The sequence below is a fragment of the Streptomyces sp. NPDC052236 genome (genome assembly GCF_044548015.1).
In the GTDB taxonomy this organism is placed as follows: domain Bacteria; phylum Actinomycetota; class Actinomycetes; order Streptomycetales; family Streptomycetaceae; genus Streptomyces.
In genome coordinates, this window is the sequence record NZ_JBIUBL010000001.1 from 228,319 (window position 1) to 283,378 (window position 55,060).

A 55,060-nucleotide genomic window follows, 5' to 3' on the forward strand; every position below is an offset into this window, starting at 1 on the left:
TGCCGACAACCCGCAACAGCGCACGATCACCCTGGCCAAGGAGTTCCTCGGCCACACCCGGATGAACCGGTGGGGCATCGTGGGCTTCGCCCACTGGTTCGTCGCGATCGGCTTCCTCACCCTCATCCCGATACTGGTGCAGGCGTACGGAATGCTCTTCGCGGCGGACTGGACGCTGCCGATCGTCGGCGGCTTCCTGCCGTTCGAGATGTACACCGAGTTCATCGGCCTGATGACGGTCGTCGGCATCCTCGTACTGATGGCGATCCGGCTGCTGAACCTGCCCTCCCGGGCCGGGCGCAAGTCGCGCTTCGCGGGCTCCATCGCCTGGCAGGCGTTCTTCGTCGAGTACATCATCCTCACCATCGGCCTCACGATCCTCGTCCTGCGCGGTCTTGAGGGCGCGATCCACCACGTCGACGGCTACGAGGGGGCGTACTTCGTCTCGTATCCGCTGGTCCTGGCCTTCGACGGGATCAGCCTCCCCACCCTCCAGACGCTGATCTACTTCACCGCGATGATCAAGGTCAGCATCTCGATGATCTGGATGATCATGGTCGGGATCAACACCGACATGGGTGTCGCCTGGCACCGCTTCCTCGCCTTCCCGAACATCTGGTTCAAGCGAAACGCAGATGGCTCGTCGGCGCTCGGTGCACTCCAGCCCATGACGTCCGGCGGCAAGGAGATCGACTTCGAGGACCCGGCCGACGACGACGTCTTCGGCGTCAGCCAGGTCGAGCAGTTCTCCTGGAAGGGCATCCTCGACTTCTCGACGTGTACGGAGTGCGGCCGCTGCCAGTCGCAGTGCCCCGCCTGGAACACCGGGAAGCCGCTGTCGCCGAAGCTCCTGATCATGTCGCTGCGCGACCACGCGCACGCCAAGGCCCCGTATCTGCTGGCGGGCGGCGGCAAGACCATGGAGGGCGAGGAGAAGGCCTCCGCGGAGCAGCTCAAGGACGTACCGGCGTCGGCGCTGGCGGAGGCCGAGCGCCCGCTGATCGGGACGCTCGAAGAGAACGGCGTCATCGACCCGGACGTGCTGTGGTCCTGCACCACCTGCGGTGCGTGCGTGGAGCAGTGCCCGGTCGACATCGAGCACATCGACCACATCCTCGACATGCGCCGCTACCAGGTGATGATCGAGTCCGCGTTCCCGTCCGAGGCGGGCACGATGCTCAAGAACCTGGAGAAGAAGGGCAACCCCTGGGGGCTCGCCAAGAAGCAGCGCGTGGCGTGGACCAAGGAGGTCGACTTCGAGGTCCCGATCGTCGGCCAGGACATCGAGGATCTGTCGGAGGTCGACTACCTGTACTGGGTCGGCTGCGCGGGCGCCCTTGAGGACCGGGCGAAGAAGACCACGAAGGCCTTCGCGGAGCTGCTGCACATCGCGGGCGTGAAGTTCGCGATCATGGGCGGCGACGAGAAGTGCACGGGCGACTCGGCCCGGCGCCTGGGCAATGAGCCGCTGTTCCAGCAGCTCGGCCAGGAGAACGTGGCGATGCTGAACATGGCGTACGGCGAGGATGACGACGATCCGGGGACCCGGAAGCCCAAGGCGTCGAAGAAGATCGTCGCGACCTGCCCGCACTGCTTCAACACGATCGCGAACGAGTACCCGCAGCTGGGCGGCGAGTTCGAGGTCATCCACCACACGCAGCTGCTCCAGCACCTCATCGACGAGGGCAAGCTGATCCCGGTGACGCCGGTCGAGGGTCTGATCACGTACCACGACCCCTGCTATCTGGGCCGTCACAACAAGATCTACACGCCGCCGCGCGAGATCATGGACAAGGTCCCGGGCCTGCGCCAGCAGGAGATGCACCGCCACAAGGAGCGGGGCTTCTGCTGCGGCGCGGGTGGCGCGCGTATGTGGATGGAAGAGCGGATCGGCAAGCGGGTCAACAACGAGCGGATGGACGAGGCTCTCTCGCTCAACCCGGACATCGTCTCCACGGCCTGCCCGTTCTGCCTGGTCATGCTCACGGACTCGCTGAACGGCAAGAAGAACGAGGGCAAGGCCAAGGAATCCCTCCAGGTCGTGGACGTGGCACAACTGCTGCTCGACTCGGTGCGGACGCCTCCGGCGGACCCGGAGCCCGCGGAGGAGCAGGAGGGCGCGCCGGAGCCCGAGCCGGTGAGGTAGCCCGACAACACGCGTACGTACGCGGGGGAAGCGGCCGGGCCTGAGCGCCACCGGCCGCTTCCTTGTTCCTGGTTGCTGGGTTACTGGGTTACTGGGGCAGACCCCCCAGGGTCCCCTTAGGGGATGTCACAGGTCGGCCGCAAAGGCCGGTGTGTTCCCACTCCGCTGACGCCCCGCCGGGCAGGACCGGGTACGTTCAAACGCGTGGCTGGATTCAGGATCGGACGCGGCCGGGACAACCGCACGCAGCAGCAACAACAACCGCGGCAGGCACCGCCGCCCTACCGGGGCGGAGGAGGTCAGGCGCCACCGCCGTATGCCCAGCAACAGCAACAGCGACCGCCGCAGTGGCCCCAGGCGCCCCAGGCAGGCGGCGGCCCCCAGCAGCCTCCGGGCCCGTACGGCGAGCCGGAGTACTTCGGCGACCCGTATCAGCAACCGCCGCCGGGTGACCCGTATGCCAACAGCCCTGGCCACACCCAGGCGTTCAGCATCAACGAGGACCCGTACAACGACGGCGCGACCTACCACGCGGGCGCGACCCCGGCGCCGCCGAGCGGCCCGCGCCTGCCGTGGAAGCAGCTGCTGAGCGGCATTGTGCTGCGCCCGAACGAGACGTTCTGGCAGATGCGCGACTACGCGGTGTGGATCCCGGCGCTGATCGTCACGTTCCTGTACGGCCTGCTCGCGCTCTTCGGCTTCGACAAGGCGCGCGAGGAGACGATCAACGCGACGATCTCCACGGCGATCCCGTACGTACTGACCACGGCGGTGGCGTTCGTCATCGGCGGCCTGATCCTGGGCGCGGTGACACACACGCTGGCCCGCCAGCTGGGCGGCGACGGCGCGTGGCAGCCGACGGTCGGCCTCTCAATGCTGATCATGTCGATCACGGACGCCCCGCGCCTGGTCTTCGCGCTGTTCCTGGGCGGGGAGAACTCGCTGGTGCAGGGTCTTGGGTGGGCGACGTGGCTGGCGGCGGGAGCGTTGTTCACGCTGATGGTGCGCAAGTCGCACGATCTGCCGTGGCCGAAGGCGCTGGGGGCGTCGGCGATTCAGCTGATCGCGCTGCTGTCGATCATCAAGCTGGGCACGATCTGACGTGCGTGAGCCCCACCGCTGCGGCGGTGGGGCTCAGCCGACCCGGCTTTTTCGTCGTACGACGGGCTGGTCGACGCTCCAGGGAAAGTCGATCCACTGGTCGGTGCGTTTCCAGACGTACTCGCAGGTGACCAGCGAGTGCGGCTTCTCGTAGATCACGGCACTGCGCACTTCGGCGACGTGGTCGACGCAGAAGTCGTGCACCAGCTTCAGCGTCTTGCCGGTGTCGGCGACGTCGTCGGCGATGAGGATCTTCTTGTCGGAGAAGTCGATGGCGTTGGGCACCGGCGCGAGCATGACGGGCATGTCGAGGGTGGTCCCGACGCCCGTATAGAACTCCACATTCACGAGGTGGATGTTCTTGCAGTCGAGCGCGTACGCGAGACCTCCGGCGACGAAGACCCCGCCCCGGGCGATGCTGAGGACGATGTCGGGCTCGTAGCCGTCGTCGGCGACGGCCTGCGCGAGCTCGCGGATGGCGACGCCGAACGTCTCGTAGGTGAGGTTCTCCCGCGGGCTCTCCGGCAGGCTCTCCCGCGCATCACTCATGCGGGCTCACACCTGCGTCCGGTGGAAGTTCATGTACGACCGCGATGCGGTGGGCCCGCGCTGCCCCTGGTAGCGGGAGCCGTACCGCTCACTCCCGTAGGGGAACTCGGCGGGCGAACTCAGCTGGAACAGGCACAGCTGGCCGATCTTCATCCCGGGCCAGAGCTTGATGGGCAGGGTCGCGAGATTCGACAGCTCAAGGGTGACGTGACCGGAGAACCCGGGGTCGATGAAGCCGGCGGTCGAGTGTGTGACGAGCCCGAGGCGCCCGAGGCTGGACTTGCCCTCCAGGCGGGAGGCGAGGTCGTCGGGCAGCGAGATGACTTCGTAGGTCGAGGCCAGGACGAACTCTCCGGGATGGAGGATGAAGGGCTCGTCGCCTTCGGGCTCGACCTGCCTGGTCAGATCGGACTGCTCGACGGCGGGGTCGATGTGCGGATAGCGGTGATTCTCGAACACCCGGAAGTAGCGGTCGAGCCGCACGTCAATGCTGGACGGCTGCACCATGGATTCGTCGTACGGGTCGATGCGGACGCGTCCGGCATCGATCTGGGCCCGGATGTCCTTGTCAGAGAGAAGCACGCCCCGAGGATACGCAGACGGCACGGGCCCACCCCAATCGGAGGACCCGTGCGCCCACCTCGGCACCGCTCGCCTACCGCCTGACGGGCTCCGACTCCGGCTCGGACCTGGAAGCCGACTCCACAGGCACGACATTGCGAAGCCGTACACAACCGGGACACCGAATGAGCCGCCCGGGCCCGATCCGATCGGGGCCGAGCTGCTGCAACGGGAACGAAGCGGTACTGAAGACGTGCCCCTCGGCACAGCGGACGACGGTGCGCTCCATCGGGTCCATCGGGCCCCTTCCCCAACACAATGCGGACGAACCACCACATTAGGGGATGCGCGGGATGCGCCTGCACGCGGCACTCCGAGCGCTTACGGTACGCCTCAACTCCCGGGCCCGGCACCACCGTCCGGGCCGCTCGGGCGGCGCGAGGAGGTGCGGCGAAATACGTCGGTGGCCAGGCGATGGGGTAGAGTGTGTGACGCTGCGGTAGCCGCTTGAGGGCCCGCTTCGCGGGTGTAGTTTAATGGTAGAACATGAGCTTCCCAAGCTCAGAGCGCGAGTTCGATTCTCGTCACCCGCTCCATACGAAAGCCCCAGGTCAGCGGCCTGGGGCTTCTTTGTTGTCTAGACCATTTTTAGGCCGCGTGCCATTCGCGTGCCATAAGGGACTCACTACCGCGCCGAATTCGGAGGCGCAACCCCCCGGGCGATGACTTGATGCCCCGTCGTCTCACATTGCGAGATCCATTTTGAGTGACCTGCGCCACACGGTGGTCGAGTGTGTGGATGTGTGCGGACGCAAAGCGCCGGACCGGCGGGGCTGCCGGTCCGGCGCGGGTCAAGGTGGTCACATCCTCCGCACGGCCGCTCCGTGGGCATCGGGTGGGCGTGGTACGAGAGCGTGGACGGTCGCGCCCTCAACGTCGCTCGTTGCCGCCTTCGCTTGCTGGCGGCGTACGTCGGTGTCGATGTCGGCGGCGAGCTTGCGCTGGTGCTCCTTGGTGGAGTGCTGATAGATCAGCTGCGCCTTCTCGGAGGACTGGCCGGCGCGGACCATGAGGTCCTTCAGCTTGGCGCCGGTGTCGGCGGCAAGGGTATTGCCGGTGTGCCGCAGGTCGTAGAAGCGGAAGTCCTCGGGCAGGCCGACCTTGTCACGGGCCTTGCGCCACTTGCGGCCGAAGGTTGTGCCGCGCAGGACCGCCCCCTTCTCGCCGACGAACACCAAGCCCTCGGCACCCGGCTGAGCGAACCATTCCAGGTGCCTGCGCACATCGACGTGCACGAAGGCCGGCAGCACGATCTCGCGCCTACCCGCGCGGGACTTGGGATCGCCGACCACTCGGCGGCCGGTGTTCAGCTCTGGCGCGGCACGGCGTACCCACACCGACCCGGCATCCAGGTCGACGTCACCCCGGCGCAGCTCCGCCAGTTCCTCCGGACGCATGGAGGCGAACGCACCGAGCAGGACCATCAGCCGCCAGCGCAGCCCGATCACGTCGGCCAGGGCGAAGACCTGGCCGACCGTGGCGACGGGACGCTCGTCCGCCTCCTCGCGGCCCGCGCCTCGGATGCGGCAGGGGTTCTTGCGGATCATGTCGTCCTCGACCGCAGTCTCCATGACCGCCTTCAGCAGCCGGTAGGACTTGGCGACCGTGGTAGCCCCGGTCTCCTTCAACCGCTCCGCGCGCCAAGCCCTGACCCGGGCGGGGCTGATCGCGTTCACGTAGAGCTGTCCGAACGTCGGCTCCAGGTGCAGCCGCAGCAGCCTGCGGTACAGCTCATCCGTGGTGGGCGCGACGCCCCGCTCGTCGATCCAGCGCGTGGCGTACTCGCCGAACAGCACCTCGCCGGCGGTCGGATCGATCCAGTCGCCGCGCGTCTGGTCGGCCTGCACCTGCGCGAGGAAGACCTCGGCGTCGCGCTTCGTCTCGTATACCTCGGGGGCCGAGCGCAGCACACCGTCCGACCCGGGATAGCGGGCCTGGTACCGCCCGGAAGGCAGCTTGCGGACCGCACCGAACCTGCGGCGCGGCGCCCTCTTCGGTGCGCGCGCCATCAGGCCGCCTTCCCGTACCGGGAGCGGCTGCTACGTACAGGTTCGACGGTGCGCTCCTCTACGTACGCGGTCAGCGCGCCGTCCGGGATGCGGACGTGCTTGCCGAGCTTGACGTAGCGGATGCGGCGTTCCTGGATGAGGCGCCGGATGAAGCGGACGCCGGTGCCGAGGTGTTCGGCGGCCTCCTCCACGGTGAGGAGGCGGTCAGCGGTGTGTGTCACCTCCCTCGCAGTGGACGGGGTCTGCGTGGAGGCGCGGGGTATCGCCGGTCGGCGCAAGGAGGTGGGTCCTTTCGCGGCAGGCGTATGGCACGGCAATGCCGGCCTGCCGGGTCGATCGTGTGGGATGGCGGTTGCTTGGGGAGCCGGGGGCTACGCCTCGGCGGAGCCGTGTCCGGCGTCATGTTCGCCTGGCGGTGGCCCGTAGGTCTGCATCAGGTGGCTGACGCTGGCCTCGGCGATGGCGTTGGAGACCATGACCTCGGCTTCCTCGCGGATGTCGGGGTGCTCGGCGAGGTAGGCGTCGAAGGCATCGCGCGCCTTGGTGTAGGCGGCGTTGGAGCGCTGGGTCTGGCGGAATGCGTCGACCACAGCGTCGATGAGTTCCATGGCGCGGGCCTTGGCGGCGAGCTGCGGTGGCCCGACAAGATTGCGCAGCTCGACGCCGAAGACCTCGGCGAAGCCGATGGCCTCGTCGAGGTTGATGCGGCGCTTGCGGTTTTCGATGCGCCAGACAGCGGACGGGTTCATCTCGAAGCCGGCCTCGTTGAGCCGGTCCGAGAGGTTGGTGGTGCTCCAGCCGCGCGCCTCGCGTTCCAGCTTGATCCGCACCGCGACGTTCTCCTCACCACTGAGCAGGATCCCCTGCGGGGAGTCGTCACCGACCATGACCACCTCCTTCCATTCGTAGCGAATCTCTGCGGATTGCAGCGACAGGTAAACAGTAACATGCGTTCTGCGAGATGCAAAACACTTCTGCAATCTGCAATTCATGTGGCATAGTGGTACTACCAACCGCAGCACACCGAAGGAGTCCGCACGACCTCACGCGCACAGGAAAAGCCCCCGGCACAGCCGGGGGCCCAAGCGCAAACCTCTCAACCGCCATCCCTAGCGATCAACCTGCGAGGCCGGGATTGCCGTCCCATATGGCCCGCAAGACGAGGAGCTCGATGCCCAGTATGGACGATGCCCGCCCCAACACGCCATCCCTCACCGAGACGAGCGGCGGCATACCTGCCGCCGACGCCTTCCCCCGCCCCGTGAACGAGCCGGTGCTGTGGCCGACGCCCGCCATTCCCGGCCAAGGAGCCCGCGTCCAAGATGAGGACGATGCGGCAAGCAGGGCCGGGGACCTGCCCACCGGAGGCGAAGCGCCCCCGCACCCGCAGGAGGCGGACGCTCGCCAGGCTGCGGCGGGTGCCTCAGCAGATGCCAGCGGTGCCCAGACAGACGTCGCACCGGCACCCGCGTCCGAAGGCGCGGAGGTGCTGGCGGACCTGCAGGTGCAGATCAAGCGGTACATCGTGCTTCCGAACGACGAGGCGCTCACGGCCATCACGCTGTGGATAGCCGCCACACATCTGCAGACCGCGTGGCAGCACGCGCCGCGCCTGGCCGTGGTCGCTCCGGCAAAGCGGTGCGGCAAGTCACGGCTTCTGGACGTGGTGACCGAGAGCGTCCACAAGCCGCTGATAACCGTCAACGCCAGCCCAGCGGCGATCTTCCGGTCCATCACCGACAACCCGCCGACCCTCCTGGTCGACGAGGCGGACACGCTGTTCGGCACCGCCAAGGCCGCCGAGCGCAACGAGGAGCTGCGCGGCCTGCTCAACGCCGGACATCAGCGCAACCGGCCCACGCTGCGCGTGACCGGACCCGAGCACGAGCCGATGGCGTTCCCCACCTTCGCCATGGCAGCCCTCGTCGGCATCGGCGACCTGCCCGACACGATCATGGACCGCTCGGTCGTCATCCGGATGCGCCGCCGAGCAGAGGGCGAGTGGGTCTCCAGCTTCCGCACCGGCCGCGACACCCCCGCCCTGCACGCCTTGCGCGACCGCCTCGCCGCATGGCTCGGCCCCCTGCACGCGCAGGCGATGGACATGGAACCGGCCATGCCGGTCGAGGACCGCGCAGCCGACACCTGGGAACCCCTGGTCGCCGTCGCCGACCTCGCGGGCGGTGAATGGCCGACCCTCGCCCGTATCGCCTGCCGGGCGATGACCGACTTCGAGGCGGGCCAGGACGAGGACGGCGGGCTGAAGGTCCGCATCCTCACGGACATCCGCCGGGCATTCTCCGGCGAAGGGGATCCCGCCGCCCTGCGCACGAGCCGCCTTCTTGAGCAGCTCAACGCCGACGCCGAAGCCCCCTGGGCCGAATACAGCCCGAACGGGCTGACCCCGCGCGGCCTGCAGCTGCTGCTGAAGGACTACGGCATCAGCTCAGCCAACCGCCGATTCCCGCAAGGTGCCCAGGCCAAGGGCTTCGCCCGCACCCAATTTCTCGACGCCTGGGCACGCTACTGCCCCACCCCCGGCCCCCAGCCGGAGCCCGAACAGCCGGGCACCGAGTCCGACGACGCCAGCGGAGCCTGACCCGCCTCCACTCGTCCCCTCCCGTCCCCGTGCAGGTCAGCACGGGGACGGGAGACAGAACCGCAACGAGTCGACTCGACATCACCACCCCACTTGTACCTGCTCTGACCAGCGATGCGACGAGTGGGGACGAGTGTCCGCACATCACAGCGGCCCGCCCCGCTCGCGCATCCGCGACCGCCGCCCTTCCCCCTGGAGTGCCTCCGCTTGCCTCACCCCACCGCTACCGCCCCGGCTGCCATAACGGGAACCGCCGCGATCCGCCTCGGCATCGCCCTGCTCGGGGCCATCGGTTTCGCCCTGTCCTACGACGCGCTGCGTCAGATGGCCGTCGCCATCCACATCCGCGGACTGCTCACCTACGCCTTCCCTCTCGTGATCGACGGGTTCATCGCCATCGGCGTCGGCGCCCTGCTCATCCTGCGCACCGCCCCGCTGCCTTCCCGCCTCTACGTGTGGGCGCTCGTCGGACTGGCCACCGCCACGAGTATCTGGGCCAACGCCCTGCACGCCATCCGCCTCAACCAGCAGACCCGCCACACCGGGCTGCACCTGGACGACCTCACCGTCGGCGCGCTCTCCGCCATCGCCCCCCTCGCCCTCGCCGGAGCCGTCCACCTCTACCTCGTCATCCGCCGCCACCCCACACCCCGCAATCTCCACCCCCCGGAGGACGCCACGGCACACCGCCACATCGATACCCCTCCTGGTGGCGATGACATGGTCCGCCGCCAGCGGCTCGCTCACCCAGCAGGCGAACCCAGCCGCCAGGAGAGCGCGCCCAAAAGCCCGGCCGCCGATGTGGCGGATAGCGCCGCTGATGTGGCGGAAGTCGCCCACGACGTGCCGGATGCCCCGGACACGTCCACCAAGGCCAAGGGGCGGCAGCCCAGCGCCACCATGGACCAGCTCCTGTCCATCGGCCGTACCGCAGCCCGAGGGCGCGACGGTCGCATCTCACGCCGCAACGTCGAAGCCGCAGTCCGGGCCCAGGGCTACTCCGTCGGCAGGAATCGCCTGGACGAGGCCAGGCTCGCCCTGCAGGCCGAACTCGACAAGGCCCCCGTCGGCGCGCGCTGAACTCCGCCGCCGCACCCATCCCACCTGCGGCTTGACCCGTCGCCACTCGTCCCCGCGCAGGTCAGCGCGGGGACGAGTGAAAGGCCCGCAACGAGTCAACCCGACATCACCACCCCACCCGCACCTGCCCTGACCAGGCATGCGACGAGTGGTACGAGACATCACCCAACACCCCACGGAGAATCACCTCATGCACGACCCGCACCACGAACCCCCCATCGACCAGCCAGAGATGAGCACCACCGCTACCAGCGCAGCAAGTTGGTGCGAGAGTAGTACTCCCGTTGGGAGTACTACTCTCGCGTCTCCCGCCCCGGGGGTGGCGGGAGCGGACCAGCGCCGGGGGGCACTGGACCGGCGGGATGCGACCGAGGGCGGCCCGCATCCCGAGGGGGAGACGACTCACCCGTGCCACAGCCCGCAGTGCGCGCACAGCACGCCGACGCAGCCGCCCGCGCGTAACCGCCTGCGCAAGACGAGCTCCAGCAAGCGCAAGTACCTGATCGCCAGCCGCTTCAACGACGCCGAGAAACAAGACCTGCTCGCTGCGGCTGCCGCGTGTTCCCTGACCCCGTCAGGCTTCCTCGCCCACGCCGCCCTCAGCGCTGCCCGCGATCTGACCCGCACCTCCGCCGAGGTCGCCGGCGAACGCGAAGTGATAGCCGAACTGTTCGCCCTGCGGCGCCGCCTCGGCCAGATCGGCAACAACCTCAACCAGGTGGCCAAGGCCACCAACTCCGGCGCGGATGTCCCCCACGCCGAGGCCGTGCTCGACGCCGTCCACCGTGCCGCACAGCGCGTGGACGCCTTCACCCAGCAACACCTCGAAACCCAGACCCGCCTCGGATGATCCCCCGAGTCCACAAGCGCGGTACGCGCACCATCGGCCTGATCAACTACCTGTACGGACCGGGCACACACGAGGAGCACATTGACCCCCACCTCGTCGCCGCGTGGGACAGCCTCGCACCGGACCCCGGCCGCGACCCCGATGTCACCTATAGGGATCTCCAGCGCCTGCTCGACCAGCCCGTCCAGGCGCTGCCCAAGAGCCGAAGGCCAGCCGAGCATGTGTGGCACCTGTCCGTACGCGCCGCCCCCGAAGATCCCGTCCTCACAGACGGACAGTGGGCGGACATCGCCCGGCGCATGGTCGCCGCCACCGGCATCGCCCCCGACGGCGACGACGCCACGTGCCGCTGGGCCGCCGTGCGGCACGCGGATGACCACATCCACATCATCGCCACCGTCGTACGGGAGGACGGCCGCCAGGCGCGTATCCGCCAGGACGGCAAGCGCTCCCAGGAAGAAGCACGGAAGATCGAGGTCGATTATGGGCTCAGGCGCCTCAACGCCGGCGACGGCACTGCCGCCCGGCGCCCAACCAGCGCGGAACGCCACAAGGCCGAACGCCAGGGCAAGGAACGCACCCCGCGCGAGGAGCTGCGCGAAGCCGTCCGCCGGGCGGTGGCCGGAGCCACCGGGCAGGAGGAGTTCTTCGACCGCCTGTCCGCGGCCGGTCTCCTGATCCGGCAGCGCATCGCGCCCTCCGGCGACCTGCTCGGCTACAAGGTCGCACTGCCCCAGGACCGCAACCAGGACCGCGAACCGATCTTCTATGCCGGCTCCACCCTGGCCCCCGACCTGTCGCTGCCGCGTATCCGCGAGCGCTGGGGCGGCAACGGCGCCGAACCGGACCAGGGCATCGACACCCCCACGAGCCAGGTCCCCCAGCCAACAGGGCCGGCTGCGGCACGCCGACGCGCAACCACAGCAGCGTGGCAGGCGGTGCTGGTCATCGACCACGGCGACGACGCCCAGGCCGCAGCGCACATCGCCGCGGCCGGCGAGGTCCTCGACGCACTCGCCAAAACCTCCGCCGCCCACACCCGGCGTGAACTGCGCGAAGCCGCCTCCGCGTTCGAGCGGGCCTCCCGCTCCCACATCCGGGCCGAGCGCGGACACGACCGCGCCCTGCGCCAGGCCGCCCGCGAACTCGTCTACAGTGGCCCCGCCCTGGGCCGCGGGGAAGACGGGGCGACCACCGCGATGCTGATCGACATGGCGTTCTTCCTCGTCACCGCTACCGCGCACTGGCACGGCAAGAAGCAGCACGCCCAGCAGGCCGCCGCCGCCCACCAGGCCGCCGAACACCTGCGCACCGCCTACCAGTCAGCCGCCGCCCAGCCCATGGCCGCGCTGCACCAGCGGGGCCGCCACCTGTCCCAGCCACTCCAGCGCAAGCAGGTGGCCCATCTGCGCCAGGCGGTGCCGGAGCTGGCCGAGCAGATCCTGGCCGAGCCCGGCTGGTACGCATTGGCGGCGACCCTCGCCGACGTCGAGAGCGCCGGCCACGAACCCACCACTCTGCTCGCCGAGGCAGCGGAGGGGCGGGAGCTGGATACGGCAGAGTCGGTCAGCGACGTACTGGTGTGGCAGCTGCGGCGCATGGCCGATCTGCCCGCCGACGCCACGGCGATGCCCCAGCCCAACAGCAACCCCACGCCGCCGTCGGCCGGGCTCACCGCCGGACCCTCCACAAGCCGCACCGGCCAGCCCCGCAAGGCCAGATGATTTACGGAAGTCGAGGGCGTCCGGCCCGATAGTCCTTACCCGGCAGGACGATCCGCGCTTTCAACGCGCGGACCAGGCAGCAGCCAGCAGCCCGCGTACTAGCCGCAAAGAAGATGCCTCTGCCGCCGTCCCAAGGGACGGCGGCAGAGGCATCGTTGTACGGGATACGGGGCAGCCGGTCGCGAGGAGTCAGCCGCGGCGGATGACGGTGAGCCGACCCTCCGCGCTCCCAGGCAGCGTGTGCCGCGGCACCGGATACGGGGAGGCGAGCGAGTAGGCGAAGGCGGCGACCATGTCGTGCGGGACGCTCGCGCTGAAGCTGGCGCACCACAGATACGGGGCACCGAGGACCGGTTCCGCCCATGCTTGCCAGCCCATCAGGTCAGGGCGTGGGTCGGCGTCGTGGATGAGCGGTGGCAGCGTCTCCAGCGACACGCTGGAGGAGAAGCCGGGGTCTGTGGCGGTGGTGTGCGGGCGGTCCACGTCACGGATCCAGCCCTGGGCACTGAGCGCGGTAAGCACCGTCGCGGGGCCGCCAGAACCTGCGGCGGGCTCATCGCGGGCGTCCAGCGCGAGGAGGAAGTCCGCGAGCGCCTCGTGCGGTACGCCGGTGGTGAAGTACGCGTTCCACTCCGTCATGGCGCTGGAGGGGAGCGGGCGGGCGGAGATCTGCCAGGCCACGGGCAGGCCGCCGAGTTCGAACGGATAGGCCGCGAGGATCCACTCGGCGCCGCGCAGTTCGTCCGGGCTCACGTACAGCAGGGTGTTGCGGGCGGTTGGCCACATGCGCCTGGCCATGCCGGTGAGGGTGTCGCCGATCCGGTCGGCGAGAGCGCCGTCGTCGCCGGCCAGGTGACGCGGGGTGACCCAGTACACCGGGTCCAGAGAGGCGGGAGAGGAGGGGGCGTCGGGGTGGTGCGGGTGCAGGGATGCCTCCGTAGGCTCGGGGGTGGTTACTGGCCGCTGTTGCTCGCTCGGACCGTCGTGCGTCGGCGGCGCGGGGGCACCCACGGTCGGCTCCTGCCAGGTGAGCCGGACGGCAGCCCCAGGCTGAACTGGGGCTCTCCGGGCAGTCGTCTACGTTGACATGCCTCAGCAGGCGTACACCAGCCCTTCCGGGATCTTTCCCGTCTGCCCCCAGCGAATCTGTCCGTCGGGGCCGGCGCCTTGGCGCTACCGGGCGAGAAGGGCGCTTACGGTCTTGCCGCCGGGCATCCGGCGGGCCACCGCGGTGGCGCGGGCGAGGCGGTTGACCATGGGCCAGCCGAAGCCCCCGGTGCCACCGTTCAGGTCGGGGGTACGCATGCGCGGCGCCTGCGGGCTGCGGTCATGCACGGCCACCTCGATGCTGTCCGGGTGCGCGGTCAGGTCCAGGGTGCAGGTGCCGCCGCCGTGGCGCAGAGCGTTGGTGACGAGCTCCGAGACGACCAGGACCACGGTGTCGGCCTCCTCGGCTGCGATCGGATGGTCGAGACCTTCGATGAAATCCCGGGCGCTCTCGCGTGCGCCGGCGACGGACGTCGCGGAGCGGACGGTTGCGGCGTTGACACTCATCGTGTCCATCAGGTCACCCTGGTCTCTGGATCGTCCATTCCCGGTCCCGTCTGCGCGGTGCTTGTGCCCCGGCAGGAGCCCGTTAACCGGGCCGTGACGGCTTCGCACCTGCCCCCGTCGCTGTTTGAGGTCGATTACCTCACCGCCGAATGCGCGGAAATCTATGCTGGCCGGAGTAGACATCGGGTGGTGGCGTGGTTATGGTTTCTCTCGTCGCCAAGATCAACGGGGCCTGGCAGAGACGAACTGCCGGGCAGCAGTACACGCAGTTGCAGTGCGCAGGACGGTGCGGTGGTGGAGTTCCGAAGCCAGGGTGTTGCAGGACGGCGACGGGACTGACGACCGGACCGGGTGGCCCGCAGTGATCAGGGGCTGCCGTGAGCAGTACCGCAGTGGCAGTACCTGTAAGTGCAGTTCGCAGTACCCAGCAGTGAAGTCAGTGAGCAGCACCTCGGTGAAGGCGTCGGCTGCGGACGCGCGCACCGGGAAGTTCGGCAGTGGGGTTCTAAGCCAGGGCAGACGCAGGACGGGCGACGGGGCTGGCTGCCGAAGAGTGGCGCTGTCGCAGGCCACTGAGCAGTTCGCATCACCAGCAGTACGCAGTCCCCCGCTTGGTAAGCAGTTGATCACCGAGGGAAGAACGGAGGAGCCCCGCGCCATCAGGATCGCCCGGGCGGAAGTCTTGAGTCCGGGTACCGCAGGACATCGATAGTGAGGTGGTCTCCGGTCAAGCAACCGCGATCCCAGCACACCCGACAGCATCTTGGTCGGGTCTGCGGACACAGAAGGCCGGCGCAGTATCAGGGTCGGCAGATGGTGTAGCAGTTCCTTCGGGGCCCTGGCGCCAATGGCGCCAGGGCCCCTCCACGCGTTCCACAGAGAGGTGCAACAGCAGATGACTCGTTCGGCCGCCTCGATGACGACGACTACCCCGCCTACACGACGGGGTGGGCCACCCAACACCGCCTAACTTCGCGGCCTTGGTCGTTCCTCCAAGGAACAGACAGCGCGCTCCCTCGGGGAACAGACAGCCCGTTCCCTCGGGGAACGTCCCGTCTCACCGCATCGAGTCGACGCAGCGCTCACCGACGAGGAGAGGACCGGCAGCCGTGTCTTCGCGTGTCCTCTACGCGGCCTGAACGAGGGCGTGAGCCCGCTCGTTGAAGTCGGCGACGAGGCGGTTCTTACCGAAGGGCTGCATGCGCCGCCGCAGGTCTTGCACTGCCTCGATGGCCCGCGTGCTCTTGACCTGTCCCGCCAGGGTCAGCGTCCGCAGGCCAGCCGCGTGCGCCGAGTCGAGGTCATGGCGCTGAAGGTGGGTGACCGCGAGGGCGGCCTGAGACATCGCGCCTCGCCGGGCGCGCTTCTGCGCATGGGCGTGCTCGATCGACCTCACGGCATGAGTCTCGGCCGCGCTGGAGTCTTCGAGGTCCCGGAAGGTCATTGCATGCTCGCCATGCAGGTATGCGGGGTCGATGAACTCGGCCCATGCCTGTTCCTCCTCGGGCCGGACCCGCTCGTACGCCTTCTCCGATTGGGCGACGGCACGGCTTGCGGCGGTCGCGTCGCCGAGCTTCGCCAAGGCCCGCGCTTCGAGGCACCACAGGTCGGCGAGACACGCAGGCGAGGTGGCCTTCGACAGCCCGTGTCGACCGGCCTGAGCGAGACGCCGCCCCTCTTGGGGGTCACCGAGGAGCGTCGCTTGATCGGCCATACCGGCAAGGACGTGCGCCCCGAGCGCGGCATTCTTGGATTCCTCGGCCAAGCGCAGTGACTGAATGAGGTAGCGCTGTGCGATGCCATGCTGTCCGGAGTCGTAAGCCATCCAGCCGAGAAGGTAGGTCTGCTCGGCGGCGGCCTCGCACAGGGCGCGGCGGACCTCTTCGGTGTGCGTCCGGCGAAGGAGCGGATAGACGTGTTGGCTCATGTACTCGGCCAGCACCAGCCGCCCCGAGCCTCCGCCCTGGAAGATGTCCATCCTCTGGAACGTCTCGAACATCGACTTGACGGCCGTCACGTCTTCGAGGCGCACGCGAGGCCCGGTAGTCGGCTCCTGGTCGAGGGTGTTCATCAGCCAGTCGCGCGAGGGTCCAACCCCGGCGACCGCAGCAAAGGGCGCGGCAGCTAGCAGCTTGCGTCGGTCCACGTCAGCTCTCCCCAGTTCGGCAACTGCTCTCACGGTAGCCGTGTACGAGGTGTCGTAGACGAGTGCGGCGTCTGCCCTTGTTCCGTCGCCGAAGCCGAGGTCATATGTGGTGACGCGGTAGCCGAAGTGGTCCGAGAACACGTCGGCGATGATGTCCGGCAGAGGAGTCCTCGGCTTCTCGCCTTCCATCCAAAACCGAATCCGCGTTACGTTCGGTGAAACATTCGGCTCGTTCCACTCTCGTGCCTTGGATTTGATGCGACGCGCCAGCTCCCCCCGGCTCATGCCAGCACGGGTGAGATGGTTCGCGAGTTGCTCGTTAGGCCTCTTCATCTCAAGGCCCTCCGGTTAACGCGGGCCGAAAGCGACACCTTTCGACACCCCTCTACACGGTACCCAACTCCCCACGCCAGGTGTTGCCTTGTCGTACCAAGTCACCCGGCCGGGACTGCTCACCTGCTACTCGGCGGCCGTAAAGGGGACGTGTCGTGACCTTCGAAGTACTGGGGTGATCCCCGTGTGTACACCAACGTCCGAGCCCAATGCCACGAGTGCGGACACCGGAACCCGAGCCTCGCAGCGATACACACGCTGCCTGCGCGTGACGGAGCGAACCCCCTCCGAACTGCGTCGGCTACTGCGCTTACTGCTGGAGACCGCTGGTCTGGAGCCGATCACCGACGACGTGCTGTTCGTGGTGTCGGAGCTCGTGACGAACGTGTGGAAGCACACGGATGGCCATTGCCACTTTGCTGTCCACACGAGCCAGCTCGGCGTACACATCCTCATTCGGGACTACTCCAGAGACCTGCCCATGGGGGGCGCGGTAAACCAGGACAACGAAAGCGGTCGCGGCATCCTCGCGGTTGATCAATTCGCCACGACCTACGCCGTACAGGAGCTTCCGGACGGGAAGATCGTGGCGGCTTTCCTGGCCGCCCCGAAGCAGGTGGAAGCCGACGTAGTTGATCAGGACAAGGGGGGTGCCTAATGCCCCGCGCTGTCCACCGGTTCGAGGACCGGAAGCCTTTCGGTTACGCCGAGAGGAGCGGCTGATGGCCAGACACGCCAAGCGGCGGATGTCCTTCTCCATCGTTCCCCGCGGACTCGCGCTGCGCGAGTCCACTACCACCGGAAGCCTGGCTCCGCCTGGGAGTACAGCCTTCTCGAACGCGGCTTCGCCGTGTCGGAGGAGGTCCAGCCGGACACCGTGCTCCTTCGGCGGTTCCTTGACGCGATGCGGCGTCAGCAGGTCGAGGAGTGCCGCGAAGGGCCAATGCCCATCACGGCCGAGGCAATCCGGCAGACGGCGGACTACGTACTCAGCGGCCACTTGGACGCGGCGCAGGACAGCGACCTCGACGCCACAATCCTCACGCTTCAGGGGCACCTCTCAGCCCTCGCGCAGGAAGCTGAGGCGCAGTTGGACACGGGGCGCGTTGTGGTCCGCGAAATGGTCAGCCGAGCGCGAGCCGTAGCCAACGAGGAGTGCCAACCGTGCCTGAAGGACGCCAGGCACGCCGCTCTGACGGCACGTGACCTCCTGGCCCTGCTGACCCCCGAGGGCTGGAGTGCCGACCCCACAGAACCGAAGGAACCGGCCAGTGCCTAGGAAGATGATCTCCAGACCGACCGTGACACCCTTCGTCGTTGCCTTGGACGACGAGCGGGCCGGGCCCGAGGAGGACCTGACGATCCAGTTCACTCCGACGCCACGACTCGCGTACAGGGTGCCGCAGCCCGGCGACCGTGACCGAGGCGGAGTGCTCTGGGCGCGCGTCGAGCGCACTTCCCGCAGGGGAAAGCCGATCTACGACGCGATGAACTCCGAGCGCCAGCGCGAGTGCATGTACGACCTGCTGTGCCAGGTGTGTGGGGAGCCCGCGAGCCGAAACGCATACGGCTGGCTCTTCCTGGACTGGCTGATGCCGCTGGACCCGCCGACGTGGCCGGAGGGTTCGCTCACCAACATGCCTCCGCTGTGCGAGAAGGATGCGCGGGTGGCGGTGGAGCAGTGCCCGCACTCTGACCGCTTCGTCCCGCTCCGCGTCAAGCTGCCTCGCCTCTGGGGTGTGTCCGGAGTTCACTACCGGTTGACCAAGGACGGCTGGCAAGCCGATGCCTCGATTCCCTGGATCAAGTACGGAGACGAAAGTCTGGACGCCGTGCTGGCCTCCCAGCTCATCCGCGAGCTGTGCAAAGTCACGGTCGTCGACATGCCGTGAGCACCGGCGGCTGCATCACCCCTGAAGCTCCCGGCCCCTCTCTCGTAACGCTCTGGGGAGAGGGGGGCCGGGTCTCATCTCAAGCAAAGGACAGCTAGGCCGTGGACGCATTCTGGAATCTGAGGCGCATTCGCTCGTTCATCGCGCTTGATCGCCAGTTGGAGCGGTACGACGCGTTCGCCGAGCTGCACTGCGACACGGATCGCCCCGTGGACCGCGTTACCGTCCGCATCTCTCTGTTCGGGTTGCGAGCCGAGGCCGAAGGGAAGACGGGGCTGGCCGCGCTCAACGTCATCCGCCGGGAGCACCCCGCAGCGGCCCACGTCGTCTACACGTACTTCACAGCAATGGCGATGCTGCTCGCCTTGGCCCTCGCCATCCTGAGCCTGTGGGGCAGGTGAGCCGGGTGGTAGCGCTGATCAGAAGGCGCACACCGGCGCCCCCGCTGTCCAACCGCGAGCGCAACATACAGCGACTCCTCAACCCTCCGCGCCCAACGCTGCTCGATCGGCTGCGCTCGGCCTGCTACGACGCGGAGGAGTGGTGGTGTCGACACGTGACCCAGCGGGAGCTGCACCGGCAACTCGACACCATGAGCAGAGCCTTCCGCGCACAGCATCCTCCCGAGTGGGACACCCAGGAGTTCGCAGAGAGGCCGCGTCGCCGCATCGCCGAAAGCGTGGCCCAGGAACGTACCCGTCCGTGAGGCACGCACGCCCGCCGTCTCAACGGCGGGCCCCTCAAGCCCCCTGCCTGATCACCGGAGCCACAGGAAGCCCCGCCACCCGGCGGGGAGGGCTCTGAGGTGACCGTGGCGGGGTGTCAGAGCCCGCCCCTGCTGTTACTGGAGGTCCCCCCGGCCTCAAGGACAGGTCGCAGCAGGGGCGGGCGCTTCAAACAATCAAGAGAAGGGGCCGCATTGTCAGCCCAAGAAGATGACAACGAGCTGTTCGACCTGGTCAGCGGTGTGGGTTCCGCAATCAACGCCAGCAAAAGCGAAGCCCTCCCTGACGAAGTGCGCGAAGTCATGGGAGACGTCGCGGAAGGTCTTGCGAGCAGGCTGCCCCGCCCGAACGAGGGCACGTAGCTCCGAGCGTCACCACCGCTCACTGAGTCCCCCGTCCGGCTGGAGGGATGTCTCCCTGTCGGCCGGACGGGCCCCGCGACCGTAAGTGCACCTGTCCCGCCCGAAGTCGAGTCAGGAGATCTCTCTTGGACGTCGTAGCGCTGCTCGGGCCCCCTGGCTCCGGGAAGAGCACCATGACCGCGGCCCTCAATACCGCCCGTGGTGACGTGCGTGTGTTCCGACTGCGGGAGTTCGCGCACCAACAGGCCCGCACAGACCGCGCTGTGGCTATGGCGTTGGTCAATAGCTGGGACCCCTTGGGATGGCTCCCCGACGGCTTGGCTACCGGGCTCGCTCGGCGCGCCCTGGAGGGTCACGTGTGCCACGGTGGCGTGCTGCTGATGGAGAGCTACCCCGGAATCCCAATCCAAGCCCTGTCCCTGCTGGAGGATTTGAAGCGACTCGGATGTGGGGGCGGGGTTATCGAACTGACCGCTCCCGAGCCGGTCCTGCTGCAAAGGATCCAGCGTCGGCTCGTCTGCCCGGTCTGCGATTCGCAACGACGGCGCCCTGCCCAGCCCCACCCCGAGCAGCCAGGCAACTGCCTCTCGTGCGGCGCAGACCTGGAGCGGCGCCCAAATGACGCGCTCCATGTGGCTGCCCGGAGGATAGCCCGCTACCAGCATTACGCCTCCCAGACCCGTGCTTCATGGGAGAGCGGCGGGCTCGTCTGGCGCACTGTCGACGCCGACCAGGACGAGCTGCTCGTCATCGCCGCAGCGCTCTCCGCATTTCGCTCGCTCGTAGGAGTCCCCTCCACCCCACCTTCATGAAAGGACATGCCTGCCCATGGCTGTTTCCTTACCGATGCCCAGCGTCGGCCCTCCATCGGACACGTACGGACATGCCCGCATGCCGGCCCCTGGCTCCGCCCCTGCACCGGAGAAGATCGACCGCATCGAGTACGGCCGGTTCCGGAACGTGTACGTCTACATCACTGAAGCCTGCCAACTGCGCTGCTCCGGCTGCTACATGGGCGAACGCCTGGAGCGGGCGCTGAAGATGCCGTTCGAGCAGATCGAGGCGACGCTCACCCGGTGGCGGCAGTTGGGCGGCTCCAAGCTGACCATCCTTGGCGGCGAGCCGACCCTGCACCCCCGCTACGAAGACACCATCAAGCTCGCCGGCGCCCTGGGCTACGAGCACGTGATCACTACCAGCAACGGTCTCGCCTCCGCAAACCGCAAGTTCCGGCGCCTCCCGCCCGCCGACTTCGCGTATGTGCAGATCAGCGTGGACGGCGGCAGCGCCGAGACGCACGACGCGGTACGCGGCGAGGGCAAGTTCGACGAGACCCTCGTGACCGTGAAGGAGTTGTGCGAGCGGGGTTTCGATACCCGCATCATCTGCACGGTCAGCAAGCGCAACGAACGCGACTGTCTCCAGCTGCTCGACCTCGCTGACGAGATCGGTGTCAGCCTGGTGAAGTATCACGTGCTGTCGGTGATCGGACGCGGGCACGGCAGTCCGGAGGACGGCATGGAGCCTCCGGAGTGGCTGGAGTTCTGCGATCGCCTGCACGCGGCGGCCCAGGGCTACCAGACTCGGGTCTGGTATCAGCCGACCTTCGCCCGCCGCTCCGAGATGCCGCGGTTCGAGGCCGAGGGCTACCGGGGCTGCGTCGGCCGCACCCTGGACCGCATCTCGATCTTCCCGGACGGGCGGGCGTATGTGTGCTCGTTCCTGTTCGACACCGACCTGCACTTCGCCGAGATGCGCGACGGCCGGATCGAGCTGAACAAGGGCGACAACGAGTTCGACCTGTTCACCGGCGCCCTGACCGCGCCCGGCTGCGGAAGCTGCAAGGCGCCGCGCTCGTGCATGGGCGGCTGCCCCGCAGAGCAGATCGTCGACGGCCGTTCCTCCTGCGCCGCCTACGACGACATCGTCCCGGTGTGCCGACTGTGGAAGTCGGTCCCGGCCAACTAGCCCTCGCAACCTCTGCTTTCCCGGTTTCGTTGCACGAGCGACCCCAAACGAAGGAGAACCCACCGTGTCCACCACCGAGCGCTACATGTCCTGCGTCGACCTGCACCTCGTCCTGCGGGACGACCAGGGCCGCGTCCTGCTGGGTGAACGGAAGAACACCGGCTACATGGACGGCGCATTCCACTTCATCGCCGGCCACCTGGAGGAAGGCGAGCCGGCCAGCCGGGGCGTGATCCGCGAGGCATTGGAAGAGGCCGGCATCGTCCCCGAGGACCACAAGCTCGTCCACGTCATGCACCACTACACCAACAGCGGCCGCATGGCGCTCTTCTACCAGGCCACCCGCTGGAACGGCGAGATCACCAACCGCGAGAAGGACAAGTGCGCCGGATGGCAGTGGTTTGCCCCCGACGCCCTGCCCAAGATGATCCCGTACGCCGCCGAGGCGCTGGAGCACATCAGCAAGGGCGTCTTGGACTCCGAGCGGGGCTGGGAACGACGATGACCCCTCGTCAGCCGCAGTGGGACCTTGCGTGCTTCAGCTATCTGGCGCATGCCCAGGTCTCCCATGTCAGCCGCTACCCGGCTGCCAACCAGGGCGCCGAGGTGGTTTGGACGTTCTCCTCGCTGGCCGGGGACGGGCCGATCGTGGCTCAAGCCTGTGCGGCGCGCGGTTTACGCACGGCGCTGGTCGCCAACCAGGTCGGACACGAGCCCACCGGGCGGCACGCCCGGCAGAGCCTCGACGCCGCCGGGGTGCACCGTGCCGGTTCCGGCTCGGCACCACGGCACACGCCACATCTGACCGTGATCACCGACGATGCGGGCACGCGTACCTGGTTCGCTGACCTCACCGACGCTTACGCCAGTCTCCACCAGGCCGACACCAGTCCCCTCGGGCAGGCACGGCTGGCCTACATCGACGGTTACACGGTCATCGCCGACGCGGCGGCCGACGCACTGCAGGCCGCGGCGACCGCGGGTGTGCCGGTGCTGCTGAACCTCGGCAGTGACCGGATCCACCCCAAACTCCAGCAGGCCGCCCAACAAGCCCATCTGTTCGCGGTGCAGACCAGCATGCCCGAGGTCCAGGCACGGGACGCACAGCAGACCGCGCGCAGCCTTCTGACGGAACTGGGCGCACACGCGGCGGTGGTCACCGTGGGGGCGCTGGGCGCCGTTGCCGTCACCCACACCAGCACACACCGCATACCCGCTCAGAAGGTCGACGTCGTTCACACGCACGGCGCCGGGGCAGCGTTCTCCGCCGGACTCGCCGCCGCCCACCTCGAAGGCCACGACCTGCCCGCCGCCCTGCACTTCGCATGCAAGGCGGGCACGGCCCACTGCACCACCGTCCCCGGTACCGACACCATCATTCGGGAGAGGACCGCATCGTGATCGGTGAGCTCACCAAGCCCCTGCACAACCTCAACTGGGACGACACACCCGCAGTCGAGGCCGCGACCAGCAACGTCCTTGCCACCCTCGCGGACGACGGAGACCTCCTCCGGCGCCTGGCCCACCTGGTGCCCCAGGACGAGCACCTCAGCCGCCTGTCCGAGCACTACGACATCCTCGACAAGCTTGTCCTGCACGACGACCCGGCCGGATGGCGCCTCCGCCTGCACGTCTTCCTTCCCGGCCACTTCGACCGCCCCCACAACCACCGCTGGACATACTCCTCGCGAATCCTGCGCGGCAGCTACCAGCACACTCTCTACGGCCTGGACGACATCTTGGACGAAGGCATGGAGGTGGCCGCGCTCCAGCCGTACATGGTCCGCACCGAGACGGCCGGCGACTCCTACACGCTGCACCACCGGATGATCCATGCGGCCGTCGCCGAGCCCCACACCGTCACCCTCATCGTGCGCGGCCCTGCGCTCAAGGACGGATTCCTGGTCAGCGACCGGGACACAGGCAAGGCATGGTGGCAGTACGGCGCCGCAAAGGAGTCGCGGAACGAGGCCGAGAAGAAGCGGATGAGTCAGGCACGGGTCAACCAAGTGCTCAGCGACCTCGCCGAGCAAGGCATCATCTGACCCTGCCGCCTCGCGTGTGCCCCCGGGACTGCCCTCCCCTCCCCGGGGGCACACCTATCACCTACTACGCCGATCCCATCACCGCAGTCACAGCCGCAGCCGCGATAAGATAAAGGGACTGTCCCCTTCGCAGCCTGGTCGACACCCAGCCCCCGGTCCGCGCCGACGTCAAAGCCTGCGCCGCGGCTACCCCCAACCCGGCAATGCGCTGATCGCTCCCGCGAACTACACCCAAGGACCGCACCGGCCTCCCCCCGGCCCTTCCCGCAATTGTGGGTAGCTCACCGCCCGTCGGTAAGGGCGCGCTTTGGCCACGGTTTGCCGAGATGCAGCAACTCCGAAGAGTGATAGGGGCTTTCGGCCCTGGTCGCGCAGGGCGGTCGCCATGACACTGTGTTCATGACCTCATGGGTGGCAATTGACTTCGAGACGGCGAACGAGCACCGCGGCAGCCCGTGCTCCGTCGGTATGGCAGTGGTCGAACAGGGTCGCGTCGTGCGCTCGTGGAGCACGCTCATCCAGCCGCCGACAGTGCTCGGCCATTTCAACCCGTACAACGTGCGGGTCCACGGCATCACGGCGGACGATGTCGCCACCGCGCCAAGGTGGAAGGCGGCATTGGCCGACATCCTCTCGTTCGCGGACGGGCGTCCACTGGTTGCCCACAACGCAGGCTTCGATCTGAGCGTCATCCGGGCCGCCTGCGACGCCGAGGGAATCACCTGGCCGGAGCTTCGGTACTCCTGCTCTCAGGTCGTCGCTCGACGCACCTGGAAGCTACTTTCCTACGGCCTTCCGCACTGTATGGACGCCGCCGGGCTCGATTTCACCGACCACCACAACGCCGAAGCCGATTCCCGCGCAGCAGCCCAGGTCATGCAGGCGGCGATGCAGGAGGCGGGTGTGTCCTCCCTCGACGACCTGCTCACCAAGCACCGGATCCGATGGGGCTCCATGACTCCCGACGGACAGTGGCAGGGCAGCCAGTACCTGGGGGCAGACGGACGAGAACGCAAGCCGGTCCCCGGGGCCAACCCCGATGCCGACCCCGAAGGCGCGCTGTACGGATTGACGGTCTGCCTCACCGGCACACTCGCGTCGATGAAGCGGGAGGAGGCATTCGCCCGCCTCGCCGACGCCGGCGCCCAGCCGACGAAGAGCATGACCAAGAAGACCGACGTCCTAGTACGGCAGCCGTACTTCGTGATCATGGCCGAGGCGGCCGGGAACAGGGCGGCCACCGCGTGATCTTGAGTCTGTTGTGGACAAAACTTCAGATCTTGCGGTGGCCGCAGGCCACAGCGTAGACCCGGCGCGGTGGCAGCAGGTCAGTGACCAGGTGATCGCAGCGTTCGCGGGCCGGTTCGCCCGGGTGGAACCGCGGCGGGCTGCGGCCGTGTTCGTCACCGGGCTGCTCGCGGGCCTGGAGATCAAGACGAGCTGGCAGTTGGCCGAGCAGGCCGGGCATTCACGGCCGGACAAGATGCAACGGCTGCTCTATCGGGCGAAATGGGACGCCGACGCCGTACGGGACGACGTGCGGCAGGTCGTCGTGGACTCACTCGGTGACCCCGACGGGGTCCTCGTGGTCGACGAGACCGGTGACCTGAAGAAGGGAAAGCACACCGTCGGGGTCCAGCGCCAGTACACCGGGACCGCGGGCCGGATCGAGAACGCCCAGGTCGGGGTGTTCCTGACCTACGCGAGCCGGCGGGGGCACACCCTGATCGACCGTCGGGTGTACCTGCCCGAGTCCTGGACGAGCGACCGCGAGCGGTGCGAGCAGGCCGGCGTCCCGGACGACATCGCGTTCGCCACCCGTTCGCAGCTGGCCGAGGACATGATCACCGCAGCGGTCGCCGCGCACATCCCGGCCCGGTGGGCGGCTGCGGACGAGGCCTACGGCAACAACACCCGGCTACGCGGCGAGCTGCGCAAACTACGTCTGGGCTACGTGCTGGCCGTCTCCCGCGACCACCTGCTGCCACTGGACGGCGGTAAGACCCGCCGCCGCGCCGACCTGATCACCGTCGACCTGCCCGCCTGGGCGTGGACCCGGCGCAGCGCCGGGCCCGGGTCGAAAGGGCCCCGCTACTACGACTGGGCCTGGCTCGCCGACGTCGGCGCTGACGGTGACCCGGACGACGACGGTCGGCACAGCGTGCTGATCCGCCGCAACAACACGACCGGTGAGCTGGCGTTCTACCGGTGCTGGGCACCCGGCCCGGTCACCCTGGCCCAACTCGTGCGCATCGCTGGTATTCGATGGACGGTGGAGGAGAGCTTCCAAGCCGGCAAGGGGCAGGTCGGTCTCGACCAGCACCAGGTCCGCCGCTGGAACTCCTGGCACCGGTTCACCACCCTCGCTCTGGCCGCCCTGGCCATCCTCGCGATCTGCGCCGCCGAAACCACCAGCACCGAGCAGACCGAAGACCAGGACATGATCCGGCTGACCGTCAACGAGATCCGCCGCCTGATCAACGTCTTCCGCGACCAGCCCGCACGCAGCACCAGCTACCGTTTGCACTGGTCAGGATGGCGCCGGCAACACCAAGCCCGAGCCAAACGAGCCCATTACGCCCGCCGCCTCACCCTCGAACTTCAACCATGATCACGAATGGCGGCTGCCGTACAACCACTCTGACGGCCCCACGCGCGCTCATGGTCACTCAGCCGGGTGGCAGCTTGGCGCGCCGGGCCAGCGGCAGTCCCGTCGCGGACGGCTGAAGCGCGTACTGAGCCGCGTCCAGCGACACGATGGCGAGGCCAGCTCCCAAGATCTGAATCTGCGAGGCAGGCGCGGCGTAGCCGGGCGACAAGGATACCCGGATAAGGGCACCTGGTGGGGCGGGGGGACGTACCGAGGACAGTCAACGGTGCCCACGTTTACCCCCCGAAAACCTCTGCCAAGGGTCGACTTTCAGTGACAAGAGATGATCAGTCGAAGGTCATGTCTGTGCAGGTCAACGACCGACTGCAACAAGTGATGACAGGCCAAGATTCGTCACGTTCGGTAACAGGATGTCGTCGGTTCGATTCCGACCGAGGGCTCCACCAAAAGGCCCTGTCCCAGCCTCGCCGGCGCAGTCGTGCCGCCGGCGAGGCTGGGCTCACACTGACTAGCGAGGCAGCTGGCCGACCTTGTCCACGACGCCGCGCTTCAGCACGGCCGTCGTGCCGGTCAACATGCCGGCCTTGCCCCACTCCATGTCCTTCACCAGGTAGGACCGCTCGCCGAGGAAGGCGAACGTGCGGGCATCGAAGATCCACACATGCCGCTCGCCCTTCTGGTCGGTGCGGCCGACCGCCACCCCGTGCCGGCCGGCCGCGTCGACCGAATCCTTCACCCGCTGCACGCCGGGAATCTTGGCGGCCACGCGGTACAGCGCCGCGGTCACCTCGGGCGACAGGAGGCTTTCGCTCACCGCGCCGCCGATGTACTGGAACGCGTTGGCGTCCTGGCCCGCGCCGTTCTTGCTGAAGACCTTCCCCTCCTTGTAGACCCGCTTCAGCAGCGCGTCCGGATCCGTCGGCAGGTTCGCGTATGCGCTGTTGGGCGTCACGTCGGGGATGCGGACCATCTTGCCGTTTTCGCGGAACTGGGCGGTGACGCCTTTCGACTGCGGCAGCCAGATCTCCCGATCGTGCACCGCATCGAGCCTCGCGGAGCCCCGCCCCTTCGGCTGGCCCGCGAAAGCCACCTTGCTGTGTACGTAGACGAACTTGTCGGCGCCGACCGTGGTGCCCGGCTGGGCGGCCGCGGTGAACGCGATCCGTTCGAGCAGCGGGCCGGCGTCGTCACCGGAATCGCTGGCCACCGTGGGCGCGGTGGCATTCGAAGCATCGTTTGCCTTCGGCCCGGTCAGGGTCACGGCGCCGATCGCGACCGCGGCGACGGCGACGGCGGTGGCCGGCGCGATGATCAGCGCCCACCGGCGGCGGGCGGCGGTGCGCTGCGGTGCCTCAGTGATCGTCTGCATGAAAACGTCCTTCAACTCGCGGTGGCGGTCGGCGGACAGGTCGGAAACCGTTGGCGCCGGCAATGGCTCTCGTCCGGGCATCTCGTTCATCGGGTCTCCTCCTGATGCGACCGGGCCGCTTTGATGCGGCCACCCTGTACCTGTCCGCGCCGCGGCGCGAGTTCCATCTCGGTCAGATCGCGCAACCGTGCCCGGGCCCGGCTGAGCCGGGACCGGATCGTGCCGATCGGCACGCCGAGCGCCTCCGCGGCCTGGGCGTATTCCAATCCGGACCACACGCAGAGCATGAACACCTCCCGGTCGGCCGGACGCAGCCGCTTCAGCGCCGCGACCGCCGCGGTCAGCCTGTCGGCGTCGCGCATCCGGTCGGTCACCTCGTCGGCGAGGTCCGGCACCGTCTCGATCCGCAGGCGGCTCAGCGCGGCACTGTGCCGCCGGGCGGCGCGGCGCGTGTTGCGCAGCACGTTGGTGGCGATGCCGAGGAGCCACGGCAGGACGCTGTCGCCGTCCGGACGGACGCTCTCCCGCAGCCGCCACGCCTCGAAGAACGTCAGCGACACCACGTCCTCGGCCGTAGCCCAAGATCCGGTTGCACGGACGACATGCCGATGGACCTGGCCGGCGTGCTCGTCGAAGACCTGCCCGAACGCCGCGGGATCGCCGGCTCGGAGGCGGGCGCGAAGGGTGTGTGTCATGCCTCTTCCTGTCCGCTCGGGCGAACAAGTTCCCAGCTATTGAATCTTTCCCGACCCGATCTTGCCGGTGGCGATCACCTCACCCCGGCCCAGCGACCGACCGGCTGAGCGCCTCCACCGGCATCGAGGAGGACAAGGCCGCCTCCACCGTTCTGCCGGGGCCGCACCAGCCTAGGGTGGCGCCATGCGCATCGAGCGAGTCGTGGACGCCGCAGCCGTACACCTCGCGGCCGATCTGTTCGACGGGCCGCCGCTGGCGGTCCCGACCGCGCAGTTCCTCGCGCAGCCCGGCCACCATCTGCTCTTCACCTATCACGGCGAGCGGGCGGTAGGCATGATCTCCGGGGTGGAGACCACCCATCCAGACAAGCACCAGGTCCGCCGCTGGAACTCCTGGCACCGGTTCACCACCCTCGCTCTGGCCGCCCTGGCCATCCTCGCGATCTGCGCCGCCGAAGCCACCAGCACCGAGCAGACCGAAGACCAGGACATGATCCGGCTGACCGTCAACGAGATCCGCCGCCTGATCAACGTCTTCCGCGACCAGCCCGCACGCAGCACCAGCTACCGTTTGCACTGGTCAGGATGGCGCCGGCAACACCAAGCCCGAGCCAAACGAGCCCATTACGCCCGCCGCCTCACCCTCGAACTTCAACCATGATCACGAATGGCGGCTGCCGTACTAGTCTCGGCGGAACAGACGCAGCTCAAGCCCGGCGACGTCCTGAGCGGCAAGAGCAAGCAGGCACAGGCCCTGCTCGCTGCCGGGAAGGACATCGAGATCATGGACGAGGACGAGTTCCTCCGCCGCCTCGGCCCGTGACCTCACGCATGGACCCAAGAAGGCCGGCCTGCAGTCCTACGCTCTGGCGCGAGCCGGTCAACGGGAGAATCTCCGGGCCCATTGCTCATACGGTGCGGTGCGGGCTCTGGCCTGCTGACGTGGCAGATCATGATCGAGGTGAGGCGCATGACCAGCCCAGCACGCACCAACAGATACGAGTGGTTCTGCGTCCAATGCGGCGAAACGGTGGCTGCTGAGGCCGACCGCCACCCACGCTGCCGATCGAGGTCCGAGTGCTGATAGATCAGCGCGCCCCGCTCGGTCGACTGCCCGGCCCGCACCATCGTGTCCTTCAGCGTGGCTCCGGGATGGGTCGTGAGGGTGTGTCCGTGGCCTGGTCGATCATGCGCGAGGGCGAACGGCTCTTAGCGATCCTCCGCGTGGACAAGGGGACACGGGAGATGCCCGGCGGAGTGCTGGAGTTGGAGGAGTCCCCAAGTAGGGAGTCAACCGCGAGGTCTGGGAAGAGACCGGCATCCACGTTGAGGTCGACCACCTCACGGGCGTCTACAAGAACACAGCCAGGGGCGTCGTCGCCAGCGTCTTCAGTGCAAGTCTTCCGGAGGCACCGAGCGCACGTCCGCAGAATCGACGGTAGTCGGCCCCGGAACTGATCACGAGCGTATGTCCGAGGTCTATCCAATCCGCCTGCTGGACGCCCTCGACGCGGTCGACCGTACGGAGCCACGACGGCAAGCACCTGTTTCCCACACGGTAGAACCTTCCCTACTTCGTCAAGGCACCCGGCTCTGGCTGCCCCCGCGCTCCTGCCTCCGGCCCGCTCGGCGCTGCCGCCGCCGACACGCGCCCGCAGTGGATAGGCCGAAGGGCATGAGTCGAGACCGATCCGCGGGCCCAAACGCATGCCTCCGGCGGGGGCACTCAGACTCCGGGATGGGAGGGCCGCCGTTCGCGTACAGTGGTGGGCTGAGAGGATGTATGCCTGCCCTAATTGAGCATGTCCCCGTGGGCCTCAAGGGTCTTAACGAGTTCATGAGTAATCTGACGCACTGAAATCGCCGCAACGTTCCCGTCGAGTGGAAGAAAATCTCCGGTGACGTTGGAGATGTACCCCAATCCGTTCTGCTTGGCTAGGTTTTCATAGGCCGAGTTCAAGTTCGGGTCGACATGTGCCCCACCTTCCTTATTAGCCATGACCAACACGAACTTCTTGCGCGACCAAAGTGCGCCGTCAGCGTCTCGGGTGTGCTCTTCCGTCCACCAGGAGGAGAAGGGCGCAGGCAGGTGGATGCGTGACGGTGACAGCGGAACGACGTCGAGTGGGGCGAAGTAATCAGCTCCGACACCTTGAGTCATCCTCATAAGAACCAGCCCCGGCCCAACTGGCAACAGGTTTAGGGGGTTAATTCGAAGTGCCGTATCCACGTATGCCATCTGCTCTTTCACACCAATCTGGTCAAGTAGTGAATGGCTGTTTGTGGTGTTGTGAAGGAGGACGCGAATTGTCACAGCAAGGCGCTTCGCTTCGGCTTCAAAGCCTGCATCGAACGAGGCCGCCGACGCCTTCAGAAATCCGATGGGAGGAAGTCCGCGAGCGCCTCGGGTGGTACGCCGGTGGTGAAGTACGCGTTCCACTCCGTCATGGCGCTGGAGGGGAGCGGGCGGGCGGAGATCTGCCAGGCCACGGGCAGTCCGCCGAGTTCGAACGGATAGGCCGCGAGTATCCACTCGGCGCCGCGCAGTTCGTCCGGGCTCACGTACAGCAGGGTGTTGCGGGCGGTTGGCCACATGCGCCAGGCCATGCCGGTGAGGGTGTCGCCGATCCGGTCGGCGAGAGCGCCGTCGTCACCGGCCAGGTGACGCGGGGTGACCCAGTACACCTGGTCCGGAGAGTCGGGAAGGGAGGGATCGACGGGGTGGTGCGGGTGCAGGGATGCCTCCGTAGGCTCGGGGTGGTTACTGGCCGCCGTTGCTCGCTCGGACCGTGCGGCTTCGGCGGCGCGGGGGCGCCACGGTCGGCTCCTGCCAGGCGAGCCGGACAGCAGCCCCAGGCTGAACTGGGGCTCTCCGGGCAGTCGTCTACGTTGACATGCCTCAGCAGGCGTACACCAGCCCTTCCGGGATCTTTCCCGTCTGCCCCCAGCGAATCTGTCCGTCGGGGCCGGCTGTGGGATCTCACGAACCGTGTCCTAATCTCACGGCCGATGTCATATCGGCGGCCAGTCCTGAGACTGCGCAGGTCAGCGCCGTTCACGCACTGTCCGTCTCCAAGGATTCGGACACGGCCGTGAGACTGAGCGGCCGGACACGGCGCGAGACACCGCGAGAAGCCCGAGGTCACAGCGCTGCCGTAGGACACGAGCGGCAAGACCCTACACCGGCTGTGGGATCTCAGATCGGCCGGCCGAATCTCACGGCCGGTGGCCATTGCGTGGCCGATCGGCCACGGAACTGAGACTGGCTGGGCAGCCTGTTCACTCGTTGGAGTGAGCCACACGTGGGACAGGTCCTCCATGGACAGTGTCTTGGTGGCGCGGCCTTTCTGCCACTGGTCCGTGCTGGGGGTACGCATGAACCTTTCTTGCTGTCACGGTCAGTGTTCGTCGTCGAGATGACGCAGCTGTTGAGGGCCTGGGGTGGTCAGCTGCTTCGCTTGACCTGTTGCGCTCGGCCGCTCCGTGGTGGACGCCCCGCCGGTTGCGAGCCGCTGTGTGATCCGGTCGAACAAGTCCGTCAGTGGCGCACCGACGTCCTGGCCGAACTCAGTCAGCCCGTAGGTGACTTGGGGTGGCGTCGTCGGCTCGACCTTCCGCCAGACCAGGTCGTCCTGGACCAGTGCGCGCAGTGTCTGAGCGAGCATCTTCTCGCTGATGCCCTGGATGCTGTCGCGCAGCTCGTAAAACCGAAGGTCGGTGCTCCGCAAGGAGATCAGCACCCAGATACCCCACCTGCTGGTCACGTGGTCGACCACGTCGCGCGCAGGGCAGTCGGTGTGAAACACCTCATACGGACTGCCCGCCTCGGCCTGCGTCACCTGCGCACCTTCCCTCATATCCGGAGCTTACCTCTGGGTATGTTCTTACGAAAAGTAAGCCTGCCTCCTAGCGTCAATTTCCGCAGTGCACAACGGACCAGGAGCTGAACATGATCGTGGTGACCGGAGCTACCGGGAATGTGGGCCGGCCTTTGACGCAGGCCCTGGCCAACGCGGGCGAGCAGGTGACGGCGGTGTCACGGCACGCGGCGGCAATGCCGGACGGGGTCCGGCACGTGCCGGCTGACTTGGCCGAGCCGCAGGGCCTCACCCCCGCTTTGGACGGGGCGAAGGCGCTGTTCCTCCTGCTGTCCGGCGACCTGCACGCCCCCGAAGCCAGGCCGACCGACATTATCGACCTGGCCGCTGCCAGCGGGGTCCGCCGAGTCGTCCTGCTGTCTTCACAGGGCGTGGCGACCAGGCCGCTCGGCTCGTCGCGGATCGCGATGCGCGCGGTGGAGGACGCGTTGAGAGAGTCCGGCCTGGACTGGGCCGTGCTACGACCGGGCGGCTTCGCCTCCAACGCCTTGGCGTGGGCGGAGTCCGTCCGCACGCAAGGGACGGTCGCCGCACCCTTCGGCGATGTCGGGGTTCCGATCGTCGACCCGGCGGACATCGCCGAGGTCGCGGCGGCCTGCCTGCTGGACGACCGGCACACCGGTGGAATCTTCGAGCTGACCGGGCCCGAGGTGATCACGCCCCGTCAGCAGGCGGAGGCCATCGCCGCCGCGCTCGGCTCGCCGGTGCGGTTCCACGAACTCACCCGTGAGGAGGCCAAGGCCGCGATGACCCGGTTCGTGCCGCCGGAGCTCGCCGACGACACCCTGGACATCATCTCCGCCCCGAGCCCCGCCGAACTGCGGATCAGCTCGGACGTGGAACGAGTCCTCGGTCGCGCTCCGCGCCGTTTCAACGACTGGGTCGCCCATAACATCGCCGCTTTTCGCTGAGGCACAACTCAGCTGAAGCGCCCGGGCAGCCCCGTGCGACTACGGCCGCACGGGGCTGCCCCATAGCGTCACCGCCCACCACCATCCAAAACTCAAGAGCCGGAGCGACCTGACAGGGTCCTACTGGTCTCCTGCGCCGGAGATCCGTTGGCAGGAGCGGGCGAGGGAGTCGAAGATCTCTTCGGCTGTTTCGGTCCAGGTGAACGGGGTCGCGTTCTCGTTCCACCGGCTTTGCCCAGGCGTGCGGACGTCAGATTCCAGGGAGAGGGGCGATGTCCTGTGGGTGGCCTCCTGCGGGCCAGCCGCCTGCTACTCGTGGCCGGTCCGGGGATTCGGACGCAACGGTGAGACTGGCCGGCTTGGACACGGCGTGGGACACCGGGGCCAGCCGCAGCTCACAGCCTCTGAACAGGACACGAACCGCGAGAACCTACACCGGCGCCTTGGCGCTACCGGGCGAGAAGGGCGCTTACGGTCTTGCCGCCGGGCATCCGGCGGGCCACCGCGGTGGCGCGGGCGAGGCGGATGACCATGGGCCAGCCGAAGCCTCCGGTGCCACCGTTCAGGTCGGGGGTACGCATGTGCGGCGCCTGCGGGCTGCGGTCATGCACGGCCACCTCGATGCTGTCCGGGTGCGCGGTCAGGGTCCAGGGTGCAGGTGCCGCCGCCGTGGCGTAGAGCGTTGGTGACGAGCTCCGAGACGACCAGGACCACGGTGTCCCTCGGGGAACAAACAGCGCGTTCCTTCGGGGAACAGACAGCGCGTTCCCTCGGGGAACGTCCCGTCTCACCGCATCGAGTCGACGCAGGCCAGCGGACGGGAGCGAGCGGACCGCTCAGTGAGCCGACCGTCTCAACGAATTTAGTCCTCCCTGGTCAGGGCCTCGCGGTCGACTGGCTTCGTGGTGAGGGGACAGAACCGGTGGAAAGGGCCACCACCTCACCCACCCACGTCGGCCGCCGCCCTACGGGCCTCCGCCACCGGCCAGGACGCCACCACAGGCGCCAGTGCCCTCGCCTTCTGGGCCAACCTGCGCTACAGCTCGGGCGACCCATACGGGGCCCTCGGCCTCATCGAACGGGCCCTGGACAACCGACACAAGATCACCTCCGGCCGGGTACTGGCGATGCTGCATGCCCGAGCGGCGCGCGCCCACTCCAAGGCCGGCGAGCTCACCCCCGCCTACCGCGCGATCGACGCGGCGTTCACCGCCTACGACCACGCCGGGCCCGCCGAGCACGACCTGCCCTCCATGTACTGGATGAGCCACGGCGAATGCCACGAAGTCGCCGCCAGCTGCGCGCTCTCCCTCAGCGAGCCACAGCGGGCCCTGGAACACTTCGACGCCGCCCCGCACCACGAGGACCCCTACGACACCACCACCGAGACGCGCGGCGCGGGGATCTACGCCGCCCGCCGGGCCGAAGCGCACCTCGCCCTCGGCGACCTCGACGCCGCCGTCCGAGCCGCCCATCAGGCCGTGGAGCACCTGGGCGGAGCCGACTCCGCCCGCGGCACCACCACCCTCACCGACCCGCGAGGACAGCTCGCTACCCACCGGCAGGCCCACGCCGTATCCGACTTCCTCGAACTCACCGCATAGACCCGGCCCGCCTCCCGTACGGCAACCTCCAGGCCACCGGAAGGGGCGGGCGACGACCGATGAGTTTCTCCGTGATCCGCAGTCAGAGATCATGGTTGGTGCGCCGCAGCCACAAGCGTGGTCCAATCGCGCACCGACCGAACCTGCTGAGAGCCAGACACGAGACACCGAGGAACCTTAGATGCGCACTCTGATCAGCACCGCCTTCATCTCCCTCGACGGCGTCGTGGACTCCCCGGGTGGCGAGCCCGGTTACCGGAACTCGGGCTGGACCTTCAAGGATGTCGAGTTCCTCCCCGAGGCATTCGACATCAAAGGCCGGGAGCAGGAGGAAGCCACCGCGATACTGATGGGCCGGACCAGCTACGAGGCGTTCAGCCTGGTGTGGCCCGACATGGAGGACTTCGCCGACTACAAGGTGATGCCGAAGTACGTCGTCTCCACCACCCTCACCGAGGACGACCTGGTGTCGAACTGGGGCGAGATGACCATCCTGCGCTCGCTCGACGAGGTCGCCGCGCTGAAGGAGACCGAGGGCGGCCCGATCATCATCCACGGCAGCGCCGCCCTGAACCAGGCCCTTTCGGATGCCGGCCTGATCGACCGTTACCACCTGCTCGTCTTCCCGCTCCTGCTGGGTGCGGGCAAGCGTCTGTTCAGCGAAACGGACAAGGACACCCAGAAGCTGAAGCTTGTCGAGCACGAGGTCTACGCCAACGGCCTGCAGAAGAACGTCTTCGACGTCGTCCGCTGACAGGGCTCCCGCACTCACTCTGCCTCGCGCCCACGGACGTGGCACTCGCCGGAAGGGCCTGCGGCGGGCATTGGATCAACGGGCGGACGAGGAGAAGATGCCCGCGATGTGGAGCCCGGCCCGGTAGATGGTCGCGGTCCACGGTCGAAGGTGGGCGGCCTGCCACCACGGCTGCCCAGCGCAGTCGGTGGCCCTGCTGATCTGCGGGAACAGGGATCACCGCGTAGATACCGCGCTTACGCAGGTGCTCCCAGAGGCACACGACGAGTACGCCTTGCGGGCCAAGACCATGTCTGGCCGGGTTCGGGGCCGTCCGCGTCGGCGCGGGAGACACGCCCAGCTGGTGCTCGGACCCTCATTGGTCGGCGGGAACGCCCACATCGACAAACTAACGATCTTGAACGCAACGAACAGCGATACGCCGCCTCCGGAGCGAATCCGGACCGGAACGGACAGCACGCGCAGTGCGCCGTGGTTGCAGTTCTGGTTGCATTCACCCCCGTCCAAGGACGTTCTCGGCCCCTCTCCTCTCGCGATACACCGCAGGTCAGGACGCTCCCGAACACGCCCGGACAGCCGGACAAAGATCCGGACAGCCGGACAAAGATGTGGAAAGCGTGTTGGGGGCAACCCTTCACGAGTTCGAATCCGGTCGATGCACTCAACGCACTCGGCAAGGGTCAGGCGCCCAAACGACCCGATGAACATCAGCAGGATGGGATTGGTGACCACCTCGGGGCCGATGGCTTCCAGGTACGCGTTGCGGAGGGCGAGATGAAAGCGCTCCCCCGTCCCCCGGTGCCTTCAACAGCGCGAAGAACAGAGGATTCGCCAGCTCGGCCGTGGCCGTGGCGGGTGCGGTAGTCCTCTACCCAGCGCGCCATGTCCGCCTGTCGGCCGTCGAACAAGGCGGCGCCGCGCTGATCCGCTGGGACCCCCAGAAGTACAAACGCGTTCACGCCGTCGGTTGCCCTCGCCGCGGCGGCGATACGGTCGAGCGTGGCGGACACGCTGTTGGCCCTGGCGACTCCGGACGCCGGGGCGGAGCTGTCCTCACCGCTGACCAACGTGACGACCAGCGCCCCGGCCAGTGCCGGCGAGGCGAGGGGCAACACCGCAGCCGAGCGCGGTTGCCGTCTCCCGAACGCGCAAGGGCAAGGGTCGGGCGTCTGATGAATGAGGTGCGGGGGACGCGCCGCGAGTTGGCAGCGGACGGGTGCAGCGGCAAGTCAGACTGAAGCAGTCGGTCAGGCAGGCCATCTGCATGGTGGTCGACTTACAACCTGTTGGCGGCAGGCTGGTCGTGATGCGGGTGATGGATTCGTTCGTAGAGGGTGATACTGCGGCCGCGTTGGATCGTGGTGGTGCGTTTGGCGAAGTGTTCGTGCAGGAGGCGTTGTTTGGCGCGGTCGCGGGCGTTGTGGGCGGGGCGGGTCTCCGCGTCGCTGATGAGGATGATGTGCCGTTCGCGCAGCATTGCGCGGGCTGTGGTTTCCGGGTTTGTTTCGATGCCGTGCAAGTGCCGGACTCAACGGGGCTCTGGGCGAGCGCGATGTCGCGCAGTCCATGGAACGCGCCTGGGTGACCGGGGCGGTGTCGCGTCGGGCTGAGGGAATGAAAACAACCGCGCCGCCCTGTCCACGCGCTGCGTCCACCAGGGTGGCCGCAGCCAGTACGTCGTCGACGCGACTGTGTGCGCTGCGTACGTGCTGTGCCACGGGGAGCAGAGCGAGGAACGCGAGTGCCGTGACGGCGGCGAGCAGAACTCTGGGGTGGGTGGGCAGGCTCGTGGCGCGTGTGGCGATCAATGCCCCGAGGAGGAGGGCAAGGCCGATGTGGGCGAACAGTACGTAGCGGTCGACGTAGAGGGGCTGCCAGGTGAGCGAGACGGCGAGGAGCATGAGCTGCGGGACGGCGCACAGCGGGACGGCCACAGCGGACAGGCTCAGTTTCCCCGCCGCAGCCGGAGTCGGACCGGCGGGTTTGCGTGCGCGGCGCAGGAGTGCGCAGCCGCCGGCTGCAAGGATGGTTGCTGCGACGGCGTACATCGTGCCGGGGGCGGTGGGCTGTATCCAGGAGACCTGCCCGGATTGGCCCTGGCTGGCCAGGACGAGGGGCAGGGCGCCGAGTACGGCGGTGCTTGCGGCGAGGAGCCAGCGCGCCCAGATGGCGCGGTGGGGCCGGGCGAGGGCGAGCGTGGCGGCGTGGGCGAGCAGCGCGAGCAGTGAAAACCAGTTGAGCAGCGCTCCGAGCAGGACGACGAGCGCGTATGCGCTCCAGGTGCGGGCGCACGGGCGGTGCATGGCGGCCACCAGCAGCCAGGAGGCGAGCGCGACAGTGGCGGTCACCATCGCGTACGGGCGGCCTTCTTGCGCGTACGTCTGGAGGGTGGGCAGCAGTGCGAAGGCGAGCCCCGCGCCGAGCCCGCTCCATCGGCCCGCGAGCCGGGCACCGAGGTCGGCGGCGAGTGAGGCCGCCGCGGCCATGGCGAGGACGGAGGGTATCCGCAGCGTCAGGAGGCTGTCGCCGAAGACCTCGAACACCATGTGCATGAGGGCGTAGTACAGGCCGTGGACGACGTCCGCGTGCCCGAGTAGATGCCAGATCTCGGGCAGGCTGCGGTGGGCGACCTGCCAGGTGGCGGCCTCGTCGCGCCACATACTGTCCTGGCGGGTGATCCCCCAGAGGCCCAGGGCGAGGACGAGGCCCGCCAGTCGCCGCGCAGCGGTCCGTGCTGCCGTACGAGGGCGGTCATCTGTCTGCCACTGGTCCGGCGGTGTACGACGGCGTGTCGTCCGGCCAGGGTGTCGGCCTGGTCGGTGTGGCCGGTCAGCACGGCATGGCTCTCGCGCAGCACCTCGGTGTCCTCGCTCAGCTCGATGCGGCCGTCCCGCAGGAGCAGTACCCAGTCGCAGGTCTGCTCCAGTTCGGGCAGGACGTGCGAGGACAGCACGATGCTCGTGCCGCGCTCGGCGGACTCGGCCATCAGCGCCGCCATGATCTCGCCTCGCGCCACGGGATCGAGGTCGGCCAACGGCTCGTCGAGCAGCAGCAGTTCGGGCCGCTTGCCGAGCGCCAGGGCGAGTGCGACGCGGGTGCGCTGCCCGGGGGACAGCTCGCCGACGCGGGCAGTGAGCGGGATGCCGCCCTCGCGGACGGTCCGCTCGGCGGCCGCCTGGTCCCACGAGGAGTTCAGCTTCTCGCCCATCCGCAGCGTGTCCGCCACGGTGAAGCGGAGGTAGAGCGGTTTGTCCTGGGTCAGCAGAGCGACACGGGCGCGGGCTTGGGGCGTGCCTGCGGCGTCCAGTACGCGTATCTCCCCGGAGTCGGCGCGCAGCAGGCCGCCGGCCAGGTGCAGCAGGGTGCTCTTGCCGGCGCCATTGCGTCCGGCGAGGGCGGTGATGCGACCGCTGGGCACGGTGAACTCGCAGTCCCGCAGGGTCCAGCCACCCCGCGCCCGGTACCGGAATCCGAGTCCCGTGGCGCGCAGCGCGGCCGGCGCGTCAGGCCCGGTCATGCGTCCTCCTCTTTCCGCTCCCGGTCGCCCGGGGTGTGCTCGTGGTGCTCGGGGTGTTCATGACACTCATGTCTGCTCGCTGTCGTAGGCGTCCAGGGTGGCGTTGACCAGGGCGAGGATGTCGGCCCGTTCCAATCCCGCCGCCCGCGCGCGTGCCGTCCAGTCGGTGAGGTCCGTACGCAGGGGCGAATCGTCCTCCGAGCCGGGCCGCGCGAGCGACCGCGTCACGAAGGTCCCCAGCCCACGGCGGAGTTCGACCAGGCCGGCCTGCTCCATATCGCGGTAGGCCCGCAGCACGGTGTTGGGGTTGATGGCGGTCGCCGCCACCACCTCCCTCGCCGTGGGCAACTTGTCCCCGACCTTCAACGTGCCCATCCGGAGCGCCCGTTCGGTCTGCTCGACGATCTGCACGTAGGCCGGTACGCCGCTGCCACGGTCGATCCGGTATTCGACCACGTCACCTTCCATAGTTCCAGCGTGCTTCCATTAATGAATTAATACAAGGATGGTGGAGGCGTCGCAGGGATGTCAAAACGGGAGCACTACCCGAGCGGCCCTCGCCGTCGCATTGCGCTGTCCCCCCGTGCCGACGTTGTGGTCCCGGAGGGCGACACCTTGGCTGACGGGACGACTGGGGGGCTGAAGGGGTGCCAGAAACAAAGCCTGCCGGAGTGGGTACAGCGGTGCCGGAAGCCACCACTCCCGCGGTGGGTACGACGCTGCCGCCGCGGAAGCCGGTCCGTTCGGCCGCCGTCGTGCGGACGCGCCCTCCGAGGCCGAGGAGTTGCGGGCGTGGATCCCAAAGGTGAGCGTGTTGGCGGCGGTGTCGATCGCCGTGGCGACGCCGGCCTGAACGTAGTCAGTGACGTAGGGGCGTTTCCGTCGAGGGTGACCGCCACTCCGAGCAGTCCCGAGCCGACGGGGATGGTGGGACCCCTGCCGTCGGGCCGGGGCTTCCGGGGCCCCAGCATGTGACAGGGATCACGCCGGGGCGAAAACCTGCTGACCAGGCCGGGCGTCTAACGGGTGTGAGATCAGTCAGGAAGGCACCGGCCGAGCTGGACGAGGAGCGTCTCGTCCAGCTGGTGGCCAGGGGCGACCGCGTGGCATTCGAGGAGCTGTACCGGCGTACGTCGCCGTGGATGGCGGTGCGGCTGCGCCGCCGCTGCGCGGACGAGCAAATCGTCGCCGAGGTCATGCAGGAGACGTATCTGGCGGTGTGGCGCGCGGCGGGTGCGTTCGCCGGGGCCGCGGCCGGAGGGACGGCCGTCGGCTGGCTGTGGACGATTGCGGCGCGCCGCCTGGTCGACGCGTTCCGGCGCAGGGCTCACCACGCCGAGCCGCCGCCCGCGGCCGCCTCGCGGCCCGTGGCGCCCGCCGCCGAGGAGGAGGCGCTCGCGGAGACCGTCGGCGGTGACGTCGGGGACGCGCTGCGGCGCCTCGCGCCGGAACTGAGACAGGTACTGCAGGCCATGGTGCTCGACGGGCTGTCCGTCCGGGAGACCGCGGTCCTGCTCAGACTGCCCGAGGGCACGGTCAAGACCCGTGCCCGCCGGGCCCGGATCGCCATGCGGGAGGCACTGGTATGAGTGTGGAACACGCGTCGATGCGGATCATCGACGGGTACGCGCGCGGCGACACGGACCTCGCCGCCGACGAGATGTGGGCCCTGGAGGCCCACCTGGAGGCGTGCGGACTGTGCCGCGACCGGCTGTCGGCCGCCGTCACGGCCGAAGCGCCCGCCGTCGCGTCGCTGGTCGACACCGTGTGGTCCGGCCTGGAACCCCAGCTGGCCACGGCCGTCCCAATGCCGCCACGGCGGCGCTGGTCGGCGCGGCTGTCGGCGTGGATGACGCCCACGATGGTGCCGTGGCTGGCCATGGCCGTGGGCGTGACGCTGATCGCGCTGCTGCTGGACGTGGTCGGCTCCGGCTCGGGCTCCGGTGACGTGTCGCTGGTACTGCTGCTCGCCCCGGTGCTGCCCGTGCTCGGCGTCGCGGCGTCCTGGTCGCGCGGCCTGGACCCGGCGTACGAACTGACGGCCTCGGTGCCCAGGGCCGGGCTCTATCTGGTGCTGCGGCGCACCGCGTCCGTGCTCGCCGTGGTCGTCCCCGCGCTGCTGGTGGGCGGATACGTGACAGGGGTGACGGCCGCGCAGTGGCTGCTGCCCTGTCTGGCCTTCACCTCCACGACCCTGGCGCTCGGCGGTGTCGTCGGCGTGACCCGTGCGGCCGTTGCGCTGGTGGCGGTGTGGGCCGCCGTAGTCGTGGCGCCGACCCTGGCCGCCAGCCGTACGACCTTCGCCCTGCAGACGGACGGTCTGCCTGTGTGGGAGCTGATCCTCGCGCTCGGCATCGGTGTCCTGATCGCCCGCAGGGGCGCGTACTCCGTGCTGGGAGCCCATCAATGACCATCGGAAAGGACCATCACATGACGTCCGCCTTGAGCGCGGCTGACATCGTGCCGACGGCCTACGCCTGGGAGATCCAGGCCACCGGGCTGAAGGTCAGGGTCGGCAGGAAACGGATGGCCGTCGACGGGCTCGACCTGTCGCTGGGCACCGGCGTACACGGACTCCTCGGCCCCAACGGGGCGGGCAAGACCACCTTCATCCGGGCGCTGGCCACCGTGCTGCGCCCCGCCGAGGGCAGCCTGGAGCTGCTCGGCGAGTCCGTGGGCGGCATGGGCGAGCACCGTGCGCTGCGCCGCCGGATCGGTTACCTGCCGCAGGAATTCGGCTACTACAAGCGCTTCACGGTGCGCGAGTTCGTCGAGTACATGGCGTGGCTGAAGGAGGTGCCCAAGGCGGACATCCCCGGGGCTGTCCAGCGCGCCGTGGAGCGGGTGGGTCTGGCTGACCGGGCCGACGAGCGGATGAAGGCCCTGTCGGGCGGCATGGTGCGGCGGGTCGGCATCGCCCAGGCCATCGTCAACGACCCGTCGATCCTGCTGCTGGACGAGCCGACGGTCGGCCTGGACCCCGCGCAGCGGCTGCGGTTCCGCGAGCTGCTGCAGGAGTTGGGTAAGGACACCTGCGTGCTCGTATCGACCCATCTGGTGGAGGACGTCGCCGCCGCCTGCACCGACGTGGTGCTCTTCGCCGAGGGGCGACTGGTCTTCCAGGGCACCCCGGACGACCTGGCAGCGGCGGGTAACCCCGAGCACGTGGGCGACAGCCCGCTGGAGCGCGGCTACTCCGCGCTGCTGCAGGGCCCCGAGCAAGAAAGGGGCACTTGGTGAACATCCGAGTCCTGCGCATCGAACTGAAGCGCTCCATCGCCCCGTGGGCCGGCGCCGTGGTCCTGACGACGGCGCTGGCGTTCCTGTACCTGGGGAACGCCGGGTGGTGGAGGGGCACCACGGCGTGGACGGCGCAGTGGACGTCCATGGCCCTGTGGACCCGCTCTCTGCTGTTCTACATGTGGCCGCTGGCCGTGGGGCTCGGGGCGCTGCAGGGCCTGCGCGACCACCGCTCGAAGATGTCCGAGCTGCTGACGAGCACACCGAGGCCCGCCTGGCACCGCGCGGCCACGGGGGCGGGCACGACGGCGATCACGCTGGCCTCGGCTTTTGCTCTCCTTGTCCTCGTGGGTGGGGTCCAGGTGCTCGCCAACACCGAGTACACGCACCTCGGGTGGCTGCCGATCTCACTGGTGGGGGCGCTCTTCCTCGTCGCGGGGGCCGTGCTGGGCATGGGGGCCGGGCGGGCCCTGCCGTCCGCGCTCACCCCGCCCGCGCTGGCCATGGGCGCCTTCGTGTTCACGGCCCTCATGCACATGTCGTTGGGCCGGACGGAGACGACCACGGCGACGGGGATCACGAGCACGGAGCCGAACCGGGTCTCCCTGCTGTCACCGGCGGTGCAGGAGGTGCGTGATGTGCTCGTCACGCTCTCCGCCTCCGTGCACGTCGGGCAGACGATCTGGCTGCTCGGTATGGCCGCGACCGGTTTCGCGCTGCTGGTCGCCGCGACCCCGCGCGCCCGGCTGATCGCCCTGACGCCCGTCCTGGCGGGCGCGGCGATCGCCCTGCTCGTCCTGCCCTCCGACCCGCACCGGATGTACGTCGTCGACGAGGCCGCCGCGGAACTGGCGTGCGACGGCCCGGTGTGCGTGACGAAGACGCACCAGGCACGACTCACCGACCTGGCTGGTCCCGGTAAGGAGGCGCTGCGCCTGCTGCACGGCGCCCTGGGCGGCCAAGCGCCGGTCTCGGTCCGGGAGAACACCGCCGTACTGCCGGAAGGCTCCACGCCGCGGTGGTCCCGCGAGACCGTGCTCTTCGACTTCGACGACGACATCATCGCCGCCGCGAAGGGCGAGGAGCTGGCCTGGGCCCTGATCGCCAAAGGCATGGTGCCGGGGTGCTCCCCCGTCGGCTGGCACGGCACGGGGGGAGATGTATGGGCGCAGACCGTCGCGGTGGGCTGGGTCCTCGGGGACCTCAGGTCGCTTCCCGGCACAGAGCCGGGAAGTGCGCGCGGCGATGCCGAGACCGGCCCGGTGTGGAAGGAACTCAAGGCGCTTCCGCGGGCCGAGCAGCTCTCGCGGATCAAGGCGATGCGCGCCGCCGCGTTCTCCTGCAAGGGTGACGCGTTCGACGCGCTGAAGGGCGGTGCGTCCCGGTGAGATGGCTGACGCTGTATGCGCGCTCGCGGCAGGTGCCCGCGTCGCTCGCCGCAGTGGTGATCAGCGCGGTGGCGTTGTGGGCACTCGCCCGGGACGGCAGCGGGGGGCCCGGTGATCCGCGGCCGGCCGTGCTCGTCCTCGCTACGGCGGCGATGGCGGTCTCGATCGGGCTCAGCGGGCAGGACCTCGCGCTGGACCGGACGGCCGCGATCCGCTGGGTGCCCCGCAGGGCAGCGCACGTGCTGCTCGGCGGCGCGGTCATCGGCGCCGTGCTGCTGACCGTGCAGGCGATGGGCGAGGACATGGCCACGACCGCGTTCGTCGTCCGGGACAGCGCGGGCCTGATGGGGCTGGTCGCCCTGGGCGCGGCGCTCTCGGGCGGGCAGTTCGGGTGGACACTGCCGTTTGCCTGGCTGTCGTTCTCGTTCTTCGCCCCGCCCGCCACGAGTGTGCCGATGCAGGTGGCGACCTGGATGCTGCTGCCACCCGGCACGGCGGCGGGCACCTGGACAGCCCTGGTCCTCACGGTCGCCGGCACCACGGCCTACGCCTTCGCGGGACCGAGACGGTAACCGGGCCGGGCCACCGGATCGGGGCACGGCCGTGATCGTGCGCGGCCCCGCCCTCCGGTGAGTGCCGCGGCGGGCCACCAGCCGGTAGGCGTTGGACAAGCCGAGCCAATAGGACAGCGGCGCCTGGCCGCCCTCCTCGCCGACCTCGACCGCATGGCGACGGCCCTCGGCGGATAACCCGCCGACCCGCCGCCAGGCCCAGCGCAACGAACCACCAAGCCAAAGGAAACGACTCCAGGTGGCGGGCGTGGGTGATGTGCTGTGGCGGTACTACGGGACTTCCACCGGTGGCGTGAGCACGCGGGCGCAGGTCGGCGGCGGGTGGGGCGTTTACTCCGCTCTCGTGGGGACCGGTGACCTGTCCGGTGACGGACGCGCCGATCTGCTGGCGCGGGACACCGCCGGGAAGCTGTGGCAGTACGCCTCCACGGGGGCCGGCACGTATGGCGGCCGGGTACTGATCGGCACCGGCGGCTGGAACGGGTTCAAGGGCCTGTTCTGACGCTGAAGTGAGGGGAGTTCGCCGTCGGCGCAGTCGCTGCGCCGACGGCGAACTTCTTTCGTGGAGGCCGGCTTGTGCGCCCCCTGACGAGTGGCGGGGGACGACGACAACCTCGGCCAGCGGGACAACTGTGCGGCCCCAACGCGCCGCACTCGCGTACGCCCACGAACACCTCGGACGCCTGATCACCACCTGACAGCGAAACGGCGATGGTCGATCATCCTGTGCGCCGACCATGGCGACGCGTTCGGCGACGACGGATTCCACGGCCGGGGTATCGCCCAACCCCGTTGTAATGAACGTGCCATTCGCGGCCATGGTGCGCTGATAGCCGCCACTAAGCTCGCCGGGCATGAGCGACGTTCGCAGCGGCCCGATCCATGATGCCTCCGTGGTGGTGGCCCGCGACAAAGATGGCCTGGTGGCCCTCCTGAGCGCCCGGTTCCCCCGGCACGGCGGCGAGTACCTGTTCCTGCCGGGCGGCCGGCGAGAGAAGGGCGAGACACCTGAAGAATGTGCACGGCGCGAACTCCAAGAAGAGGCAGGCATCACCGCCGAACAGTTGCGGCCCCTGGGTGCGTACGTGATGACACTGGACTCGACGGCGCGTGTTCACCTCTACGAGGCCCGCGGTCTGACCCTGGGGCCACAGCAGCTCACCCCGACCGAAGCGGACTTCAGGCTCACCTGGTTGCTCATGCGGGACGCCATCAACGCCGCCGCCGAGGGCCGCTTCCTCCTGCCGACCGGGCCCCTCGCCCTACTGCTGGCCGACCGGACCACGTAGCCACTCTTGCGGCTTTGCTCCGCTGCGCGCAGAAGCGCTAAGAAGCCGTTGCTTTTCCGGATCTGATGTGTGTGTTTCCGCAGGTCAGGTGTGATGTGCGCGTTGTCGAGGCAGGCTGGGGCCGTCTGATTCGTCGTGGATGACGTGAGGTGGCGGATGCCACCGGCATCGCGCCCGACGGCGACGACGCGAGGAGCTGCGCGAAGCCGTCCGCCGCGCGGTGGCCGGTGCCACCAGTGAGGCAGAGTTCTTCGACCGCCTGTCCGCGGCCGGTCTCCTGATCCGGCAGCGCGTCGCGCCCTCCGGCGACCTGCTCGGCCACAAGGTCGCACTGCCCCAGGACCGCGACAAGGACGGCGAACCGATCTTCTATGCGGGCTCCATTCTGGCCCCCGACCTGTCTCTGCCGCGTATCCGCGAGCGCTGGTCCGATGACCCCGACCACGCCAACCTGGGCCAGGGCAGCGACACCCCCACGAGCCAGGTTCCCCAGCCGACAGGGTCGGCGAGGAGGTCGCTCCGCGGCTGCGCGCCCTGGTAGACGCCGAACCGGTCTGACGGGTCACGCCTCTCGGAGCCGGACGAGGCGCTCCCGTACGGCGTCGGCCTCCGGGTCCTGCAACGCGTCGAAGATCGCGGCGGCACGGTGCCAGACGTCTTCGGCCCTCCCGGTGCCGCCCGTCGCCGCGAGCGTCTCACCGAGCCGGACCAGGGTCTCCGCCTCGTGATAGCGGTCGGCCGAGGCCCGGAACAGGGCGACGGCCTCGTCGTAGCTGGCGACGGCGCGGTCGTACCGGGCCAGATGGTGGTAGGCGAAGCCGAGGCTGTCCAGGGTGGCGGCCTGGCCGTTGCGGTCACCGGCGCGCCGCTGCCGGTCGAGGGCCTGGGTGCAGTTCTCGATGGCCTGTTCGTAGTCGCCCTCCGCGGCATGGAGCCATCCGATCGCGTTCAGGGTACGGGCCTCACCGTCCTGGTTGCCGGACAGCCGGTGCAGGCGCAGCGCCTCGTTGCCGTGGCGCAGCGCCTCCGCCAGTCGGCCGCCCATGTAACAGATCTCGATGTAGTTGTGCAGGGTCTGGGCCTGCCCGGTGGTGTCGCCCAGGCGGGCGTACAGCTCAAGGGCGCGGCGGAGCTGGTCCTCCGCGGCATCGAGGTTTCCGAGCCGGGAGTTGGCACGGGCAAGCAGGCGGCAGGCCATCGCCTGGCCTGCCGGATCGCCGGCCCTTCCGGCGGCGGCGAGCGCGGTCTCCTGGACCGTGAGCTGGTCCTGCCACAGGCCGTGGGGCGCCAGATAGGCGGTGAGTGCCCAGGCGAGCTGCCAGCTGTACGTCTCGAAGCCGTACTCCGCGGCCTGCGCCACCGTCCGCAGCAACACCCGGTGCTCTGCGGCGAACCAGGCGAGGCCCGCGTCGGCGTCCCGGGCGTGCCCGCCGCTGTTGGACGGCAACGGCGGCACGGGCGTGACGGCCAGCCACTGCGGTTGCACGAGCACGGCTGCGGCGTGAGCGCGGTGCAGGCAGTGGTCGTAGAGCCGTTCGCGGGCCGCCCTGCGTTCCGCGAACGGCTCTACGGTCCGGACGAGTTCGGCCGCGTACGTCCGCAGCAGATCGTGGAAGAGGTACCGCCCGGGGGAGTGCTCGGTCAGCAGGTGCAGCCGGGTCAGCTCCCGGAGCAGGGGCCGGACGGAGCGCTCCGGGGCCCCGGCCAGCGCCGCCGCCGCGTCAAGGGGCAGATCGGGGCCGGGATGCAGCGAGAGCAGCCGGAACAGGCGGGCCGCCCCCTCGGTGAGGGCGAGACAGGACCAGGACAGGACCCGCCGAGCGTCGCCGTCCTCCAGCGCGTCCAGCAGCGCCCCGGCGGGGCGGAGTTCGGCCGCGAAGGTGTGCAGGGGGAAGGACGGATGGTCCGCCACCCGTGCGGCGACGACGGCGAGGGCGAGGGGCAGCCGCCCGGTCATTGCCACGATCTCCGCTGCCGCCGCCGGTTCGGCCTCGACCCGCGCGCCCAGGCGGCGGACCAGCAGGCCGATCGACTCCTGCTCGGTCAGCACGTCGAGGGTGAGCGGCCGCGCCCCCTCGGTCGTCACCAGCCCGTGGAGCCGCTCCCGGCTGGTGACGACCACCACGCTGTCCCCGGTGCCGGGCAGCAGTGGCCGTACGTGTGCGGAGTCCCGTGCGTTGTCCAGGACGACGAGTACGCGGCGGGAGGCCAGCAGGCTGCGGAAGAGCCCCGTGCGGGCCTCTGCGCCGGGCGGTATCCGGGACTGCGGTACGCCCAGCGCCTCGATGAATCCCTGGAGGGCGTCGGCGGCGGGCAGTGCGCCGTCCTCGTCGTACCCCCGCAGGTTCACATGGAGCTGCCCGTCGGGGAAACGGGGGGCGACCCGATGGGACCAGTGCAGCACGAGAGCGGTCTTGCCGACGCCGGCCATTCCGGAGACCGCGGTGATCACGGCGGTCTCCGGATGGCCGGCCCGGCGGTCGAGACAGGAGTCGAGCACCGCGAGCGAGGCATCGCGTCCGACGAAGTCGGCAGTGACGAGGGGGAGTTGCCGAGGGCTGGCCGGGAGTGGAGCTGACGTGGCCTGCGTCGGCACCGGGCGCTGCCTGAGTATGTCCTCGTGCAGGCGGCTCAGTTCGGGTCCGGGATCGAGGCCGGTCTCCTGGACCAGCACCTCGCGCACCCGGGCGTACGCCTCCAGAGCGCCCGCCACGTCGCCGGCCCGGTACAGGCCCAGCATCAGATGGCCCCAGGCCCGCTGCCGCAGTGGATGGCGCTCGACCAGGCTCCGCATGCTGCGGACCGCCTCCGGGCAGCGGTCCTCCGCGAGCAGGGCCTCTCCGTAGTCCTCCTCAGCGTGGCACCGGCGCTCCTCCAGCCGACGCGCCCAGCGGGCCAGTGCGTCCGGCAGCGGCAGCCCTTCGAGGACGGTCCCACGCCACAGCCCCAGCGCCTCGGCCAGCTCCTCGCATGCCCGGGCGGGATCGCCGAGCGTCAGGGCCCGGCGGCCGCGGGCGGCCGCCTTGTCGAAGAGGTCGACGTCCCGCCGGCCCGGCTCGACCCGGAGCAGATAGCCGCCCGGGGTGCGCGGCATCCCGTCCCAGGGGCCGCCGCCGCCCAGAGCGCTCCGCAGGCCGCGCACATAGGTCCGGAGGTTCGCCGCGGCGGAGGCCGGGGGATCCTCGCCCCACAGTGCCGCCGCCAGGACGGCGGTCGGCACGGTCTCGGACGGGCGGCTGAGAAGGGCCGCCAGCAACAGGCGCTGTTTGGCCGAGCCCAGGTCGACATGGTCGCCGCCGCGGGAGACCTCCAGGGGACCGAGAAGAGCGAAACGCACTGATACCACCCATGTCGCAGGTGCGAGGCCCGCAACGCGAGCCGCCGAACGTCTGGTTGTGCGCGCACTGTGCGCGGATTGTGCGCTGGTCAGCCTAGTGTTCTGCCTCTCGCGAACAACCCTCTCTCTGCAAGGAGTCCTTGATGCGTATGTCCCGGAGGGCGGCACAGGCCGCGGTAACCGCGGCGGCTCTCGGCGGTTCCATGATCGTCTCGGCGACGCCGGCGGCCGCGGCGACGACCGCCCCGTCCTGCATCGGCCGCATGGTCACGGAGACGACCAACGGTTTCGATGTCCTTATCACCAACAGGTGCGGCTACACCCGTTCGGCGAAGGTCGAGGTCTCGCTCGCCCCGGACAGTTCGTGTTACGTGCTGTCGGCCGGCACCAACGCCCTGTACATATACAAGGGGATCTTCGGGAACTACAAGCGCACGGTCAACTGCTGACGGTCCGTCCGCAAGCCCGCCGCGTACGGGCCCGTCCGGATCCCCCGGGCGGGCCCGTACCGTGCCCCCGTCAGCCACCCAGCGCCCGTGTGGGCCCGACCACCGAGCGGGCCACCCCCAGGTCCACCGGATCCTGGGGTCGAAGCCGGAGCTGGTCGGGTCGGGTCGGGTCGATCGGGGCAAGCACAGGCAGGCCCAGCCGGATCACCCGCGCGGCGGTGCGGTAGCCCTTGGCGCGAGAGGACGGCAGCAGCCCCAGGCCGATGTGCGCGGACCGGTTGTGGTTGTCGATGCTCCACAGAGACGCGGTGCCGACCAGGGTGCCTCCCTCCAGCTCCACTACAGAGAACGGAACGTGCCCTGCTCCTTGTCGTCCGCCACGAGCCGCGAGTCCTTCGAGCCGGGCGTGATCGGCCGCCACGGCCCGCCTTCGGCCCGCGAGGAGTTGACCACGTCGTCGTAGAGCTCGGCCTGCAGGATCGGGATGTCGTCCTCGCGCCGGGCCCTGAGCCCGACCTTGCTGCCCTTTAGCATGCAAGCTCCCTATCCGACCGGGCTGACCGGCGACAAACCAATAAAAGATCACCTCAGTTGGTGTAGCGGCGGTAGCAGATGAGGGCGCCGGCGAGGTCGGGGCCGAAGCCCCGCCCGACAGCCGATCCTGACGCCGCGCCTCAGTGACTGCGATGGGCCCGGTGGACTCAGTGGAGGCAGAGGCAGAACGGATGGCCGGCCGGGTCCGCGTAAATCCGCCAGTTGGCCTCCGGGCGGAGCTGGTCCGTCCGCTCCAGCACGGTCGCGCCGAGGGCGAGCGCCCGCTTCTCCTCGCCGTCGAGGTCGTCCACGTCGAAGTCCAGGTGGAGCTGCTGCGGGCGCTCCTGTCCGGGCCATTCGGGCGCTCGATAGCCGTCCACCCGCTGACAGGCCAGCGGCGTCCCCTCGAACCCGTGCACCTCGACCCAGTCGGGATCCTCCTGATCCGCGACCACCCGCCCGCCGAGCAGATCCGCGTAGAACTCCGCGAGCCGTACCGGATCGGCGCAGTCCAGCGCGACCGCCTGCAGCTTTCGAATCACTTCCGACACCCCTCGCTCTTCAGCCGCTTCCGTGACGCCCCCGTACGAGAGGGGTCGTACCCGCCGCCGCGGCGGGCATGCGCGGCGGTACGCCGGACCGCCGCCGCGCTTCACCAAAAGGGGAGGCAGCGGCAGGATCCGCCATCCGCTGCGCGAACGCCGCCCGCTCAATCCTCGAACCGGACTCCGCACAACAACCGCCCTGACCACCCACGTCACGACGAATAAGGCACATTGCAAACTTGAAGGGAGCGGGCAGTGAGCCCATCCTGGCACCGGATGAAGGGCGGCACCGCGATGCTGGGTGCCCGCAGGTCGCGGCGCATGTTCCGCACGGCCTTGTGGGTGCGGGTGGAGGGGACACCTTCCATGTGGTCCATCGCCCGGCCGAAGGTCGCGCACGCCTCCGTCGACGCCTCGTAGGCGAGCCGCGTGCGCTTGCCTACGAGGCGGTCCCTCACCAGAGCGACGTGTTGCCCGGACCTTCGTGTCCGATGGCGCCCGTTCGCATTGCTACGCCACCGCGTTAGTGAACCGCCGCAAGAGCGACGCCGATGTCGCGGAACGTCTGCTTCACCTGCTCGGTGAAGTCGGTCGAGACAACCGCGCCGTCTGGGCCTGATCCGTACTGACCCGCGATAAGCACCAGTTCCGTACCTGCGGGGACGGTGGCGGTGTGGCTGTATTCGAGGCACACCGAATGGGCGCTGTGGCAGCTCGCCATGAGCGCGGAGGCCCTGGCCCCGCAGTGGTTGCGCAACTCCCTGCGCAACCGCGCCGCCGCGATCGTCACCTGCTACGGAGTGCCATCCTGAAAGTTGTCGCCTTCTGCGGGCCACCGCCGAATCCGACAAGCGCCGGCCGGGCTCGCCCCGGGGCGCATCCAGCGGTCCGAAGAGCAGTCCGTCGGCGCCGACTCCGCGGTGCCGGTCGCAGAGCAGCCGGACGGCCTCGGGGGCGGAATGCACATAGCGCCTCGTGGCGCACCACGGAATGTCGCACACCCGGCAAGCGCTGATCCCTCCCGGGAACCACAACCCAAGCACCGCTCCTGTGCATACGCCCACGACGTTGGACCGCGCTTCAAGGGCCTCATGAGCAGGCGCAGGAACCGCCCGTGCCACTACGTGCCAGTCACAGGGGTAACCAGCGGTCAACAGAGGAGTCACCAGACCATCGGCAAGCAGCGTACGTCAGCACCTTTTCGCTGGTCAGAGGCCACATCGCCCCTGACGTACTGGGTGCTTCCCAAGCTCAGAGCGCGAGTTCGATTCTCGTCACCCGCTCCATACGAAAGCCCCAGGTCAATGACCCGGGGCTTCCTTGTTGTCTAGACCATTTTTGGTTCACCCAGCCCTCCACCAGCCCTATCTGCTGGCGCGAGGCACGATTCAGCGAACTTCAGCGCCCAGCCCAAGGGGATTGCGACTGTAAAACGGACTCCGGTAAAGCACAGCGGGGCAGCTCCGACACGGTCGACCAGTCCTGCCCCCGTTGGCCTGGTGAGAGGCTGCTTCATGGCCCGCTGGACGGCCGCCGGAGTTGTCGGATAGATCCGCGACCATCTCGCCGACCGGATCCTCTGCGAGATGGGCAAGGTCCCAGGACGGTGGCCACCGTGCTGACCTCCCAGAGCGTGAAGGCCGCCGAAACCGTCGGCAAGGACTCCTGCGGTTACGACGTGGGCAAGAAGATCAACGGCCTCTGGCCGGGATGTGCTGATTCGGCCAGCTGCCCGCAGGCGATCCATCGCCCTGCCATCCGACGGTCCGACGGTCTGGCGGTCTGGCGGTCTGGCGGTCTGGCGGAGCAACATCGCAGGCACCGGACACGGGCAGGACTGACGATGGCCCGCATCAGCGAAGACACCAAGAGGCCCAACCAGACCACGTCGGGGCTGCGATGGACCGAATGCCGGCAGGCGTCCTCCCGCCGGGCGGCAAGTGTGAGGAGGCGTCGAGAGTGACGCCCGACCGACTCGCCGCTGAGAAGGCCCGCATCAGCGGCCGCTGACGCGGGCCCGACCTGGGCGTCATGGGCGCGGGTCTCACAGGTCTCGGCGGTGGACGACGATCGTTGCGATCGCGGCCGAGATGAGAGGCCAGGCTGCGAAGGTGAGCCAGGCTCCGGCGACCGTCGCTGGGTATGGCGAGACAAGGACGTCAGTCATGTCGACTTGGGCGAGGCGTCGCCAGGCGGTGAACGGCATGGCGTGCGAGACGGCGGCCGACCACCGGTAGGTGTCGTTGAAGGACGCGGGCAGGAGGAAGAGCACCAGCAGCGTGGCGACCACGGTGGCCGCGGTGTGCCGGATCAGGACGCCCAGGCCCATGCCGATGAGGGCGCAGACGGGGGCGAACAGTGCGGCGGCCGCGACGAACCGCAGGGCGCCGGGGTGGGTGATCGACAGGCCGATGTGCCGTCCGGACAGGATTGCCTGGGTCAGGCCGAACGACGTCCCGGCGACGAGGGTGCCGTAGCCGAGCATGACCGCTGTCAGCACGCACGCCTTGGCCAGCAGCGCCGCGCGGCGGTCGGGGACGGCCGCCAGGGTGGTGCGGATCATCCCGGTGGCGTACTCGCTGACGATCACGATGGCGCCGATACTGCCCGCGGCAATCATGAGGATGTCGGCGGCGATCATGTTGAACGAGTCGTTCAGCGCTGTCTGCACGTACATGGACGCGGTGTCGCCGACGGCGAAGTGGTCGTAGGTGTACGTCGCGGACTTGAGGTTGGCGCCGATGATGACCAGGGCGCTGAGGCCGAGCACCCAGGGCATCGAGCGCAGTGACCAGAGTTTGATCCACTCGGCGGCGAGCAGATCGCGGAACCGGCCCCGGGGTTCGGTGACGGTCCGGGGTGCGTCCGCGGCAGGAGTCAGGGTGGTCATCGGTGCTCTCCTGCGAGGTATTCGACGCTGTCTGCGGTGAGTTCCATGAACGCCTCCTCCAGGGAGGCGGTACGGGCGGTCAGCTCCTGCAGCAGGAGCCGGTGTTCGAGGGCGAGTTGACCGATCCGGGTCGCGTCGAGACCGGTCACGGTGAGCGTGCCATCGTCGCCGGCCTGTACCGCGGCGCCTGCGGCGGTCAACACGCCCGTCAGCGTGGTGGGTTCGGACGTACGGACGGTCACGGCCAGCCGGGTGGCGCGGGCGGCGAACTCCGCCACGCTCTTGGCGGCGATCAGTTCGCCGCGACCGATGACGATCAGCTGGTCCGCGGTGTTCTCCATCTCGCTCATCAGGTGACTGGAGAGGAACACCGTCCGCCCCTCGGCCGCGAGGCGGCGGAAAAGGCCGCGCACCCACAGCACACCCTCCGGGTCCAGCCCGTTGAGCGGCTCGTCGAACAGCAGCACCGGCGGATCACCGAGCAGCGCCGCCGCGATGCCGAGCCGCTGCTTCATACCGAGCGAGTATCCGGCGATCCGGCGGTTCGCCGCACCGGCCAGCCCGACCTCGCGCAGCACCTCCTCCACCCGGCTGCGCGGGATGGCGTTACTGCGGGCCAGAGCGCGTAGGTGGGCGCGGCCGCTGCGCCCGCCGTGGACGTCGCTCGCGTCGAGCAGCGCGCCGACATGGCGCAGGCCGCGCGGGCGGTCCCGGAACGGGCGGCCGTCGACGGTGGTGGTGCCGCTGGTGGGGTCGTTGAGGCCCAGGACCATGCGCAGGGTGGTGCTCTTACCGGCGCCGTTCGGGCCGAGGAACCCGGTGACGTGTCCGGGGCGCACGGTGAAGGTGAGGTGGTTGACGGCGGTGGTGCGGCCGTAGCGCTTCGTCAGTTCGTCGACTTCGATCACAAAGTCCACGGTGCCGCGGCGGGCCCGGCAGGGCATCGGACCAGCACTGACACTCGTTCGCCGCACCCGTCGACCCTGGTTGTACACCCGTGGTCCGATGCCCGCAGGAGTGCGCTTGGTTACGATCACGGCATGTCCATGACGCCAGCCCTGCCCCTGCTGAAGCGCGTGTCACCAGGTGCGTGGACGGCCCTGGCCTGGTGCGCTTCGGTGGCGTACCCCTCCGTCGTGCTCGGCGGGAGGACGGGCCAGCCCTCCTACATGAGTGGCGGAACGGGGCACCGGGACTGGGCGTTCATCTCCCTGGCCACCGTCATGGCCTTCGCCGCGAGCGCCCTGCTGCGCCGTCGACCGCTTGTGGCCCTCGTCCTGCTGATCACCGCCTCGATCGCCGTGTCGAACGCGTGGCGATCCGGAGTACAGCTCCCACCGGCCGCGCTCCTGGCGGTCGATGTCGCGCTCTGCCTGATCACGGCCACCTACCCGCGCCGGACATCGCGCGCCGCCGCGGCCATGGTGGTCGGCGTTCTGTTCGCCCATCTGGCCATGGCTCCCCAGATGGGCGGCGGCCTGTTTCACACGGGCACCACCATCGGCGTCTCGGACGGAAGCCTCCTGGTGGCCCTCATCGCCTGGCTGGCCGGTCGCTCGATGCGTCAGTCCCGGGAGCACGCCCAGACATTGGGTGCCCAGACAGCCGCGCAGGCGGTCACCGCCGAACGGCTGCGAATCGCGCGCGAGATGCACGACACGGTGGCACACAGCATCGGCATCGTCGCCCTGCAGGCCGGCGCGGCGCGGCGGGTCATCGACAGTCGGCCGGACCGGGCGCGCGACGCGTTGACCGAGATCGAGGCCGCCGGGC

54 protein-coding genes, 1 tRNA gene and 8 pseudogenes (2 of these 63 running past the window's edge) are annotated in these 55,060 nt (G+C 68.9%); 37 read left to right on the forward strand and 26 right to left on the reverse strand.

The features are described 5' to 3' along the window. Positions 1-2,146, forward strand: the 3' portion of a protein-coding gene (locus ACIHCQ_RS01040) for a (Fe-S)-binding protein (RefSeq protein ID WP_399656503.1). It extends 125 nt beyond the left edge of the window; 2,146 of the gene's 2,271 nt are visible here — the last part of the coding sequence; its start codon lies beyond the left edge, outside the window; it ends in the stop codon at positions 2,144-2,146. 204 nt (positions 2,147-2,350) lie between these two features. Further along, positions 2,351-3,247: a Yip1 family protein gene (locus ACIHCQ_RS01045; RefSeq protein WP_399656505.1), complete on the forward strand. Its 897-nt coding sequence runs from the start codon at positions 2,351-2,353 to the stop codon at positions 3,245-3,247. Between the two features lie 33 nt (positions 3,248-3,280). Here the strand turns inward: ACIHCQ_RS01045 and ACIHCQ_RS01050 are convergent, their stop codons facing one another. From ACIHCQ_RS01050 to ACIHCQ_RS01060, 3 genes are all read right to left on the reverse strand, one after another. Then, positions 3,281-3,796 carry a phosphoribosyltransferase gene (locus tag ACIHCQ_RS01050; RefSeq protein WP_399656507.1) on the reverse strand — a complete coding sequence of 172 codons (516 nt, stop codon included), beginning with the start codon at positions 3,794-3,796 and terminating at the stop codon, positions 3,281-3,283. A 6-nt stretch (positions 3,797-3,802) separates the two neighbouring features. Continuing rightward, positions 3,803-4,378, reverse strand: coding sequence for a dCTP deaminase (gene dcd / locus ACIHCQ_RS01055; protein ID WP_399656509.1), 576 nt, complete (start codon positions 4,376-4,378; stop codon positions 3,803-3,805). Positions 4,379-4,451: 73 nt separating this feature from the next. Continuing rightward, complete coding sequence (locus tag ACIHCQ_RS01060; RefSeq protein ID WP_399656511.1) at positions 4,452-4,655, reverse strand: hypothetical protein; 204 nt, start codon at positions 4,653-4,655, stop codon at positions 4,452-4,454. A 224-nt stretch (positions 4,656-4,879) separates the two neighbouring features. Here ACIHCQ_RS01060 and ACIHCQ_RS01065 point away from each other — a divergent pair. Beyond that, a tRNA-Gly gene (locus ACIHCQ_RS01065) sits at positions 4,880-4,953 on the forward strand. A gap of 264 nt (positions 4,954-5,217) precedes the next feature. Here the strand turns inward: ACIHCQ_RS01065 and ACIHCQ_RS01070 are convergent. The 3 genes from ACIHCQ_RS01070 to ACIHCQ_RS01080 all read right to left on the reverse strand — a co-directional run bounded on the left by ACIHCQ_RS01070 (position 5,218) and on the right by ACIHCQ_RS01080 (position 7,313). Next, a complete protein-coding gene (locus tag ACIHCQ_RS01070) occupies positions 5,218-6,426 on the reverse strand; it encodes a tyrosine-type recombinase/integrase (RefSeq protein ID WP_399656513.1) in 1,209 nt (402 codons plus the stop codon). Beyond that, on the reverse strand, positions 6,426-6,647 hold the full coding sequence (locus ACIHCQ_RS01075; RefSeq protein ID WP_399656515.1) for an excisionase family DNA-binding protein: 222 nt from the start codon (positions 6,645-6,647) through the stop codon (positions 6,426-6,428). The genes ACIHCQ_RS01070 and ACIHCQ_RS01075 overlap by 1 nt, the downstream gene beginning before the upstream one ends. A 150-nt stretch (positions 6,648-6,797) precedes the next feature. Then, on the reverse strand, positions 6,798-7,313 hold the full coding sequence (locus tag ACIHCQ_RS01080; protein WP_399656517.1) for a helix-turn-helix domain-containing protein: 516 nt from the start codon (positions 7,311-7,313) through the stop codon (positions 6,798-6,800). 284 nt (positions 7,314-7,597) lie between these two features. On the opposite strand from ACIHCQ_RS01080, the gene ACIHCQ_RS01085 reads away from it, so the two are divergent. The 4 genes from ACIHCQ_RS01085 (at position 7,598) to ACIHCQ_RS01100 (ending at position 12,679) form a co-directional block, all read left to right on the forward strand. Beyond that, positions 7,598-9,025, forward strand: coding sequence for a DUF3631 domain-containing protein (locus ACIHCQ_RS01085; protein WP_399656519.1), 1,428 nt, complete (start codon positions 7,598-7,600; stop codon positions 9,023-9,025). Positions 9,026-9,232: 207 nt separating this feature from the next. Beyond that, the gene (locus tag ACIHCQ_RS01090; RefSeq protein WP_399656521.1) at positions 9,233-10,105 is read left to right on the forward strand and encodes a DUF2637 domain-containing protein; all 873 of its coding nucleotides are present in this window, start codon (positions 9,233-9,235) and stop codon (positions 10,103-10,105) included. Between the two features lie 319 nt (positions 10,106-10,424). Beyond that, a complete protein-coding gene (locus ACIHCQ_RS01095) occupies positions 10,425-10,955 on the forward strand; it encodes a plasmid mobilization protein (RefSeq protein ID WP_399656523.1) in 531 nt (176 codons plus the stop codon). Further along, on the forward strand, positions 10,952-12,679 hold the full coding sequence (locus tag ACIHCQ_RS01100; RefSeq protein WP_399656525.1) for a relaxase/mobilization nuclease domain-containing protein: 1,728 nt from the start codon (positions 10,952-10,954) through the stop codon (positions 12,677-12,679). Before ACIHCQ_RS01095 ends, ACIHCQ_RS01100 begins: the two co-directional genes overlap by 4 nt. A gap of 189 nt (positions 12,680-12,868) precedes the next feature. Here the strand turns inward: ACIHCQ_RS01100 and ACIHCQ_RS01105 are convergent, their stop codons facing one another. After that, on the reverse strand, positions 12,869-13,555 hold the full coding sequence (locus tag ACIHCQ_RS01105) for a DUF317 domain-containing protein (RefSeq protein WP_399657538.1): 687 nt from the start codon (positions 13,553-13,555) through the stop codon (positions 12,869-12,871). A gap of 297 nt (positions 13,556-13,852) precedes the next feature. Then, positions 13,853-14,242, reverse strand: coding sequence for an ATP-binding protein (locus tag ACIHCQ_RS01110; RefSeq protein ID WP_399656527.1), 390 nt, complete (start codon positions 14,240-14,242; stop codon positions 13,853-13,855). Positions 14,243-15,121: 879 nt separating this feature from the next. Between ACIHCQ_RS01110 and ACIHCQ_RS01115 the strand changes: the two are divergent. After that, positions 15,122-15,193, forward strand: a pseudogene (locus ACIHCQ_RS01115) (MerR family transcriptional regulator); the annotation flags it as partial. 166 nt (positions 15,194-15,359) lie between these two features. Here the strand turns inward: ACIHCQ_RS01115 and ACIHCQ_RS01120 are convergent. Then, positions 15,360-16,712 carry a transcriptional regulator gene (locus ACIHCQ_RS01120; protein ID WP_399656529.1) on the reverse strand — a complete coding sequence of 451 codons (1,353 nt, stop codon included), beginning with the start codon at positions 16,710-16,712 and terminating at the stop codon, positions 15,360-15,362. Between the two features lie 268 nt (positions 16,713-16,980). On the opposite strand from ACIHCQ_RS01120, the gene ACIHCQ_RS01125 reads away from it, so the two are divergent. The 11 genes from ACIHCQ_RS01125 to ACIHCQ_RS01175 all read left to right on the forward strand — a co-directional run bounded on the left by ACIHCQ_RS01125 (position 16,981) and on the right by ACIHCQ_RS01175 (position 26,315). Continuing rightward, positions 16,981-17,370 (forward strand): ATP-binding protein, encoded by a 390-nt coding sequence (locus tag ACIHCQ_RS01125; RefSeq protein ID WP_399656531.1) that lies wholly within the window; start codon positions 16,981-16,983, stop codon positions 17,368-17,370. 192 nt (positions 17,371-17,562) lie between these two features. Further along, positions 17,563-17,991 (forward strand): DUF6415 family natural product biosynthesis protein, encoded by a 429-nt coding sequence (locus ACIHCQ_RS01130; RefSeq protein WP_399656533.1) that lies wholly within the window; start codon positions 17,563-17,565, stop codon positions 17,989-17,991. Between the two features lie 22 nt (positions 17,992-18,013). Then, positions 18,014-18,604, forward strand: a complete 591-nt coding sequence (locus ACIHCQ_RS01135; protein WP_399656535.1) for a hypothetical protein — start codon at positions 18,014-18,016, stop codon at positions 18,602-18,604. Positions 18,605-18,705: 101 nt separating this feature from the next. Continuing rightward, on the forward strand, positions 18,706-19,005 hold the full coding sequence (locus ACIHCQ_RS01140; protein WP_399656537.1) for a hypothetical protein: 300 nt from the start codon (positions 18,706-18,708) through the stop codon (positions 19,003-19,005). Between the two features lie 1,318 nt (positions 19,006-20,323). Then, positions 20,324-20,503: a hypothetical protein gene (locus ACIHCQ_RS01145; RefSeq protein WP_399656539.1), complete on the forward strand. Its 180-nt coding sequence runs from the start codon at positions 20,324-20,326 to the stop codon at positions 20,501-20,503. A gap of 79 nt (positions 20,504-20,582) precedes the next feature. Then, positions 20,583-21,659 carry a radical SAM protein gene (locus tag ACIHCQ_RS01150; RefSeq protein WP_399656541.1) on the forward strand — a complete coding sequence of 359 codons (1,077 nt, stop codon included), beginning with the start codon at positions 20,583-20,585 and terminating at the stop codon, positions 21,657-21,659. 64 nt (positions 21,660-21,723) lie between these two features. Further along, complete coding sequence (locus tag ACIHCQ_RS01155; RefSeq protein ID WP_399656543.1) at positions 21,724-22,164, forward strand: NUDIX domain-containing protein; 441 nt, start codon at positions 21,724-21,726, stop codon at positions 22,162-22,164. Next, positions 22,161-23,060 carry a carbohydrate kinase family protein gene (locus ACIHCQ_RS01160; protein WP_399656545.1) on the forward strand — a complete coding sequence of 300 codons (900 nt, stop codon included), beginning with the start codon at positions 22,161-22,163 and terminating at the stop codon, positions 23,058-23,060. The genes ACIHCQ_RS01155 and ACIHCQ_RS01160 overlap by 4 nt, the downstream gene beginning before the upstream one ends. Further along, a complete protein-coding gene (locus ACIHCQ_RS01165; RefSeq protein WP_399656547.1) occupies positions 23,057-23,704 on the forward strand; it encodes a hypothetical protein in 648 nt (215 codons plus the stop codon). Before ACIHCQ_RS01160 ends, ACIHCQ_RS01165 begins: the two co-directional genes overlap by 4 nt. Before the next feature lie 399 nt (positions 23,705-24,103). Continuing rightward, on the forward strand, positions 24,104-24,952 hold the full coding sequence (locus tag ACIHCQ_RS01170) for an exonuclease domain-containing protein (protein WP_399656549.1): 849 nt from the start codon (positions 24,104-24,106) through the stop codon (positions 24,950-24,952). A 94-nt stretch (positions 24,953-25,046) separates the two neighbouring features. Continuing rightward, positions 25,047-26,315 (forward strand): IS701 family transposase, encoded by a 1,269-nt coding sequence (locus ACIHCQ_RS01175; protein WP_399657541.1) that lies wholly within the window; start codon positions 25,047-25,049, stop codon positions 26,313-26,315. Positions 26,316-26,823: 508 nt separating this feature from the next. Here ACIHCQ_RS01175 and ACIHCQ_RS01180 read toward each other — a convergent pair. Together ACIHCQ_RS01180 and ACIHCQ_RS01185 are read right to left on the reverse strand one after the other, a co-directional pair. After that, complete coding sequence (locus tag ACIHCQ_RS01180; protein WP_399656551.1) at positions 26,824-27,774, reverse strand: CU044_5270 family protein; 951 nt, start codon at positions 27,772-27,774, stop codon at positions 26,824-26,826. Then, on the reverse strand, positions 27,771-28,379 hold the full coding sequence (locus ACIHCQ_RS01185) for an RNA polymerase sigma factor (RefSeq protein WP_399656553.1): 609 nt from the start codon (positions 28,377-28,379) through the stop codon (positions 27,771-27,773). Before ACIHCQ_RS01185 ends, ACIHCQ_RS01180 begins: the two co-directional genes overlap by 4 nt. 184 nt (positions 28,380-28,563) lie before the next feature. Between ACIHCQ_RS01185 and ACIHCQ_RS01190 the strand changes: the two genes are divergently transcribed. Next, positions 28,564-29,040: a hypothetical protein gene (locus ACIHCQ_RS01190; RefSeq protein WP_399656555.1), complete on the forward strand. Its 477-nt coding sequence runs from the start codon at positions 28,564-28,566 to the stop codon at positions 29,038-29,040. Positions 29,041-29,046: 6 nt separating this feature from the next. Then, entirely contained in the window at positions 29,047-29,202 is a 156-nt protein-coding gene (locus ACIHCQ_RS01195; RefSeq protein ID WP_399656557.1) for a hypothetical protein, read from the forward strand. Between the two features lie 233 nt (positions 29,203-29,435). On the opposite strand, the pseudogene ACIHCQ_RS01200 reads toward ACIHCQ_RS01195, so the two are convergent. Continuing rightward, positions 29,436-29,552, reverse strand: a pseudogene (locus ACIHCQ_RS01200) (site-specific integrase); the annotation flags it as partial. Between the two features lie 15 nt (positions 29,553-29,567). Here ACIHCQ_RS01200 and ACIHCQ_RS01205 point away from each other — a divergent pair. After that, positions 29,568-29,941: pseudogene (locus tag ACIHCQ_RS01205) on the forward strand (NUDIX hydrolase). Between the two features lie 230 nt (positions 29,942-30,171). Here ACIHCQ_RS01205 and ACIHCQ_RS01210 read toward each other — a convergent pair. The 3 genes from ACIHCQ_RS01210 to ACIHCQ_RS01220 form a co-directional block, all read right to left on the reverse strand. After that, positions 30,172-30,819, reverse strand: coding sequence for a hypothetical protein (locus ACIHCQ_RS01210; protein ID WP_399656559.1), 648 nt, complete (start codon positions 30,817-30,819; stop codon positions 30,172-30,174). Next, positions 30,750-31,064 carry a DUF317 domain-containing protein gene (locus tag ACIHCQ_RS01215; RefSeq protein WP_399656561.1) on the reverse strand — a complete coding sequence of 105 codons (315 nt, stop codon included), beginning with the start codon at positions 31,062-31,064 and terminating at the stop codon, positions 30,750-30,752. Before ACIHCQ_RS01215 ends, ACIHCQ_RS01210 begins: the two co-directional genes overlap by 70 nt. Before the next feature lie 713 nt (positions 31,065-31,777). After that, a complete protein-coding gene (locus tag ACIHCQ_RS01220) occupies positions 31,778-32,236 on the reverse strand; it encodes a winged helix-turn-helix transcriptional regulator (protein WP_399656563.1) in 459 nt (152 codons plus the stop codon). 92 nt (positions 32,237-32,328) lie between these two features. Between ACIHCQ_RS01220 and ACIHCQ_RS01225 the strand changes: the two genes are divergently transcribed. Further along, entirely contained in the window at positions 32,329-33,168 is an 840-nt protein-coding gene (locus ACIHCQ_RS01225; RefSeq protein WP_399656565.1) for an SDR family oxidoreductase, read from the forward strand. A 449-nt stretch (positions 33,169-33,617) separates the two neighbouring features. Here ACIHCQ_RS01225 and ACIHCQ_RS01230 read toward each other — a convergent pair. Continuing rightward, positions 33,618-34,008, reverse strand: a pseudogene (locus ACIHCQ_RS01230) (ATP-binding protein). Between the two features lie 62 nt (positions 34,009-34,070). Here ACIHCQ_RS01230 and ACIHCQ_RS01235 point away from each other — a divergent pair. Next, complete coding sequence (locus ACIHCQ_RS01235; protein WP_399656567.1) at positions 34,071-34,772, forward strand: hypothetical protein; 702 nt, start codon at positions 34,071-34,073, stop codon at positions 34,770-34,772. Between the two features lie 181 nt (positions 34,773-34,953). Further along, on the forward strand, positions 34,954-35,526 hold the full coding sequence (locus ACIHCQ_RS01240) for a dihydrofolate reductase family protein (protein WP_399656569.1): 573 nt from the start codon (positions 34,954-34,956) through the stop codon (positions 35,524-35,526). A gap of 143 nt (positions 35,527-35,669) precedes the next feature. Here the strand turns inward: ACIHCQ_RS01240 and ACIHCQ_RS01245 are convergent. From ACIHCQ_RS01245 to ACIHCQ_RS01260, 4 genes and pseudogenes are all read right to left on the reverse strand, one after another. Then, positions 35,670-35,841, reverse strand: a pseudogene (locus ACIHCQ_RS01245) (IS5/IS1182 family transposase); the annotation flags it as partial. Positions 35,842-36,773: 932 nt separating this feature from the next. Beyond that, positions 36,774-38,078 carry a glycosyltransferase family 39 protein gene (locus tag ACIHCQ_RS01250; RefSeq protein ID WP_399657544.1) on the reverse strand — a complete coding sequence of 435 codons (1,305 nt, stop codon included), beginning with the start codon at positions 38,076-38,078 and terminating at the stop codon, positions 36,774-36,776. Further along, entirely contained in the window at positions 38,039-39,043 is a 1,005-nt protein-coding gene (locus tag ACIHCQ_RS01255) for an ATP-binding cassette domain-containing protein (RefSeq protein WP_399656572.1), read from the reverse strand. Before ACIHCQ_RS01255 ends, ACIHCQ_RS01250 begins: the two co-directional genes overlap by 40 nt. A 66-nt stretch (positions 39,044-39,109) precedes the next feature. Beyond that, on the reverse strand, positions 39,110-39,511 hold the full coding sequence (locus ACIHCQ_RS01260) for a GntR family transcriptional regulator (protein WP_399656574.1): 402 nt from the start codon (positions 39,509-39,511) through the stop codon (positions 39,110-39,112). Between the two features lie 560 nt (positions 39,512-40,071). Between ACIHCQ_RS01260 and ACIHCQ_RS01265 the strand changes: the two genes are divergently transcribed. From ACIHCQ_RS01265 to ACIHCQ_RS01300, 8 genes and pseudogenes are all read left to right on the forward strand, one after another. Further along, a complete protein-coding gene (locus ACIHCQ_RS01265; RefSeq protein ID WP_399656576.1) occupies positions 40,072-40,632 on the forward strand; it encodes an RNA polymerase sigma factor in 561 nt (186 codons plus the stop codon). Further along, positions 40,629-41,453, forward strand: a complete 825-nt coding sequence (locus ACIHCQ_RS01270) for a zf-HC2 domain-containing protein (protein WP_399656578.1) — start codon at positions 40,629-40,631, stop codon at positions 41,451-41,453. The genes ACIHCQ_RS01265 and ACIHCQ_RS01270 overlap by 4 nt, the downstream gene beginning before the upstream one ends. Further along, positions 41,450-42,283, forward strand: a complete 834-nt coding sequence (locus ACIHCQ_RS01275; RefSeq protein ID WP_399656580.1) for an ABC transporter ATP-binding protein — start codon at positions 41,450-41,452, stop codon at positions 42,281-42,283. Before ACIHCQ_RS01270 ends, ACIHCQ_RS01275 begins: the two co-directional genes overlap by 4 nt. Beyond that, positions 42,280-43,671 (forward strand): hypothetical protein, encoded by a 1,392-nt coding sequence (locus ACIHCQ_RS01280; RefSeq protein WP_399656582.1) that lies wholly within the window; start codon positions 42,280-42,282, stop codon positions 43,669-43,671. Before ACIHCQ_RS01275 ends, ACIHCQ_RS01280 begins: the two co-directional genes overlap by 4 nt. Continuing rightward, positions 43,668-44,243: a hypothetical protein gene (locus tag ACIHCQ_RS01285; protein ID WP_399656584.1), complete on the forward strand. Its 576-nt coding sequence runs from the start codon at positions 43,668-43,670 to the stop codon at positions 44,241-44,243. The genes ACIHCQ_RS01280 and ACIHCQ_RS01285 overlap by 4 nt, the downstream gene beginning before the upstream one ends. 247 nt (positions 44,244-44,490) lie before the next feature. Beyond that, entirely contained in the window at positions 44,491-44,745 is a 255-nt protein-coding gene (locus tag ACIHCQ_RS01290) for a hypothetical protein (protein ID WP_399656586.1), read from the forward strand. A gap of 352 nt (positions 44,746-45,097) precedes the next feature. Then, on the forward strand, positions 45,098-45,532 hold the full coding sequence (locus ACIHCQ_RS01295) for an NUDIX domain-containing protein (protein ID WP_399656588.1): 435 nt from the start codon (positions 45,098-45,100) through the stop codon (positions 45,530-45,532). Between the two features lie 163 nt (positions 45,533-45,695). Further along, a pseudogene (locus ACIHCQ_RS01300) lies at positions 45,696-45,969 on the forward strand (mobilization protein); the annotation flags it as partial. Between the two features lie 125 nt (positions 45,970-46,094). Here the strand turns inward: ACIHCQ_RS01300 and ACIHCQ_RS01305 are convergent. Continuing rightward, complete coding sequence (locus ACIHCQ_RS01305) at positions 46,095-48,869, reverse strand: BTAD domain-containing putative transcriptional regulator (protein ID WP_399656590.1); 2,775 nt, start codon at positions 48,867-48,869, stop codon at positions 46,095-46,097. Between the two features lie 143 nt (positions 48,870-49,012). On the opposite strand from ACIHCQ_RS01305, the gene ACIHCQ_RS01310 reads away from it, so the two are divergent. After that, positions 49,013-49,318 (forward strand): beta-Ig-H3/fasciclin, encoded by a 306-nt coding sequence (locus tag ACIHCQ_RS01310; RefSeq protein ID WP_399656592.1) that lies wholly within the window; start codon positions 49,013-49,015, stop codon positions 49,316-49,318. Positions 49,319-49,535: 217 nt separating this feature from the next. Here the strand turns inward: ACIHCQ_RS01310 and ACIHCQ_RS01315 are convergent. Together ACIHCQ_RS01315 and ACIHCQ_RS01320 are read right to left on the reverse strand one after the other, a co-directional pair. Beyond that, positions 49,536-49,852 (reverse strand): annotated as a pseudogene (locus ACIHCQ_RS01315) (GNAT family N-acetyltransferase); the annotation flags it as partial. 167 nt (positions 49,853-50,019) lie between these two features. Then, the gene (locus tag ACIHCQ_RS01320; protein WP_399656594.1) at positions 50,020-50,394 is read right to left on the reverse strand and encodes a VOC family protein; all 375 of its coding nucleotides are present in this window, start codon (positions 50,392-50,394) and stop codon (positions 50,020-50,022) included. A 258-nt stretch (positions 50,395-50,652) separates the two neighbouring features. Between ACIHCQ_RS01320 and ACIHCQ_RS01325 the strand changes: the two genes are divergently transcribed. Continuing rightward, a complete protein-coding gene (locus tag ACIHCQ_RS01325; RefSeq protein ID WP_399656596.1) occupies positions 50,653-50,817 on the forward strand; it encodes a hypothetical protein in 165 nt (54 codons plus the stop codon). A gap of 103 nt (positions 50,818-50,920) precedes the next feature. Here the strand turns inward: ACIHCQ_RS01325 and ACIHCQ_RS01330 are convergent, their stop codons facing one another. Beyond that, positions 50,921-51,187, reverse strand: a complete 267-nt coding sequence (locus tag ACIHCQ_RS01330; RefSeq protein ID WP_399656598.1) for a hypothetical protein — start codon at positions 51,185-51,187, stop codon at positions 50,921-50,923. 721 nt (positions 51,188-51,908) lie between these two features. On the opposite strand from ACIHCQ_RS01330, the pseudogene ACIHCQ_RS01335 reads away from it, so the two are divergent. Beyond that, positions 51,909-52,096, forward strand: a pseudogene (locus ACIHCQ_RS01335) (IS5/IS1182 family transposase); the annotation flags it as partial. Between the two features lie 345 nt (positions 52,097-52,441). Here the strand turns inward: ACIHCQ_RS01335 and ACIHCQ_RS01340 are convergent. After that, positions 52,442-53,287, reverse strand: a complete 846-nt coding sequence (locus ACIHCQ_RS01340) for an ABC transporter permease (RefSeq protein WP_399656600.1) — start codon at positions 53,285-53,287, stop codon at positions 52,442-52,444. After that, positions 53,284-54,195 (reverse strand): ABC transporter ATP-binding protein, encoded by a 912-nt coding sequence (locus ACIHCQ_RS01345; RefSeq protein ID WP_399656602.1) that lies wholly within the window; start codon positions 54,193-54,195, stop codon positions 53,284-53,286. The genes ACIHCQ_RS01340 and ACIHCQ_RS01345 overlap by 4 nt, the downstream gene beginning before the upstream one ends. Positions 54,196-54,327: 132 nt before the next feature. Here ACIHCQ_RS01345 and ACIHCQ_RS01350 point away from each other — a divergent pair, with 132 nt between their 5' ends. After that, a protein-coding gene (locus ACIHCQ_RS01350; protein ID WP_399656604.1) for a sensor histidine kinase crosses the window boundary here: on the forward strand, positions 54,328-55,060 show its 5' portion. Its footprint extends 482 nt past the window's final position; the window shows 733 of its 1,215 coding nt (coding positions 1-733); the start codon lies at positions 54,328-54,330; its stop codon lies beyond the right edge, outside the window.

What these genes read in the sequence shown, in the direction of transcription:
- ACIHCQ_RS01220 (WP_399656563.1), bottom strand. Translation starts at nt 32,236, where the DNA reads ATGAGGGAAGGTGCGCAGGTGACGCAGGCCGAGGCGGGCAGTCCGTAT.
- ACIHCQ_RS01190 (WP_399656555.1), top strand. Translation starts at nt 28,564, where the DNA reads ATGCGCATCGAGCGAGTCGTGGACGCCGCAGCCGTACACCTCGCGGCC.
- ACIHCQ_RS01150 (WP_399656541.1), top strand. Translation starts at nt 20,583, where the DNA reads ATGCCGGCCCCTGGCTCCGCCCCTGCACCGGAGAAGATCGACCGCATC.
- ACIHCQ_RS01160 (WP_399656545.1), top strand. Translation starts at nt 22,161, where the DNA reads ATGACCCCTCGTCAGCCGCAGTGGGACCTTGCGTGCTTCAGCTATCTG.
- ACIHCQ_RS01180 (WP_399656551.1), bottom strand. Translation starts at nt 27,774, where the DNA reads ATGAACGAGATGCCCGGACGAGAGCCATTGCCGGCGCCAACGGTTTCC.
- ACIHCQ_RS01295 (WP_399656588.1), top strand. Translation starts at nt 45,098, where the DNA reads ATGAGCGACGTTCGCAGCGGCCCGATCCATGATGCCTCCGTGGTGGTG.
- ACIHCQ_RS01195 (WP_399656557.1), top strand. Translation starts at nt 29,047, where the DNA reads ATGGCGGCTGCCGTACTAGTCTCGGCGGAACAGACGCAGCTCAAGCCC.
- ACIHCQ_RS01240 (WP_399656569.1), top strand. Translation starts at nt 34,954, where the DNA reads ATGCGCACTCTGATCAGCACCGCCTTCATCTCCCTCGACGGCGTCGTG.
- ACIHCQ_RS01225 (WP_399656565.1), top strand. Translation starts at nt 32,329, where the DNA reads ATGATCGTGGTGACCGGAGCTACCGGGAATGTGGGCCGGCCTTTGACG.
- ACIHCQ_RS01070 (WP_399656513.1), bottom strand. Translation starts at nt 6,426, where the DNA reads ATGGCGCGCGCACCGAAGAGGGCGCCGCGCCGCAGGTTCGGTGCGGTC.
- ACIHCQ_RS01185 (WP_399656553.1), bottom strand. Translation starts at nt 28,379, where the DNA reads ATGACACACACCCTTCGCGCCCGCCTCCGAGCCGGCGATCCCGCGGCG.
- ACIHCQ_RS01060 (WP_399656511.1), bottom strand. Translation starts at nt 4,655, where the DNA reads ATGGACCCGATGGAGCGCACCGTCGTCCGCTGTGCCGAGGGGCACGTC.
- ACIHCQ_RS01170 (WP_399656549.1), top strand. Translation starts at nt 24,104, where the DNA reads ATGACCTCATGGGTGGCAATTGACTTCGAGACGGCGAACGAGCACCGC.
- ACIHCQ_RS01085 (WP_399656519.1), top strand. Translation starts at nt 7,598, where the DNA reads ATGCCCAGTATGGACGATGCCCGCCCCAACACGCCATCCCTCACCGAG.
- ACIHCQ_RS01250 (WP_399657544.1), bottom strand. Translation starts at nt 38,078, where the DNA reads ATGCACATGGTGTTCGAGGTCTTCGGCGACAGCCTCCTGACGCTGCGG.
- ACIHCQ_RS01080 (WP_399656517.1), bottom strand. Translation starts at nt 7,313, where the DNA reads ATGGTCGGTGACGACTCCCCGCAGGGGATCCTGCTCAGTGGTGAGGAG.
- ACIHCQ_RS01120 (WP_399656529.1), bottom strand. Translation starts at nt 16,712, where the DNA reads ATGAAGAGGCCTAACGAGCAACTCGCGAACCATCTCACCCGTGCTGGC.
- ACIHCQ_RS01270 (WP_399656578.1), top strand. Translation starts at nt 40,629, where the DNA reads ATGAGTGTGGAACACGCGTCGATGCGGATCATCGACGGGTACGCGCGC.
- ACIHCQ_RS01110 (WP_399656527.1), bottom strand. Translation starts at nt 14,242, where the DNA reads ATGGACACGATGAGTGTCAACGCCGCAACCGTCCGCTCCGCGACGTCC.
- ACIHCQ_RS01050 (WP_399656507.1), bottom strand. Translation starts at nt 3,796, where the DNA reads ATGAGTGATGCGCGGGAGAGCCTGCCGGAGAGCCCGCGGGAGAACCTC.
- ACIHCQ_RS01340 (WP_399656600.1), bottom strand. Translation starts at nt 53,287, where the DNA reads ATGACCACCCTGACTCCTGCCGCGGACGCACCCCGGACCGTCACCGAA.
- ACIHCQ_RS01100 (WP_399656525.1), top strand. Translation starts at nt 10,952, where the DNA reads ATGATCCCCCGAGTCCACAAGCGCGGTACGCGCACCATCGGCCTGATC.
- ACIHCQ_RS01260 (WP_399656574.1), bottom strand. Translation starts at nt 39,511, where the DNA reads ATGGAAGGTGACGTGGTCGAATACCGGATCGACCGTGGCAGCGGCGTA.
- ACIHCQ_RS01255 (WP_399656572.1), bottom strand. Translation starts at nt 39,043, where the DNA reads ATGACCGGGCCTGACGCGCCGGCCGCGCTGCGCGCCACGGGACTCGGA.
- ACIHCQ_RS01310 (WP_399656592.1), top strand. Translation starts at nt 49,013, where the DNA reads ATGCGTATGTCCCGGAGGGCGGCACAGGCCGCGGTAACCGCGGCGGCT.
- ACIHCQ_RS01275 (WP_399656580.1), top strand. Translation starts at nt 41,450, where the DNA reads ATGACCATCGGAAAGGACCATCACATGACGTCCGCCTTGAGCGCGGCT.